The sequence below is a fragment of the Peribacillus faecalis genome, assembly GCF_014712675.1.
Lineage (GTDB): Bacteria > Bacillota > Bacilli > Bacillales > DSM-1321 > Bacillus_AD > Bacillus_AD faecalis.
Genome location: NZ_JACXSI010000066.1, coordinates 1 through 57,671 on the forward strand (window position 1 = coordinate 1; position 57,671 = coordinate 57,671).

Here is a 57,671-nt window from a genome sequence, read left to right on the forward strand (position 1 = left end):
CAAGCTCGTTATGAATACTTGCGTCAATTATCTTAATTGAACCGCCGTATACGGAACCGTACGTACGGTGGTGTGAGAGGTCGGGGGTTAATCGCCCCCTCCTACTCGATTGTGCTTCCGCTTTTGACATCCAGCTTCAGCGCCCAGCACCTAATGCACTTTCGCAGCCTCCCTACGATAAGTCAACGCTGAAATGTGGAATCGGCCCGCTTAGCCCCGACCAGCATAAGATAGCTCTCAGTAGGAAATCCGGTTTTTTATTTCCGAAGGAGAGATGGCTTATGACCCGAGGGGCTGGCCGATGCAACTAGACATATCTACTCGCTCCGTTCGTCGTGTTTCCTTTATCCAGTTTATACGGTGCTAAACGTACGCTTCCGCTTTTGAATTTGTCTAACCTTACACTTGCCATGCTCGGTCCTAAGCTGTCTCCCCCAAGAAACCAAGTTCGGGTTTCCTATGTGATTCATCTTAGTCCTCCCGCATGGCTCCTTTTTCATCGTGGTGAATCTAAGTAGCATATTCATGATGAAAAAGGACCAGTGACGGTTTTTCTGTTTACCTATGAAACAGTATCAATTTTCCGCTTGGTGAAGTGCAGCGATGTGTTGCTTCTTCGAGGTTTTTCTCTGCTAATAGACTTGCCCCTTTTTCTTTTGCCTCTTCATCATTAGCTGCTTGAATCGTATCATCTAGCAATTTTTCACCAGTAGCGTCGAAGGCTGTTAGTTTATATGCTTTCATCAAGATCCCCCACCCAATTATTTCATTTTTCTTTATTTTCACATGTAACCCATAAAATGTAAAGTCGAATTTTAGCGATACATATAACTATTGAAGGAAAATAAGAAAGTATGTTCCCGTTTATGCTACAATAAAGTAAATTTAAGTAGTATTGTAAAACCGTATGAAAAAGGTGATATTGATGAAGGAAATAACGTTTATTCATGCAGCCGATTTGCATTTGGACAGCCCTTTTAAAGGCTTGAGGAAACTGCCGGAGGAATTGTACCAGCATATAAAACAATCGACCTTTGAATCACTGCAGAAGCTGATTGATGAAGCGATAACGAGAGAAGTCGATTTTGTGCTTTTTTCTGGGGATCTTTATGATGGGGAAAATCGAAATCTCCATACACAAGTTAAATTTCGCAAAGAGATGGAAAGATTGAATCAGCATGGCATTCAAGTGTTCATCATTCACGGAAACCATGATCATCTCAGCGGGAAGTGGATCTCAATCGAACAGCCAAGCAACGTGCATATTTTTGCCGGCCAATCAGAAGTTAAAGAGTTCAGGAAAGAAGACAGCTTAACATACATATATGGATACAGCTATCCGACGCAGCACGTCAATCAGAGCATTGTCGATAAATATGAAAAAAAGCCAGGGGCGGATTATCACATCGGCATGCTTCACGGCAGTGCTGAGGGTCAATCCGAGCACAGTCGTTACGCGCCGTTTACTGTTGATGAATTGATGGAGAAGTCATTTGATTATTGGGCTTTAGGGCATATACATAAGCGGCAGGAGCTGGCATTATCACCTCCGATTATTTATCCGGGCAACATTCAGGGCAGACATAAGAAAGAGTCCGGCGTCAAGGGTTGTTATTATGTGAAAATTAAGGGGAAACATGCCGAGTTGGATTTTGTTCCAACTTCAACGATTGTATGGGATACGCTTAACATATCCCTTGAGGAAAATTGCAGCTTTGATGATTTGTTAAAGAACTGCCGTACAATGATGGAGCAAGCGAGACAGGAAAGTTATAGCATGCTCGTGGAGCTGAAGTTCAATCGGTACACTGATTTTATGAAACATGAAAACTTTAGGCATGACTTATTGGAAATTCTTCAGGAGGATGAAGAATATAAGCAGCATTTTGTCTACCCATATGCCATTTCTGTACAAGAAACCGCAGTGCAGGACGGCAGTCATCCGATTGTCGGTCTGATCAATAGCTATGAGTGGACAGAGCAAGATTTATTCGAAGCGATACAGCCTTTGTATAAGCATTCGCTTGGAAGAAAGTATATTACTGAACTATCTTCCGATGAGAAAAAGCAGCTGATTATAGAAGCACAGGAAATGCTGACGATGCTGCTTTCGAGAGGAGGCCATGAATAGTGAGAATTAAGGAAATACATATATATGGCTATGGGAAAATAAAGGATCGAACATTTACAGACTTGCATGATTTCCAAGTGTTTTTCGGTGAAAATGAAGCTGGTAAATCAACGATTATGAGCTTTATACATAGTGTTTTATTCGGCTTTCCTACTAAGATTCAAAATGAAAATCGCTATGAACCGAAAGACCATTCTTCTTACGGAGGTAAGTTAGTGCTGGAAACAAAAGAAGAAGGTATTGTAACGGTTCAAAGAATAAAAGGGAAAGCGAGCGGCGATGTAACGGTCACATACAGTGACGGCAGTACAGGCTCTGAAGCTGCGTTGGAAGAGTTGCTGCAAGGTATCGATAAATCTACTTATCAATCGATTTTTTCCTTCGATTTAAATGGATTGAGCGAGCTTCAGAGGTTAAGCGAAGATGAAGTGAGCCGTTTTATGCTCTCAGCCGGTTTGCTTGGCAGCGATGATTTGCTGAAAGCCGAACAGCATTTGCAAAAAGAGTTGGATGCAAACTTTAAACCGGGAGGCAAACTGCCGAAAATCAATCAATTGTTGATGGATACGAAAATGGCTTATGAAAGTCTGAATCAAGCTGGACAAGAACAAGATAGGTATGAGCAGTACAAAAGCGATTTCCGTCAATTTTCAGAGGAAAAGGAGCAAATCGAAGAACGCCTGAGAAAGCTTCGTGATGATATTAAAACTTGCCGAAATTATTTGGTAGCCGAGCCGTTATTGCTGGAAGAAGCAAGATTGAGCCAAAAGCTAAAGGAGATGGAAGGGATTGTCATTCCTGCAGAAGCGGAGGAACAATTTCAACAGCTGAAAACGGCTCTTTTGCCAATTGAAGCATCCGTACAATCAGCTAAAATACGTAAAGAGCAAATGGAAAGTAAAAATGAAGGCATTCAAATTAATGAAGAGCTTTTGATTAATCAAGGAGCTGTAAAAGCGGCCATTGACAGAAGTGTAAGAATAGAATCGCTTATTTATGAGCGTCAAAAGTTACAGCAGCAGAAACAGCAAAATGATGACCAAATTCAGCGTCTTAAAGATGAACTGAATCTGAACATGACTGATGAAGAAATTCTTCGCCTCGATCATTCTGCGATGAAAAAGGAATTAGTGCTTCAACTTGATCACACAGCTAAAAGACTGCAGCATGATAAGGAAATGCTGGATAAGAAACAGGAAGAAGCGCAAACAACTCTCGATGCGATAAAACAGCGAATGCGCAATTTGAAAGAAAACTTGCTCTCTGAGGAGGATAAGGAAGCGTTAGAGATACAAGTTGACCGATTTGAAAATGATGGTGCTGCAAATATGCAGCTGGAGCTTATCAATCAATCGATTAACTCGCTCGAAAAACAAATAATCAAGGGCGAAAAGAAGGAAGCGGCAAGCAAAAAGGCTGCCAATCAACTGTTTTTGTTGATTTTAGCAATCTTGATCATCGGTGCCGGCGTTTCGGTTATTATGCAATCATGGTTGTTCGCTATTATGATGCTGATTTCGGCAGTTATTATTTTTCTGTTGAAAGGCCGGTTTGTTCCTGCTTCCATCATTAACGACTTAAAAGAACAACTGCAAGAACTGCGCCAAAAAAGAAGTGAGATGACAGGTCGGAAATCTTCGGTATCAAAAGATGATATTAAGCATGCAATGACCTTGCTTGATCGTGATTATGAAACCGAGCGTCTACTGCAAAATGAAACAGTAAAAAAAGCAGAGCACGAAGCTCTATTTTATCGGACAATTGATGAGTTTGAAAAGTGGGAACAGGATATGGCGAACCTGGAGCTGCAAAAAGAGCAAGTGCTTAATGAGTGGAGAATGGGAGATAAGAGAATCCCCGCTTCGATACTGCCGCTTCTCTATGATGCTATATCCCAATTAAAAACGTATATTTATGAGAATAAACATCTGGCTGAGAAACTAGCATCCTTAACTGCTCAAATAAATGAAGTGGAAGAAACGCTGATTGATTATTGCAAGCAGTATGCGGGAACTGCTGTACAATCTTATGTCGAGGCAGCGTTGATTTTAAAGAAACAGTTAGAAGAAACAACTAAGTTTGCGCTTCAAAGAGAGGATTGGAGCGAAACGGCCCGCCGGTTGGATGGAGAACTTAGAGAGCTGCAGCTTCAAGAGAAGCATTTACATGACCAGTTGCAGGAACTATTTAAAGCAGCAACTTGTGAAAATGAGGCGGAGTTTTTAACGAAGCAGCAGCTGGCTAAAGAAAAAGCAGGCTATGAAGAGAAGCTTGAAATTATTCAGATTCAATTAAATTCATATGAAGAGGAAAGACAATATTGGGAACAAAGAAGTTCAGTGATTAATAGTTTTACGGTCAGTGATTTGGAAGAAGAGCGAGAAGTATGCGAGCAACGACTTGCCGAGCTTGACGAATTGTTAGCAGATCGGAAATTCCATATTCATCAGCTTGAAGAAGCCGGTACCTTCGATGAGCGCAACTTTCAATATTATGCGAAGAAATCAGAGTTGGATGAGCAGGCAAAAGAGTGGATGGCATTATCTTTAGCCAAAAATATGCTAAATAAAGTAGTCCATTCTTATAAGGATGAAAAGTTTCCGGAAATATTGCGGAATGCTGAGAAGTTCGTCAAGGCGATTACGGACGGCGAATATACCGGTCTTTATTGGAAAAAAGATGATACGGGTCTGATGGTTCAACGTAAAGACGGCGTTGTTTTCGAAGTAAAAGAAGTGAGCAGAGGCACGCAGGAAGGTATTTATGTCGCGTTGCGGTTAGCGTTGGCCGGACAAGTGTTTTCCAATAATGATATGCCGATTATTATCGATGACGGATTTGTAAACTTTGACCGCGGCAGAGTCGAAAATGTCATGAGTATATTAAAGAGCATTGCAAGCAATCAACAAATTATTTTCTTTACTTGTCACGATTATTTGCTGCCTTATTTCAATAAAGATCAAATTGTGCAGTTATCCGCTTCAAAGCTTACTTTATAATGGGTTTGAAAAACGTTACAATGAAACAAAGAAATGAACTTAGAAATGGGTGACAATGTTGAAAAAAGATGGGTTATATTTTTATGATAAAATCCCGGTTGAATATGATTGCTCACCGGAAGAGCGCCGGCAAATTATTGCTGACTACCCGATACCTGTTCTCCCGGACACGGAGGAAGCTTTCTCGCTTGAAAACGAGGTGCAGGGCAACAACATAAAGGTAACATTGCTTTTGAATGACTATTCGGTGGAAATGACGAAGACGAACAAGCAATTTCTGAAAATCAGGTTCAGCAATACTAACGGAACATTTAATGCGAAAATGTGGGACAATAATGGTGAAGTCGATCACTATGTGCCGATTCTCGATGAATATTCTGTCTTTACTGTTGAAGGTAGAGTCGAGGACTACAAAGGTTTTAAATCGATTACTGTTTATAAGATGTCACCGAGCAAGGAAGGAATCAATCCTTTTTCATTATTGCCTTACACATCTCAAGATTTGGAAGAACTGACTGTAGAGTTATTTTCTTATATACACGAACTGAAGTCACCGTATAAAGAAATATCTCTAGCTGCGATGAACCGGTTTTGGAAGCAGTTCTCCATTCGTCCGGCAGCAAAAGGGTTTCACCACAATTATTTGGGAGGTCTTTTGAAACATACAGTCGGCTTGATGCGCTTCGCTCGTTACATCCTTAAATTTGAGCAAAATCATTACGAAGGTGTCATGAAGCTCATCAATTTTGTAGAAAAGGCCCATAAGGTAGAATTGTGGAGTCAAATTAAGGCGGGAACAAATAATCCACAAAATTTCGTTTGGAAAGAGACAATCGATCATTTGTATAAAATGCTGTACGGAATGATGCAATACCAGGAAAATGATCCGAACTATGATATTGTGATGACAAGTATTTTGTATCACGATATCGGCAAAATTTTAGAGTATGATCATGCCGGCAAAGAGTACGAGGAGTTTTCATTTTTATTTCCGACAGCGACAGGCGACTTCAGCGACCGTAAGCCATCCGGAATTATAATGGACCAGTTAGGTGTAATGATCGGACATATTCCTTATGGGGTATTGTTCTTCACGAGAATACTTGAAGCTGAAGACATCTCGATTTCTATGGAAGAGCTTCATGCTGTATCTCACTGCATTTTGTGCCATCACGGATTGCCGGAATGGGGATCTTGCATAAGAAGTCCGCAAACAATCGAAGGCTACATTGTCCACATAGCGGACTTCTTGGACAGTAGATACGAAAATACAGAGCAAGTGAAATAAGCAAAACAGGTGGAAGAGAAATCAGACATTTTTCTTCCACCTGTTTTTTATATTAGGCTCTGTTAAACGATATTGTTGATTTCTGCGGCGTACGCTTTTCGCGGGACGAGGAGCCAAGCCTCCTCATCGCTTCTCCCTTACGGTGTCTTGGCCTGCCTGCTTTATCACGGAGGAGTTGCCTCCCGCAGCGAGAATCAATGTAATCTGTCAAAATCAACATTGAACTATAACAGAGTCTTCTATTAAAAAATGATAGAAATAAGCATATCCCTAACAATGTCGCATACAATAAACCATCAGCAGTAGCGGGACAACCTTTGCGGCTATTAAAATGAAAGGGGGATATGGATGCCATCATTTTTTATAATCAGCTGTTTAGTCGGCATAGCGATAAGTGCGATTATGGTTATTAAAACAGGCAGAGAGGAAAGCCAAATCGAAAATGATTTCATTGAACAAGAGGGACAGAAGTATATTGAACGGATGCAAGAGGAAAAAGCGCGAAGAATGCGTGATGCTTCTGAGGAAGCCGGATGATTGGCGTAAAAAAGGGTGCTTCAGCAGTGAAAGATTCACTATTGAAGCACCCTTTGTGTGATTATTTTTCTTCGCTTTCTTCATCTTCATTTGTAGTTTTGAATAAGTCTTTGAAATCTTTATCTTTGACGTTAATTTTCGCTTCTTTTACTTCGTCTTGAAGGACTTTTTGCATAGTTTGCGGATCATTTAGCTTTTCAGTGATCAATTGTTCTTTGATCTCTTCTTTCATATCGTCGTATGATTTTTTCTCATCAATCTTTGTAACTTTGATGATGTGCCAGCCGTGCTGAGATTGAACTGGATCGCTGACTTGTCCAACTTCTAAAGAGAAAGCAGCTTCTTCAAACTCAGGAACCATAGCACCTTGTCCGAATGAGCCAAGGTCTCCGCCTTTTTCAGCTGAACCGGGGTCAGTAGAGTACTCTTTGGCTAATTCAGCAAAGTCTGCACCTTCATCAAGCTTTTGTTTTACTTCCTTCGCAGTCGCTTCATCTTCCACTAAAATGTGACTAGCTGTAATGTTTGGCTTATAGTTCTCGTAATACTCTTTCATTTCATCTTCTGTTACTTTAATCTGTTCACGAGCAGCTTTTTCTTGAAGCATTGAAGTTTTCACTTGGTTTCTGAAATCATCTTCGCTTTTATAGCCATATTGTAAAAGAGCAGCCTCGAATTGATCGCCTAACTGGTCTTTAATTTCGTTTACTTGCTCATCTACTTCTTTGTCCGATACTTCATACTTGTCTGAAAGCACTTTTTCATAAACAAGCTGTTGCAGAACTTGATCACCGCTTGCGTCTTTCAGGGCTTCATAAAACTCCTCCTGTGTAATATTACCCGCCTTTGTTTCTACTACCGCCTCAGACTCACCGTTACTGCATGCTGTCAATCCGATTAAACCGGCTGTAAGCGCAACGGGTACGATCCATTTTTTCATTTTAACAACCCCTAATTATTTTTAAAATTCGAATATTGCTACAAGCCTACTATATCACAAATTAAAATTTTCGCAAAAAATAATCTGTTTTATTTCAAATAAAAGGAAATTGATGGGCTCATACCTATCCACTTCCCGTCTTTCTACATAAAATGTAACGTACAAAAAAAAGGAGGTATGTAAAATGAGCTACGGATATTCAAATGGTTTCGCTTTATTGGTCGTATTGTTCATTTTGTTAATCATTGTTGGAGCAGCGTTTATTTGCTAAGAACACATTCTTAAAAATAGGTAATATAAGGTTACATTTACTATGCTGAAGGGAGGAAACAAAATGTCAAATGAAAGCTGCGGTTGCGGTGGTGGATATGGCGGCGGTTATGGATCAGGGTTTGCGTTACTAGTTGTACTGTTTATTCTTTTAATCATCATCGGTGCAACTTGGTTATAACAGCAAACAAAAAGGTGAAGCTATTATTGCTTCACCTTCTTCTTTTTAGACGTCCAACTCCAGCGCCGGCACCTATTGCACTTTTGATTATGTAAATTTTGTTATGCAAATGAGATTTTTACATATGAAGAGAGTAGTAGAATCGTTATGCATACATTGATTGTCCGATATATCCCCAGTTGTTTTTCTTCGGCGATTTCCTTTTGTACGCACAGACGGCTCGTCATACTGTTAATGTTGTATAAAAATAAAGCAGCAAAAATAATGAAAGCAGCTGTATATAGTGAAGGCATATGTAATTCCCCCTTAGTTCCTCATACAATTTCTGTATGAATAACATAACAAATAACAGAAAAAAAAGATAGTGCGGAGATTGCTATGTTTTGTCGGGATGTTACATATGCCCGGACTTATGGTTGTTCCACTAATATTTCAAAACTTTCCTCATTTTCTTCAATAAAGCATCTATGGGGCGATTGTAAGATATTTTTTAGCATGATAAAATCAGAGGCACATAGGCCAAAGTGAAAAGAAAACAAAATGATGAAATAATGCGCATAAACCGGCAATAGTATACAAGCAATCAGCATTATTGTTGAAACGACCAAAAATGGCGTAATTAGTACAATTATAAATAGCCTTTTTCTTAATGGCGCATTCAGCATAATATCAATAGCAAAATATTTTCTTGGTTTTAGTGTAAATGCGGTTCTTTTGGCTACTGCTAACAGCGGGATAAAATGAAGCAGTTTATGGATCGGGTAGAGCATTATAATTCCGATAATAAATAGAAATGCGTGCTTATCGCTCAAATTATTCACGGCAAAGAAGCTGAAAATAGGATAAACGAAGATGAAGCAACACAGCATAAATAATAAGGAAACTATGCGAATTCTTGAACGTCCGTATAGTCTTGTTTTGTTGATGGATTTCCAGCAATGCATGTAGTCATTGACCTCCGTAGGGAGAAATTATGATTAAAAATACTAGAATACTTTACGATGATTTGATTTAAAAAGCAATACATATTTAGTGACAAAAAAGGATGCAATTGAGTGTATTTATGGCATGGAAATTTAAAGAAAAGCGGTGGTCTGCATGAATGAGTTTGAAAAAAGATTAGACAAGCTTGAATATCATCAGCAATTGATTTTGCGAATGATTGGAGATACGGAGATGCAGTTATATTATTTGATTATAGATAAAAATTTATCGAGGAAAGAAACGGAAGAATTGTTAAATCTTTGTGATAACCTGAACAAAGAGATTGAAAAACAAAAAGCGGAGGGATATGTTACATTTAATCCGCTTCTTATCGAATTGAAGTCCAAACTGATACCTTCAATTACACCTGGAGAATTAATTCAGGCTTGCCTAAAACAAGGCGTATATATTTCGTTAATGAAAGAATTGCAGAAGTCATTATGAGTCTGAAACTTAAACAGGCTCGACTTCTTTGTTGCTGTCGTTGACTAATTTACCGTCTACTTCAGATATTTGTCTATCGATATTGCTGAAAGAAGTTTCGAAAATCTTCATGAAATCATCGCCATAAATGTTACGGATGATCGCCATAATTTCAATCATATCCGGATACTTTCCATACAAATTATAAAGTGGAAGCGATGCTTCAAATACGGCGTTGTTAGAAGGTTCGAAATTTTCCATTAAGCTAAGGATGATTTTTTCACCTTCTTCTGTAATTTGAATATATGTGTTCCGTTTATCGTTTTCCTTTTTCAAGAAAGTAAGCAGTCCTCGCTCCTCTAATTTCTTTGAGAAGTTAAAGGCAGTTGACACATGCATAACTCCGAATTTTGCAACATCAGAAATGGATGCGCCATTCAGGTGGTAGGCAATCCATAAAATATGGTGTTCATTAATGTTTAAATCATAGGGTTTAATCCAATTTTGCCAATCTTTCTCAATCGATTTCCACAAAGCTTTACTTAACTGAGCCACTCTGTGACTGTATAGCATGGCTTCCTTAACAGAATAACTTTTCTCTTGCATAACAGATTCACCTACTTTTCAAGAATCATTTTCTATATATTATGACAATAAAATAAAAATTAATAAAGAGTAAATTTACTAAATTTTTAGAAATTATTTTTTTCGCAGAATTATCACCTTGTAAATAAGCAATAATTCAGCAGTTAAATAATAATCTTGTTTAAAAATTAAGCAACTGGTATAACTGGCTAGCGTAGAAACAACAGAATAAACTGTTTTATAGATATAACAAATGATTGCAGTAAACTTTATTTGTTTGGTTCAGCCAGTACTGTTTCTAATTCTCCAAGTGTATTCTCAATCTCTTTAATTCGCTTCTGTATTTCTGTTTTATGCGGTTCCACATCGGATTTCCAGGCTTGCATAAGATCTTTGCTTTCAGTGATGAAATGTTTGACGGCATCTTTGCTGATTTTAGAAGCTGAAATGCTTTCCTCTTTCATTTCATTAACTTTGAGTTTAATGTCACTGAGAATCTCTTGCAGCTCATCTTTATTGTCTTTTAAGTTTTTGCGCAAGTTCTTGCCTGATGTTGGCGTATAGAGTAACGTCCCGATACTAGCAATAGCTGCGCCTGCAACAATTCCGAGAAGCAGATGTTTTCCATTCAAATTAAATCACCCCTCAAGTGTAATAACATTCTTAGAGTAGAATAATAATAAATTAACTAAACAGGAATCATACGAAGAAGTTAATAAAAAATACCAAATTTTAAAAAAATATCCATATAACAAAATTCTACATTGATTTATAAAATCCTTTTTATTGAAAAATTTTTCTTCAAAAATAATAGAAAAGTATTCCTATATTTATATATATCACATTCGAAGGTGAATAAACTAATATTAAGTCTTGATTTGCTATATAAATATAGTTTGTCCTTCAAAAATTCTTCGTTTGTTCTTTTCTTCATAAGTTGGACATATAGGTAGGAGTATCAACTACTTATAGGGACATGGAATTGAGGAGGAGAAAAGATGCAGCCTGTTTTATTTTTTATTGCTGTGCTTTTATTTGTTATTACAATATATCATATGAAGCTCATGGCAGTTGGTGGCGTTTATCCGTCGAAATACATATTGAAGAGAAGGGCAATGTTATCGGCAGTTGGAGGATTACTGCTTATTTTGTTGGCATTGTTTTTTTAAAAGATGGCTATAATTAATGTTAGTTGTTGATATTTGATATATATCTATTAATATATCTGTAAAGTTTTTCTAAAAAGGGACTGTTCTAAGTGAGCAGTCCCTGAATTTTTAAGAAAAGTGAAATCAAAAATGAAAAAGGGCCGGTAACGGTTTTTCTAATTATTGATTATCTTTTTGAAAGTTCTTCATGAAGTCCGCAAGTTTCTCACAATGCGCATATGGTACGGCGTTGTAGATCGATGCGCGGCAACCGCCGACAGAACGGTGTCCGTTCAAGCCGACAAATCCGGCAGCTTTTGCTTCTGCTAAGAATTTTTTTGATAGTTCTTCATTTGGTAAAGTGAAAGTGACATTCATGTATGAGCGGCTGTCCGGTCTTGCATGTCCTTTGTAGAAGCCTTCACTTTCATCGATTGTGTTGTAAAGAAGCAATGCTTTTTTCTCGTTTTCTTTTTGCAGTGCTGCTACGCCTCCTTGCTCTTTTGCCCATTCCAGCACCAATGACAGTAAGTAAATAGCTAAAGTCGGCGGTGTGTTGTATAAAGAGTTGCTATCAGCGTGCGTTGAATATTGAAGCATTGTCGGCAGGTCTGTCAGGTCATTTTTAATCAAATCTTTCTTAATGATGACAACTGTTACGCCGGATGGACCGAGATTTTTTTGAGCACCGGCATAAATAACGCTGAACTGATTGACATCGATTTCTGTGCTCAAAATGTCGCTGCTCATATCAGCTATTAACGGAACATTTTTCGTGTCCGGGTATGTTTTCCACTGTGTTCCATAAATTGTGTTATTGCTTGTGATGTGTAAGTAAGCTGCATCTTCATCGTATTGAAGCTGATCAAGTGCAGGAATATAAGTATAGCTTTCTTCTTTAGTAGAAGCGGCGATTTGTGTTTTGCCAATTTTCTTAGCTTCTTTTAACGCCTTGTCCGACCAAGCGCCTGTTAAAACATAAGCGGCTGTTTTGCCTTCAGGAAGCAAGTTCATCGGAATCATAGAAAACTGAAGACTGGCTCCGCCTTGGAGGAATAGCACCTCATAGTCATCAGAAATATTCATTAGTTCTTTCAGTAATGCTTTTGCTTTTTCATGGACGGCATTATACTCTTTGCTGCGGTGGCTTAATTCCATAACACTCATTCCGGAATTATTGATATTCAGCCATTCTTTATTCGCCTTTTCTAAAACTGCTTCTGGTAATGCTGCTGGACCTGCGTTGAAATTATATGCGCGTGTCATACTTATTCCCCTTCCGCTGTAATGTGCTAAAGTTAATATTATCGTACCAAATAATCATAATAAAATACATAATTTTTTGAAAGTTTAAAGTCTTGAAAAATATAAAAATTACGAACAAACCGAATTATTTTTATTGTTTTCTTTCGGTTTTTCAGTTATTAAACTGTTTAACAGGTAGGATATAATGAGGATAATTTATCTGATTCCGAAGTTTGTTTTGGGAGCTTCGAGTTTTAGCTAGCCTTCATTAAATAAATTGCGCTTCAACAATATTATCTGCCATTTGTTGAACGAAAAGCCACTTTTTTATCGGGCAGGGGGCGAAAAGACCTCGGAAGCAAGCAAAAGAAAAAGCCGGGAACAATGCCCCGACTACATTACTTCGAACTTGTTTAGTTGTCTAACCTTACACCTGCCAAGCTCGAGGCCTACAGGATGTAGGTCACATCGGTGTTGTCACAGGACGTGACGTATTTTAGCCGATGTTCATTATTTGCACCCAGTCCAAAACCGGGTTTTTCGGGGTCTCCTTTTTCATTGAAGGGGAATCAAGGAGTAAAATCAAAAATGAAAAAGGACCGGTGCCGGTTTTTCTTTATAAATGTTTCGCGATACCAGAAGAAATTTCTTGAAGATCTTCTTTTGTGTACTCGCTTGTGTGTGTTTTCCATACTGCGCCGAAGCCATCTTCTTTCCCGTAGCGCGGAATTAGGTGAAGGTGGAAGTGGAAAACAGATTGGCCAGCATGTTCGCCGTTGTTGTTCAGCGTATTCAGGCCGATCGGATTGAACTCGGCTTTAATGGCACCGGCAATCTTCGGTACTGCCTGGTAAACATTTCGTGCAATTTCAGGCGTCAGTTCATAGATATTTTCTTTATGTAGTTTCGGGATGACTAAAGTATGACCTTTTGTCACTTGGCTAATGTCAAGGAAAGCAAGAACGTGTTCGTCTTCATATACTTTTGCGCAAGGGATGTCTCCTTTAATAATGGAACAGAAAATGCAATCGCTCATAGTACACTCATCCTTTCGGCAATTTTCAAATTAATTTCTATTTTATCATACATGTTCCGCAATAAAAAAGACAAGATGCACGCGGATTGGTGCACCTTGTCTCTCGCTTGAGGAAGGATGAATTCATTGTACTCAACTTTGCTTGGAAATCTCTGCGATCAACACCTCATTTGACATTTAGTGTAATGATGAAGAGAAGCTTAAACGTTCAATGCAACCACTTCCTAAATCGTTATCGTATTAACACGTATAAAGCGATAAGGAGCGTTTAGCGAACACCTCATTCCAGTTATTGAAATAAGTGTTTTTTTGTTGAATCGTTTGAAACGTGCAAGAGTACCATCTCCTTGCGTTTTAGGAAAGCTGATGATAATCGAATGTCTTGTCTTTAACAGACACCTCATTTCGAATTTGAAATGCAGTTTGTGAAACATCAATTACTTGAATGATCCTTCCTCACTAAATATGATAACCAATTTTCGAGAAATAATAATGGTTTATTATGGAAAATTTTATTGTCATTCTGTATATAAGTGCGAATTTTTGTTACACTTTAAGGACAGCCGTTATCGGCAATGAAGGAAAGCAAGAGGATAGAAAGGAAATGTGGCATGTCACTTTTACAAGTTAATGGTTTATCCGGTGGATATACAAAAAAATTAGTGTTGAATGATGTCAGCTTTGAGGTCAATGCAGGGGAGCTTGTCGGCTTGATCGGTTTGAATGGTGCCGGGAAAAGTACGACAATTAAACATATTATTGGAACGATGGAGCAGAAAAAAGGCGAAATTTTGATCAATGGAATGTCGCTAAAGAACGACGTTGAACAGTATCGTAAGCAGTTCACATATGTGCCGGAAACGCCGGTTTTATATGATGAATTGACATTGGATGAGCATTTGAAGCTGACTGCGATGGCTTATAACATTCCGGAAAAAGAATTTCAGGAAAGAAAGATGCAGCTATTGAAGGAATTCAAAATGGAGAAACGGCTGAATTGGTTCCCGGCCCACTTTTCTAAAGGGATGAAACAAAAGGTAATGATTATGTGCGCCTTTTTGGTGAAGCCTTCGCTATACATTGTCGATGAGCCGTTTGTCGGACTCGATCCGCTCGGAATTCAGTCTTTGCTTCAGTTAATGCATAATATGAAAGAAAGCGGAGCGGGCATTTTAATGTCTACACATATATTGGCGACAGCCGAGAAATATTGTGATTCGTTTATTATTTTGCACAATGGTCAAATTCGTGCGAAGGGTACGCTTGAAGATTTACGCCGCGAGTTTGCGATGCCGAACGCCTCATTGGATGACCTTTACATCGAATTGACGAAGGAAGAGGAAGACAATGAATAGTACTGTGTTGTGGAAAGAGCGCTTTTCTTTGTTTATGCAGGAAATGCAGCGATATATGCGCTACATATTTAACGGCCACTTTGTCATCGTGCTTGTGATCGGTCTTGGAGGCTTGGCGTATTATTACAGCCAATGGGTCGATTCTTTGGATGGTTCGTTTCCTGCCGCGCTATTACTGGCAGTGATAATGGCGATTCCTTTGACGAACAGTCCGATTTATACCTTTTTAAAGGAACCGGATATGTTCTTTCTTTTGCCGGTCGAGACGAAGCTGGATGATTATTTTAGAAGAAGCATTCGTTTAAGCACGGTGTTCCAAGGCTATATTTTGCTTATGTTTTTAGCGGTTGCTATGCCGTTATATGCTGCTGTTGAAAATGGGCAACTGAAGGATTTCTTCTATTTATTTGCAGTATTGCTTGTGTGGAAATACTTTAATATCCGCATCAGATGGTCGATTTTACATTATCAAGAGAATTCGGTGCGCCATATTGATTCGCTTGTTCGTTACTTGATGAATTTTGGACTGGCTCTGCTGTTGTTTTCGAAAGCATCCATCGTCTACGTGCTTTTATTATTTGTAGTGCTTCTTGCGCTTTTCCTTTATTTTGAGAAAGCGACAAAACAAAAGCTGCTGAAATGGGAATTGTTGATTGAACTTGAAAATAAGCGGATGATGGCCTTTTACCGATTTGCGAATATGTTTACGGATGTGCCGAAACTGAAAGAAAAGATCAAGCGGAGACAATGGCTCAATCCGATTATGTCTTTAGTCGGCTATCGCCATGAAAATACATATTCGTATTTGTATGTCCGCACATTTTGCAGAAGCAGTGATTTTTTAGGCTTATTTGTACGATTGACGCTGATTGGCATCTTTGTACTTTTATCTCTGACATCACTCATCCCTCAAATTATTGGAGCCGGTCTGTTTGTTTACGTGACGGGATTCCAATTGATTGCAATCCGCAGGCAGCATGAGAATATGATTTGGCATGATTTGTACCCGATTGCGGAAACGGTTAAAAATAAGGCCGTTGAGAAGCTGCTGACCAATGTGCTGTTCATTCAAGGCGTAATTTTTGCTTTAGTTGCTTTATTTACAAACAGTTTGATCGCTTTTATTGCTGTACTGGCAATCAGCATCATGATGATTTTATTGCTGAAGTCATATTACGCAAAAGTGGTCCGCAAGCTGCAGCATAAGTGGGATTAATGAAAAAGGTTGATTGAAAAGTTTCTCTAGCTTTTCGGTCAGCTTTTTTTCTTCTTAAGAAAGTATTAATTTTTGAACTTTGAAAGCTGTCTAACCTTACACCTGCCATGCTCGGAGGCCTACAGGATGTAGGTCATATCGGCGTTGCCACAGGACGTGGCGTTTTTAGCCGATGTTCATTACTTACTGCCTCCCCCAAGAAACCAAAGGCGTGTTTCTTGTGTGATTCATCTTAGTCCTCCCGCATGGCTCCTTTTGATTTATAACAAGTTTAAGATGGTAATCCTCTTAAGATGCCTGCAAATTTTTAAGTATCTGCTTTACCAAAAGGACCGGTGCCGGTTTTTCTTAATAATTTTGGACAAAGTAGAATAGTGGAGGGTTTTGTACATATACGTGTAATAAGGAATTCCTGTTTTAGGAGGGGAGAGAATGAGCGGGCAAAATCAAGAATTTGCGACGAGGAGAACATATTTTACAGCAATTATAACTGTTTTAGTTTTTATAGCCTTTATGGCGATTATGTATACGATTAACAGTGGTATAGAGTTTTCATGGGAAAAGCCGATTCAGCACTACTTTCAAGCCTGGAATGAAGGAACTGTTCAGCTGTTTTTTACGTATTGGACAGAACTTGGTTCGCGGATTGGCATCGGTCTGGCCACTTTGTTATTAGTAGTGTGGATTTGGACAAAGCAAAAAGATTATGTTGCGGTTGCTTTAGTCGCCATTACCGTGGCATTGACTGATCGTCTTAACGGCTTTGTAAAGCACTTAGTTGCCAGAGACCGTCCTTCCATTAATCCGGCAATTGATGCCGTAGGATATAGTTTTCCGAGCGGGCATGCTATGCTTTCAATATTCACATACAGTTTAATAGCATATTTTTTGGCGAAGAGTTTTGATGAAGTAGGGAAGAAGTTTCTAATATGGCTGGCTGCGATTGTCGTTATTGTTTTGACGGGTATCAGCCGGATTGTGCTAAGTGCTCATTATCCATCAGATGTTATTGCGGGTTATTGTCTTGGTTTGGTCTGTTTCATTTTAACGATAAAATTGTACAAGTTGCTCGTTCCTATACTGACTTTTAAGAAAAAAGTGGAATGATTTCGGGGAAAATGAATGAAAAACTAGCCAAATAGATAGTTTTTGCAAAGAAAATAGCCGAAATGAGCCGAATTTTGAAAAGAATAGCGCCGTCGCAGCAATAATAGCGCGCTGAGAAAAAAGATAGCGTCGTCGTGGAGGAAGATAGCGCGGTGAGAGAAAAAATAGCGTCGTCGCAAAGGAAGATAGCGCGGTGGCGAAAATTATAGCGTCATCGCTGACGGGATAGAGCTGTGGGAATAACTATAGCGCTCTCGGACAAGAAATAGCGTGCTCTCACAATCATCTAATATAAAAGGATGCCGATAAAAAATCGGCATCCTTTTATATTAGTCTTTTTAAACCACACGCTATGCGTGTGTGCAAACGAAACTTCTAGAGTTGTAACAGAAAAAAGCTCCTTTCGTTATAATAAAAGATGGCCGTCAAACCAACTTCAAGTAACGAAAGGAGCTTTTACTCATGTCGAGTGACAATAGTTTATCACATACACGTTGGAATTGTAAGTATCACATCGTATTCATTCCGAAATACAGAAGAAAAATAGTGTACGGAAAATTAAGAAGGGACATAGGTGCGATATTAAGAAGACTATGTGAAATGAAAGATGTAGAAATAATAGAAGCGCATGCGATGCCAGATCATATTCATATGTTAGTCAAGATACCGCCAAAGATGTCTGTATCCTACTTCATGGGCTATCTAAAAGGGAAAAGCTCGTTAATGATCCATGATAGACATGCGAACTTGAAATATAATCACGGGAATCGAACTTTTTGGGCAAAGGGCTACTATGCCAGTACGGTAGGCTTGAACGAAAAGACAGTCGCAAAATACATACGCGAACAAGAACTAGAGGATCAGCTGCGAGACAACATGAGCAAACGAGAATATGTTGACCCATTCAAAGATAAATAGAACAGTAAACGGTTGACGGTCAATTTAGAGGTCCCTTTAGGGGCTTGTTGGTGAAGTGCCCTTCTAGGGCGAAACTAAAACTGCCCGTTTTACGGGCAGATATTTACTATTCGTCAATGGTCGGAGCAGAGTACTTCGATAAGAATGGATCTCCGGTAAACATTTTTTGCGCGCTGGCCTGAGGCAATTTCAAATCATTGACAGATATGTAGGAAGCGGAGCTTTGCCATGCTTTGAATGCGCTTTCTTCTTGCCATTGTGTTAAAATAATATATGAATCGGAACCTAGAGGCTTTAGGAAACGATAGGCAATTAAGCCTGATTGGCCTTCTATTTTCTTTAAATTTTTTTTGTACTCATGCTCGAAAACGGGCTGTGATTCAGAATTGACAGGAACATGGTACAGGACAACGAAACCTTCTTGTTTAAGCTGTCCTGATTGAACGATTGAATCATATTTTCTTGGAACTTTAAAGAGTGTGCTGCGATCTGTTTCCTGAAGAAGCAGTGTTGATTGGTTATTGTGCAATAAAAGCAGCTGCTCAGCGGGATGTTCCTTTACCATGTTCAATAAGTAGGTAAAGGTTCCGGAAGTGATGTAAACTTTCATATACTCGACTCCTTCGTTTTTATATAACCTTAGTTTAACCTTAATCGGAGGAAATCTGCTATTTTTATAAGCCGTTTGCATAATTAATTTATAGAAAATTTTTATGTAATTGAAAAACGTCAATTTTTCGACAAATAAAACAGTTACCTATACAACAATAGTGGAAACAAGGTATATTGATACCATATTGTCTGAAAAAAGTGATTAATAGATTTAAATATATGCAACTTGGTCCTTGTTTATGAAAATGAACGGGAACTGTGAACGAAAGGTGGATGTGAAATGTCTAAGGGATTTAACGACACATTATTGAAGGCAGCAAGAGGAGAAGCTACTGACTTTGTGCCGGTTTGGTATATGAGACAGGCAGGAAGATCGCAGCCGGAATATAGAAAAATAAAAGAGAAATATTCGCTATTTGAAATTACGCATCAGCCGGAGCTTTGTGCATACGTAACAAGATTGCCAGTCGAGCAATATGGAGTTGATGCGGCAATTTTATATAAAGATATTATGACTCCGCTTCCTGCAATTGGAGTGGATGTTGAAATTAAAACGGGCATAGGTCCGGTCATTGCCAATCCGATTACATCGATTCAAGATGTGGAGAAACTTGGCGAGATTACGCCTGAAGAAGATATTCCTTATGTGCTCGATACTATTAAACTATTGACAGAAGAACAGCTTTCTGTACCGCTGATCGGCTTTGGGGGCGCTCCTTTCACTTTGGCGTCTTATATGATTGAGGGTGGACCTTCAAAAAATTACAACAAAACGAAATCGTTCATGTACTCTGAGACAAAAGCATGGTTTGCGCTAATGGACAAGCTTGCCGATATGACAATTGTTTATTTAAAGGCACAAGTGAAGGCTGGAGCAAAAGCTCTGCAGATATTTGATTCCTGGGTTGGAACATTGAATGTGACTGATTACCGCATGTTCATCAAACCGACGATGGAGAAAATTTTCACTGCTTTAAAAGAAGAGAATGTGCCGTTAATAATGCACGGTGTCGGAGCGAGCCACTTAGCCCTTGAGTGGAATGATTTGCCGCTTGATGTTGTAGGGCTTGACTGGCGTCTTCCTATTGCGGAAGCCCGTCAAAAAGGCATTCTGAAAACCGTTCAAGGCAACTTGGATCCGGCAATTCTATTATCTTCTTGGTCTGTTATTGAAGAGCGCGCAAAAGAAATATTAGATCAAGGCATGGAACAGCCAGGCTTCATTTTCAACTTAGGGCATGGCGTTTTCCCTGAAGTCAATCCAGATACATTAAAACGTCTGACAGAATTCATACACACGTATTCTTCCAAAAAATAAGAATAGATTTTCAGTTTTGGATCGAAACTTAAAGATAAAGGTGGATATGCATAGTGAAAAAGCAAATGGGATTACTGGTAATGGCTTATGGAACGCCATATAAAGAAGAAGACATTGAGAGATACTATACACATATTCGTCATGGACGCAGACCGACGGATGAGATGCTTCAAGATTTGAAAGATCGCTATGAAGCGATTGGAGGAATTTCTCCGCTTGCCGTTATTACAGAACAGCAAGCAAAAGCATTAGAGCAACATCTGAATGCAATCCAGGATGAAGTGGAATTCAAAGCATACTTAGGTTTAAAGCATATTGAGCCATTTGTTGAAGATGCTGTAATACAAATGAAGGAAGATGGTATTGAAGAAGCGGTCAGCATTGTATTGGCACCTCATTTCTCAACATTCAGTGTTAAGTCTTATAACGGTCGTGCACTAGAGCAAGCTGAAAAGCTAGGCGGCTTAAAAATTACATGCGTCGAAAGCTGGTATGATGAGCCAAAGTTTATTCAATATTGGATTGATCGCATGGAGGAAACGATTGCGGCTATGACAGCGGAACAAAGAGACAACTATGCGTTGATTGTTTCTGCACACAGTTTGCCAGAGAAAATATTGCAATTCCAAGACCCGTATCCGGATCAATTGAAGCATACAGCGAAATTAATTGCTGATGGTGCGAGAGTTGCCAATTATTACGTTGGCTGGCAAAGTGCGGGTAATACGCCTGAGCCTTGGCTTGGGCCGGATGTGCAGGATTTGACAAGAGACTTGCACGAAGAACATGGTTATAAGGTGTTTGTTTATATTCCTGTCGGTTTTGTAGCAGATCATTTAGAAGTACTTTATGATAATGATTACGAATGTAAAGTTGTGTGCGATGAAGTAGGTTCTGCCTACTATCGTCCGGCAATGCCGAATGCGCAGCCGGCATTTGTTGATGCAATGGCAACTGTCGTACTTCAGAAAATCGGCAAAAATGCTTAAAAATGTTTAAAGAGGCTTCGTCTAAGTCAAATCTAGACTTAGAGAAGTCTCTTTTTAAATATATAAATCCATTCTTAATTTGTATTGCATTTTAAATTTAGCTGTGATATATTTCTTGCTGTACTAACTGACTGTTTTGTTCATTTGGTCATTATTGAATTGTAGGTTGAGGTGATGGAATGTCGATTGATCGCAAGCAGTTAATTATAGAGGCGGCAACTAAGTCGTTTACAATCTTTGGATATAAAGCGACAACTATTGAGCAGGTTGCACGGCTTGCAAATGTAGGAAAAGGTACAATCTATACATTTTTCACAAATAAAGAGCAACTGTTCAAGGAGATTGTACATAAATTCATAGAGGAAATGAAAATGGTTGCTGATGAAAATATTTCTCCTGATAAAGCTATTCATGAGAATATATATAATGGCTTATTTGCGATTTTGCAATATCGTAAAGATCATCAATTTATGATGAAATTATTCGATGAAGAGAAGGAAATGGGAACAAGAACAGTTTCTGAGATGGTACAAGAAATCGAAAATGCCATTATTCAATATATAAAAGAAAAGATTGAAATGGCTGTCGAAAAAGGTGAATTAACCGTCTCAAATACAGAACTACTGGCTTTTTTGCTATTAAAAATGTACAATACCATCATTTTTGATTGGGAAAAGAATCATAAACCGTTGAAAGAAGAAGAGATTGTTAGACTGTTCCAAGTATTCATCTTAAAAGGATTATCAAAATAGTGATAATCCTAATTTTGGGCATCGAATGACCAAATGAATAATTTAGTCATTAATTCATATGTAAATTGAGGGAGTAGCTATGATAGGAAAATCGTTTTTGGGCGAATGGAAATCAATCTTTAAAAGTAAAAAGCTTTTGATTCCAGTAATCGCTATATTATTTATACCAGTGCTATATAGCGGCATGTTTTTATGGGCCTTCTTGGATCCATATGCCAAAATGGAGGAACTACCTGTTGCTGTTGTAAATGAGGATACAGGTGCATCGTTCAATGATAAGAAATTGCACGTTGGCGATGAGTTAGTAGATAATTTAATGGAAGATAAAAAATTTGATTTTGTTGTAGTAGATAAAGAGGAAGGCTATGAGAAGCTTAAAAATCAAGAATTTTATATGCTGATTGAAATACCGAAAGACTTCTCTAAAAATGCAACAACAGTTCTTGATGACAATCCTAAAAAATTGGAAGTAGTCTACGTTCCGAATGAAGGACTTAACTTCTTATCGGCACAAATTGGCGAAACAGCTATGGAGATTTTAAAATCATCTGTTTCAGAGCAAATTATTAAGACATATTCTGAGACAATTTTTGATAATATAGAAACGATGGCTGACGGATTCCAAACTGCCAGTGAAAGTGCTGGAACACTTAGCGAAGGCTTAACAGAAATTAATGATGGTTCAACTACATTAAAAGATAGCTTAGCAACACTTGCTGAAAAGCAGATTGAATTCAAAAACGGTGTTAGCCAAGTAGATGAAGGTGTAGGTCAATTAAGCAGCGGTTCTGAGGATTTATCGACAGGACTTGGGTTGCTGAGCGAGGCACAGGGCAAATTACAAAGCGGTTCAGAAGAAGTAAAGGCCGGACTTGATGAAGCGGCAGCTGGAAGTACGCAAATTAGTGAGGGTATGAATACAGCTTATTCTTCAGTTGGCCAAATGATTGATGCGACAGGTCAGTTGCAATCAGGTGCTGATTCATTGTCAAGTAATTTAACTGCTTGGAGTGGTAAAGCAAGCGAAGCAGCGGCTGGTGCAACGAAAGTAAGTGAGGGCATTGCTGCTTTACAACAGAGTATGGCTCCTTATATGGCAGCACTTCCGGAACAAGCACAAGCACAGCTTAAAGCTGTCATGGAGCAATTGGCTGCCGGAAGTAGTCAGGTTGCATCTGGTACAAGTCAACTTGCCGGAGCTGCTGATCAACTGGCAGGTGGCTCGCAAACATTGTCATCAGGTTTAGGTCAGCTTTCAGGTGCACAAACTTCATTGCAACAAGGTTTAGGACAATTAAATGAGGGTAGTTCAAGCCTGAATACAGGTTTAGGTAAACTTCAAGCCGGACAAGAACAAGTTGTCTCAGGCATGCAGCAATTTGGAAGCAAGCTTCAAAATGCAGCAACAGGATCACAAACATTAAACGCAGGTATTCAAACGTTGGCTGGCGGTGTAACAAAGCTTTCAGATGGTTCCGAACAGCTAGCTGAAGGATCTTCTAAGCTTTCAGATGGAGCATCTAAGCTTGCTGATGGTACATCAACAGCAGCGGAAGGCGCTAAAGAGTTTGAAGAAGCTTTAACTGATGCGGCAAAAGATAGCAGTGAAGTAAATGCAACAGATAAAACGCATGATATGATTTCACAGCCACTTGAAGTCACTAAAGAAGCTGTTGATCACGTACCAAACTATGGTACAGGTTTTGCGCCATACTTCCTATCTCTTGGTTTGTTTGTTGGTGCATTACTACTATCAATTGTATTTCCATTATATGAACCAGCTGTGGAACCGAAAAATGCTTTCACTTGGTTTATGAGTAAGTTTGGGGTAATGGCTATTATCGGTACAATTCAAGCCGTAATTGCTGCAGCACTTGTTATAACTGGATTAGATATTGAAGTGCAAAGTGTTCCATTATTCTTCTTGTTCAGCATTGTAACAAGTATTACATTCATGGCATTAATCCAATTCTTTGTAACGTCATTTGGAAATCCGGGGCGTTTCATTGCAATCTTGATTTTGATTTTGCAATTAACAACAAGTGCAGGTACATTCCCGCTTGAATTAATTCCGAACTTCCTGCAAAAATTCAATGAGTTCTTGCCGATGACATATTCAGTTAAAGGATATAAAGCAGCAATCTCAAGCGGTGATATGAGCGTACTATGGAGTAATGTCGGTACACTATGCATCTTTACGGCTCTGTTCGTTGTAGGTTCCATCTCTTATTTCTTTATCAAATTTAAAAAGATGGATCATACAAATGAATCAGTAGCCTAAAAATGAAAAACTCAGTCCTAATATTATGGACTGAGTTTTTTCTGCTTTTATGATAGCCAAAAAAAATAACCAATCATTTTTAGTCGATCGGTTATCCAAGTGAGTGCGCGAAAAGCGCATCTCGCATTGCATGCACAAGTTAGGGGTGCACATACAAAAGCAAAGAGGGAGTATGAGTCAGAGATCTGACATCATAAATTATGGAAGCAAAATACCGTTGAAAGTATTTTGACTAACCCGAAGTTAAGCTAAATGATTACATTGGTCGCATTTATTTCCGTAACACTCATGTTGTTCTTCAATCGCATTTCCGCACTCAGTGCATTGCTTCGGCGGAAGATTTTTAAAAAATTCTACGCTGCTCTCAATCATTTTCATGACCTCCTAGTATTTCGGATAATTTATTTCGCTTGGAATTTTCTGATAATTGTTATATACACATTGTAATATAACAGATTAATTGTGTCAATATATGTTTTATAACAATTTTATTTTTATTGAGAATTTCAAACAGTTAATCAATGGGCAGACTTGTTGAGATGTAACTGGAAAAAAGCGTATAATTATCCGTATATCTAAGCATTTGGAGGTACTGACATGCTGTTTATTGACAATAAAGGAATTACTGATCCTCGCATCAATTTAGCGATTGAAGAATATGCCTTGAAAAACTTAGGCGAAGATGATACTTATTTACTGTTCTATATCAATGAACCTTCTATCATCATCGGGAAAAATCAAAACACAATTGAAGAGATTAATACAGAATATGTGGAAAGCAACAGCATTAAAGTAGTGAGACGTTTATCCGGAGGAGGAGCTGTCTACCATGATTTAGGGAACTTAAACTTCAGCTTCATTACGAAGGATGACGGCAATAGCTTTCATAATTTTAAAAAGTTCACTGAGCCTGTCATAAAGGCGCTTGAAAAAATGGGTGTGAAAGCAGAAATTAGCGGTCGTAACGATATTATGGCAGAGGGCAGAAAAATATCAGGAAACGCCCAATTTGCAACAAAAGGTAAAATGTTCAGCCACGGTACGCTGCTTTTTAATTCAGAAATGGATCATATCGTTTCTGCTTTGAAAGTAAGAAAAGATAAGATTGAGTCAAAAGGAATTAAGTCAATTCGAAGCCGTGTCGCTAATATCAGCGAGTTCTTAAAGGAACCGATGACAATTGAACAGTTCCGATTGGAGCTTTTGAAAAATATTTTCGAAGGAGCTTCGGAAATTCCTGAGTATGTATTGACGGAAGAAGATTGGAAAAATATTTATAAGCTATCGGAAGAGCGTTATCAAACGTGGGAGTGGAACTACGGAAAATCACCAAAGTTCAATGTGCAAAATTCTAAAAGATTCCCGGTCGGTTTAATTGAATTCCGCCTGGAAGTCAATAAAGGCATAATTGAGTCTTGCAAAATATACGGAGATTTCTTCGGTGTCGGAGATGTCGCGGACATTGAGAACAAATTGGTTGGTGTTACATATGAAAAAGAAGCGATTGCAGAAACTTTGAACGAAGTGGATATTAAACATTACTTTGGTAATGTAACAACAGAAGATATTGTGAATACGATTTATTAAAAAGAAGAGACTGCTTGTAGTGGATAACTTTCAAGCAGTCTCTTCTTTTGTTCACTTCATTACAAATATTTGAATATATATCCTAATAATGGTTGAAGTGTAAATAAATTGTGCTATATAATAAAAATAGGAGAATGAACGATAATTCACTCTTCTTGTCGGTTCAAACAGAAAATCCTGACATAACAGTTTCAGCAGCAGTGTTAAGGGATTCTTGGTGTTTATGCTTTTTAAGGTTTGCATGCTTTCTTTCTATAGTGAAGACTGCATTATTGAAAAAGGGGGATTTCAGATGAATTTATCGTCACAGCTTCACAAAGCAGCACTAAGTAATGGAGATAAAATAGCATACCACTTCCTTGACCAACAAAAAACATATGCTGAGTTAGACGGTGCTGTAACTATGTTCGCCAATGGCTTAACCAAATTAGGCGTGCAAAAAGGGGATCATGTTGCATTGATTACAGGCAATTCTCCGCACTTTTTAATTGGCTTTTACGGTGCTTTGCGTGCAGGGGCAACGGTCATACCTATTAACCCGATTTATACAAGTGATGAAATCAGTTTCATTTTGGCAAATGGTGACGTAAAAGTCGCGATTATTCTTGATATGCTTGTGCCATTAGCAGAAGGTTTACATAAGCATCTTCCAAAGCTGGAGCATTACATTATTTGTGAGACAGGCCAGGTAGCGGTTGATAGCGATATTTCCAATTTAAGCGTTTACAATAAATTGATTCCTTTTATGAATGTAATTGGTTTAGGGCAAGGGGAATTCCAGGAACCGACTGTTGAAGATGATGATGTAGCGGTCATTCTTTATACATCGGGTACTACCGGCAAACCGAAAGGAGCTATGCTGACACACCGCAATGTATACAGTAATGCGAAGGATGTCGGAGAATATTTAGGGTTTAGCAGTAGTGATCGTGTCATTACGACTTTGCCGATGTTCCACGTGTTTTGTTTGACGGTTGCGATGAATGCGCCATTACTCATGGGAGGAACAATCATTATTGTTCCGAGATTCTCTCCTTCTGAGATTCATAGAGTTGCTAGAGAGCATAAAGCAACAGTCTTTGCGGGAGTTCCGACGATGTATAATTTCATTTTACAGCAAGGCGGCGATGTGGAAGATTTCCAAACGTTGCGTCTATGCATAAGCGGAGGCGCTTCATTGCCGGTTGCATTGCTTGAAAATTTCGAAAAGAAATTCAATGTTCGTATTTCAGAGGGATACGGCTTATCAGAAGCTTCTCCGGTAACATGCTTCAACCCGTTAGATCGTCCTCGCAAGCCTGGTTCAATTGGCACGACAATCGTAAATGTCGAAAATAAAGTTGTGAATGAATTAGGAGAAGAACTACCTCCTGGTGAAGTTGGCGAATTAATCGTAAGAGGCCACAATGTCATGAAGGGCTATTACAAAATGCCTGAGGAAACGGCTGCTGTTCTTAAAGACGGCTGGCTTTATACAGGAGATTTGGCAAAGATGGACGAAGAAGGTTATTTCTATATTGTTGACCGCAAAAAGGATCTCATTATTGTCGGAGGCTATAATGTATATCCTCGCGAAGTGGAAGAAGTATTGTTTGCTCATCCGGATATTGTCGAAGCCGCAATTGTCGGTGTGCCTGATATGAATTTTGGAGAAGCTGTTCATGCTTTCGTTGTTTCAAAGGATCCCGGTTTAACGGAAGAAAAGCTTCGCAGTTACTGTGAGGAGCATTTAGCGAAATATAAAATTCCGACGAAGATAGAATTTTTGGATGAACTTCCTAAAAATACGACAGGGAAAATTCTTCGCCGTTCATTAAAAGAAACTGTTACAACTAACGCGTAATCCGGAAGAATAAATTGTTCGTATTCGAATTATAAATAAAACAGCACGTGCACCTGATGCTCACATAATCTGGTGCATGTTCTGTTTTAGAGTAATATTAAATTAATATGAATAAAATCAATAGAAGTATATAAAATGAAATTTCTAAATATTTAAACAAATTAGTTGAATTATTAGGATAAGTCGTTATAATTAATTTAACACATAAAAGCATAAAAGTATTAAAGTAATATTTATATAGGGGGATTTGTATGAAGAAGTGGCAATTAGGGTTAACAGCAAGTGTGCTTTCAATGCTGTTGCTTGCAGGCTGTGGAGATGACAGTGAGGATAACGCAGGTAAAAGCAGCGGAGACGACAAAGAGACATTCCAAATCGGTTATACACAAATTGTTGAGCATGCATCTTTGGATGAGGCAGGAAAAGGATTTAAAGATGCTTTAAAAGATAAAGGGGTAGAAGCGGAATATGATGAGCAGAGCGCTCAAGGAGATCCAAATAATGCCGCGACAATCGCCAGCAAATTTACCGCCGACGGAGTTGATTTAATTTTCGCTAATGCGACGCCGAGTGCGCAGTCGGCGTTAAATGCTACGAAAGATATTCCAATCATATTTACATCAGTAACAGATCCTGTGGGAGCGAAGCTTGTTGCTTCAATGGAAGCGCCTGGAGGCAATGTGACAGGTACATCAGATGCTAATCCGGATGCGATTCCGAATACAGTGAAATTCATTGCGGAAGAAATGGGCGCGAAAACTATCGGAACAGTATACAATGCCGGCGAGCAAAATTCGGTTGTTCAAATCGAAACGATGAAAGCTGAAGCTAAGAAGGCAGGATTAGAGCTTGTAGAAGCTTCAGTTGCAACTTCTGCTGATGTAAAGCAAGCAGCTGAGTCTTTAATCGGCAAAGCTGATGTCATTTATATCATTACTGACAATACAGTTGTTTCGGCACTTGATTCTGTAGTAATGGTAGCCAATGAACAAGATATTCCATTATTTGTCGGTGAACTGGATTCCCTAGCGAACGGCGGTTTTGCAGCATATGGCTTTGATTATTATGATATAGGCTATCGTGCAGGCGAGATGGCAGCCGACATTTTATTAAACGGTAAAAAACCGGGAGAAATACCGGCAGAATATCCAGATCAATTAAAACTTGTAATCAATAAAAAGGCAGCTGAGGAAATGGGTATCGAAATCAAGCCAGAGTGGGAAAAAGAGGCTGAATTCATAGAGTAGGAAGTAAAAGGCTGACTGTATAAGAAGAAAATTTTCTTCTTATAGTCAGCCTTCTTGGTATTATTAAAAGCTTCATTAGTTTACGGCATAATGTGAATGAAGGGGGAGGAATATATGCCTACTGCGATTTTTAACTCTTTAGAGGCAGGAATCATATATGCCATAATGGCACTTGGTGTTTATTTATCATTTAGAATTCTAGATTTTCCTGATTTAACGGTGGACGGCAGCTTTGTTACAGGAGGAGCGACAGCGGCGATATTAATTGTGAATGGGTATCCGCCGGTATTCGCAACAGTAATGGCCATTTTTGCCGGATTTGCAGCCGGCGTATTGACTGGTCTTTTGCATACAAAGGGTGGTATCAATCCGTTGTTGTCAGGGATTTTAATGATGATTGCTTTATATTCCATCAATTTGCGAATTATGGATGGAAGACCGAATGTTTCATTGTTATCGGAGGATACTGTCATCTCGAAAATACGTGAATCATGGTCTTCACTTGGATTAGACGAAATGATGGGCGGTTTGTTAGGTCTTGTCGGACTAAAGGGTGTTCTCCCGACAGGATGGGGCGTTCTGCTAGTGATGCTGATTGTCACGATTGTAATCAAGCTATTGATTGATGCATTCTTGAAAACAGAAATTGGCCTCGCTTTGCGGGCAACCGGTGATAATACGGGGATGGTGCAAAGTTTCTCAGCCAATACAAATAGCATGAAAGTACTTGGGCTTGGCTTATCGAATGGTTTGGTTGCTCTATCGGGAGCATTGATTGCCCAATACGGCGGTTTTAGCGATATCGGTCTTGGAATCGGGATGATTGTCATTGGTCTTGCTTCGGTCATTATCGGAGAAGCGGTTTTTGGAGCGAAAACGATTGTGAGAGCTACGTTTGCGGTAGTAGGGGGAGCGATCATTTACCGAATTATCATCACATTGGCAATGCAGGCAAAATTTTTACAGCTGCAAGCAGGCGATATGAAGCTGATTACAGCTTTAATCGTTATAATAGCCCTCATTCTTCCGAAAATTATTGATAAACAGAAGGAAAAACGGAGAAAGCAGAAACGTTTGCTAGAAATCAAGGCAGGGCACGGAAGGGGTGATCGCATTGCTACAATTAAAGCAGATTAATAAAGTATTTAATGAAGCGACACCAGATGAAAAAATGGCGCTTTCGAATATTGATTTGCAGTTGAAGAAAGGCGATTTCGTCACAATTATCGGAAGTAATGGAGCTGGCAAGTCGACACTTATGAATATGATTTCCGGAAAGCTGACACCTGATATTGGTGATGTAATCATTGATGGGAAGACTGTAACGGCTCTTTCTGAACATAAAAGGGCAATGGAAATCGGTCGTGTATTCCAAGACCCAATGGCTGGTACAGCGCCGACTATGACGATCGAGGAGAACTTGGCTATTGCATACAACCGCACACAGAGACGAACACTTCGTCTCGGTTTAAATAAGAAGCGGAGAGACTTTTTTAAAGAAAAGCTGGAGACTCTGCATCTTGGACTTGAAAACCGTTTGCAGGCGAAAGTCGGTTTGTTGTCCGGCGGTGAGCGTCAAGCATTGTCATTGTTGATGGCTACCTTTACTGATCCGAAAATTTTGCTTTTGGATGAGCATACTGCAGCACTTGATCCTGCGAGAGCCGAGCTAATCACAACATTGACGAAGAAAATTGTCGAAGAGAATATGCTGACGACATTAATGGTTACCCACAATATGCAGCAGGCATTGGACCTTGGGAATCGCTTAATCATGATGGACAAAGGGCAAATAATCTTTGAAAGTAATGAACAGGAAAAACAGCAGCTGACGATTGATAAGCTGCTTAATGAATTCCAGAGAATCCGCGGCGAGCAGATGGCAAGCGACCGGGCAATGCTTATCTAGAAAAACCGTCACCGGTCCTTTTTCATCATGAATTTGCTCCTTAGATTTACTTCGATGAAAAAGGAGGCATGCGGGAGGACTAAGATGAATCACACAAGAAACCCGCTCTTGGTTTCTTGGGGGAGGCAGCTTAGGACCGAGCATGGCAGGTGTAAGGTTAGACAATTAGAAAAACCGTCGCCGGTCCTTTTTTCATTCCTTAAAAAATAGCCTGGCTACAGTCGATGACTGTCCAGCCAGGCTATTTTTCTATGCATCTATATTTTTTAAGATTTTTTTGTAGACCTCTTCTTTAATGAAATCATCTTGGCCCATACCGAAAATATCAATAACCCGATTGTTTTCATCCAGTAAATAAGTGGCGCTCGTATGAACGAATTCTCCTGTACCGGAATCACGGTATTTAAATTCGAATGTACTGGCCAATTCGCGAATGTCTTCCTTCGTGCCTGTCAACAGATGCCATCCGTCTGTCTTATTCATCTCAAACAATTCAGCATAATTAGAAAGAACTTCTTTTGTATCGTTAGTCGGATCGAACGTGACTGTCACAAATTCAACCTTGTCTTCGAATACACCTTGTTCGATCAATTCGTTCTGCAGCTGTCTCATTGTATGTGTCGTATTCGGGCAAATGTCGGGACATTTCGTATACATGAATTCAATCAGCCTGACTTTGGGAGGCATATTACTAAAAGAAAAGTCATTGCCTTCATAGGTTTGCAATACCAGGTTTTCAGGTATGATCATTTTAGATTGTTTGTAGCCGGTAAAATAGTAGATTCCAGAGCCGATGCCAAGCACTAATAAAGTAACAAAAGTGATATATATTTTTTTCATTTCTCCCACCCCTATTTATGTAAAATAGTTTAAGCTGATTGTAAGTATCATAACTTAATTAAGTATGGAAAAGAGTGGGTAAATAAGAAAAGTATTGAAAAATATATGAACTTTCGTATTGTAAGGCAAAGAGGAATACTGGTTCTATTTTTGTATTCGCCTACTACAATAATAATATGGCTTGTATAGAAGAGAGGAGTGTGAATATGGGAAGGGCTGTCAAAATGGCAATCGGGTTATATTTAGCATTTGCTGTAACATTGTATTTGTATATATTTCAATGGGCGGATACGGGTATTCCGGAAGCGTTAAAGGGGACGAGCGCTGATTCGGCGACATTTATGAATAAACAGCAGCTGATTTTGAGTGAAGAATACTCGGAGATACGCAACTTTCTATTTTTTTTAGAGGCACCGTTTGATTGGCTTTTTTATTTTCTTGTATTGGTGCTTGGTCTGTCGAAGCGAATGGAGAATTCAGCCCGAATCGTCGGTAAAATCTCGGTGCTGCGTCAGGCGATATATGTTTTCTTCCTTTCGTTGCTATCATTTATCGCAATGTTTCCATTTAATTATGCGGGGCACTATTTTTCCGAAAAGTATGGCATCTCCACGCAAAGCTTCAGTTTATGGATGAAGGATGAAGTGATTGGCTTTTGGATTGGACTGGTAATCATGTTAGGAATTGCGTTTGTCTTCTTTTATGTTCGATCTAAAAGTCCGAAAAGATGGTGGCTCTATTTATGGATGGCAATGATTCCGTTTACGCTTTTCTTTATGTTTGTAAAGCCAACTATTATCGACCCTCTCTATAATGATTTTTATCCGTTAAAAGATAAAGAACTAGAAGCGAAAATTTTGGCGATGGCTGAAGAAGCGGGTATCCCGGCTGATCATGTGTTTGAAGTCAATATGGCCGAAAAAACGAATGCGATGAATGCCTACGTTACAGGGATAGGAGCTAATTCACGGATTGTGTTGTGGGATACGACGTTAAATAAGTTAACCGATGAAGAGATATTGTTCATTATGGCCCATGAAATGGCGCATTACGTAGAGAAACATGTTTATATCGGTGTAGGACTGTATTTGGTGTTAGCATTATTCGGTTTTGGCCTAACTGCAAAAATAATGAATTTAATCATTCGGAAATGGGGAAAGTTGCTGCGGATAGAAAGTCCGAATAGCTTATCCGGATTATTGTTATTTCTGTGTATTCTTTCTGTTTTGACATTTGTTTCTGATCCGATATCCAATACGGTATCCCGATATCAAGAAAGCCGGGCTGATCGTTATGCTTTAGAAATGACAAATAACAAGGAAGCGGCAGTGAAGACATTTCAGGAGCTTTCTAAATCATCGCTTAATCAAGTGAATCCACCTTGGCTTGTAAAGGTATTCCGCTACGGGCATCCTACGATGATTGAAAGAATTTCGACGGCAGAGAATTATGAGGAAAAATAAAATAGCCAGGCTGCAAAAATGCAGCCTGGCTATTCATTTATGCTATAAAATTCAGTTTTGAAGTTTCGAGGTGTAAGACTAAAACAAGTGTATCGACATCTAGCTCCAGCGCCCAGCACCTATTGCCCTTCGGCAACCTCTCTTCGATAAGTCAACATCGAATCACTATCGTTCTTCGTGTTTCCTTTATCTCGGTCGGCGGCCTCCAGTTCATACGGTGCTAAACAGGGCGCTTGCGCTTTTGTTCTTAAGTGCCGAATTTCTTCATCACTTCCTGTAATTCCTTACTGTATTTCATAAATTGTTCTTTGTTCTTGTGGTCAAGTGCGTCGTTGATTTTTAGTAGGAGTTTTTCTTTTTCAGATTTTAAAAGCGCTTCTTGAAGCATCATATTGACATAGAGTTCCAACATAAATGATTCTGATCCTGATTGTTTCTTCATGGCTGCGTTTTTCGTTGTTTCTGTGTATGAACTTTCATGATTCATGAAGCATCACCCCTCATAGCTTTTTATAATTATAATGAATTTTTGAAGATAAATCAACTGAAAATTCTTAAAAATTAAAAAACAAAAATAGGAAATTTATTTCTGAAATTTTCTTGAACACAATGTCATGGGAGGAAAGATGTGGTATTTTATAATTGCTTATGTATTTTTTATAGCGCGTTGTCTAAAACGTTGCCAAATTAATTAAATTGGAGGGGAATTGATGTTAACGGAAAATGCAATTTTTGTTGATGAGTATGAAATTAATCCTTATACTTTGGCTATTTTGCCGCACTATGAAGACGGGAAAGTGTACTCACGTATCATTGAAGCAGATCAAGAATATATTTGTCCAATGAAACCTACAGATATTGTGAAAAGAACATGTGAACTCTTCGGTAGTGATTATGATGGCAGGAGATGTGCAACCCGCAGTATGACCGGATATACACATAAGGCTCCTATTGAAATTGAAAAAACATTTTCTATGTTTGTCTTTCCTACAACTTCTCCGGAACGGGATGAATGTATTTGGGTTTCAGCTATGCAAGTCGATAAACATGAGAAATTTAGTTCCACAGAAGTTATTGTCACGTTTACAAACAGAAAGCAGCTTATTATTCCGGTATCATATGGAACGTTTGAAACACAGGTTGCCCGATCCGCTATTTTAAAATCGAAATTGGACCAAAAAATTGCGGAAACAAGAAGGCGTTATGACGGAATTAAGTAATTGGTTATATATTTTTTGAAAATCGTTCGTATAAGTAGTGCTTCATCAGTTCTTCAACCTTGTTTCTGATACGGGGATTGAAATAGCTGTGACGTTCTTCATAACCTTTATAAATAAAAAGAAACATTGTGAAATCCTCATCTCGCTTCAGTTCACTTACTTTAATATTTTCATGGCGTAAATATTTCTTTGCTTCCGTATATTCTGACTGGACAACCTTGATTGTTTGTTCAATCCAAATGATATACGGATTTCTTAGTTTAAAGGGGCTTTTTTGGATAATTGCAATGTCGCGCTGAAGAACAGTCAGGACCATCGGCAAATAAATAGCCTGTTCAATTATGTCGCGGTCTTCTTCCGGTATGCGGGTCATTTTCCTTCCCTCCAGCTAATTTTAAAACGAACATGTGTTCCTTTTTTATCATACCGAAACAGCAACTAAGTTTCAAGTCTTCTTTGAATTTAAGTAAGGGTCGGGAAAAAAGGACCGGTGCTGGTTTTTCTAATTGTCTAATCTTACACCTGCCATGCTCGGAGGCCTACAGGATGTAGGTCATATCGGCGTTGCCACAGGACGTGGCGTTTTTAGCCGATGTTCATTACTTACTGCCTCCCCCAAGAAACCAAGAGCGGGTTTCTTGTGTGGGGCTCTCACGATGAGAGTCACAGCGACGTTGCTACAGGACGTAGAGCTCTTAGTCGCTGTTCCTTCTTAGAATTTGTCTAGCTGCAGCGGCCAGCCCCTCGAGGTCATAAGTCAAATCACTCCGGAAATTTTACAATTTCCTACGTGATTCGTCTTATGCTGGTCGGGGCTGAACGGGCCGCTTCCGCATTTCGGTTCCCGCATGCTCCTTTTTCATCGATGTGAATCGAAGTAGTATGCTCATGATGAAAAAGGACCGGTGCCGGTTTTTCTTAATAATTCTCTATTTTTTTTGATGCAAAATAGATGTATGATTAAAGTATGCATTACATGTGTACTTTAATCATTTTGTTGTAAAATAAGAAAACGGTAGACCAATTATTATATAATGTACATAGAGAGAGTATTTATTTTGTATGAAAGTATCTTACCTATAAAGATTAGAAGGTGCATACTATGGATTTCGACACTATGAAAGAACTATTCAGCGAGGAATACATATTAGAGTTAATCAAAAGCTATCAAGCTTTTGGACCGATTCCCGGCATTTTGCTGCCGATTTTGGAAGCATTCTTGCCGTTTCTTCCATTGGTAGTGTTTGTGATCGCCAATACGAATGCGTTCGGTCTATGGCTAGGTTTTCTTTTGACGTGGATTGGATCGACCATAGGTGCCATCCTTGTTTTTTTATTGATACGGAGATTTGGTCATACAAAGCTTCTTACTTTCATACAACGTCATAAACAAGTAAAAAAATTGACGAAATGGCTTGATGTGCATGGTTTTGGACCGCTCTTCCTATTGATGTGCTTTCCTTTTACACCATCGGCTGTCGTCAATATTGTAGCCGGCTTGTCGCATATCAGCCGTTCGAAATATATCTTTGCGGTTTTAGCGGGGAAACTGGTGATGATTTTTACAATCAGCTATGTAGGGCATGACATCGTCTCGCTTTTCACCAATCCGGGACGTACAGCGATTATCGCTGTCATTATCTTTATACTCTGGTATGTCGGTAAAAAAATCGAGCTGAGCTTAAACCGAGATATTGAGTCGAAAGTAAAAGCGCGCCAAAGAGAAACACAATCAGACAATGAATAATCCAATAATACAAGGCCCATGAAAAGGAATTAACGTACTTTTCATGGGCCTTGTTTGTTGTTTTTAAGAGTGCAACACGCTCACTTATTATCGGCAATTACGTGATATACTAACACTACATGAACATCATGAGAGACTAAGATGGGAAGGAGAAAATAACGTGGCTTTACAATTTATATTGGGCAGATCAGGCACAGGCAAGACAACATCAGTCTTAAACGAGATACGAGAGAAGTTGCACAATAACCCGAGGCATACCCCGCTCGTCTATATCGTACCTGAACAGATGACATTTTCTTCAGAATATAAATTAGCCGGCACGCCTGATTTGAAGGGAATGATGTCGGCGCAAGTATTCAGTTTTACACGGCTTGCATGGCGTGTGCTGCAGGAAACAGGCGGAATGAGCAGAAAGCATTTAAGCAGTGCCGGCATGAACATGATGATTACAAAAATCATTGAAGAGAAGAAGGATGAACTGAAAATCTTTCAAAGGTCGGCCGGGAAAACAGGCTTCATCAGCAGTATGGAAGATATGCTCATTGAGCTGAAAAGATACTGTATTACTCCTGAAGCAATGGGAGAAATCATGATTGAACAGCTTGATGATGAGACAAATCAAGTTTTAAAGGATAAACTGCATGATTTAGAGCTGATTTATCGTGAGTTTGAGAGGGCTTTGTTCGGCAAATATATTAACTCTGAGCATTACTTGACTTTATTAGCTGAAAAAATCTCCCAATCAAGCTACTTGCAAGAGGCGGAGATTTATATAGATGGCTTTTTTAGTTTGACACCGCAAGAATTGCTAGTCGTTCAAGAGCTATTAAAAACATGTAAAAAAGTGACGGTTGCCTTGACGCTCGACACACCTTTCCGTCAAGGACCGCCTGTTGATTTTCATTTATTCGGAATGAGTGCCCGACTGTACCAGAATATTTATCAGTTGGCTGTACAGTCGGATATTGAGATTGAACAGGACATTGTGATGACTGATATGCATCGTTTCAACCTTCGTGCTGACTTGGAGCATTTGGAAAAGAAATTGAATGTGCTTCCGACCGTTCCGTATGAAGGTGAGACAGGCGTAACAGTAATGATGGCGGCAAATCGCAGAGTGGAATTAGAGGGAATCGCCAGAGAAATTTTGAAGCTTGTCCGCGAACAACACTATAAGTGGCGTGATATCACTGTGCTTGTCCGAAATGGAAACGACTATGCCGATTTAGTGAAGACAATCTTTCAAGATTACCGGATTCCTTTTTTCATTGATGCAAAGGAAACAATGTTGCATCACCCGCTAATCGAACTCATCCGTTCCAGTTTGGAGACTTTGCAAACGAATTGGCGCTATGAGCCGGTCTTTCGGGCGATTAAAACAGAGCTTCTTTACCCGTTGAAGGCGGACCGAGTAGCGATGCGCCACAACGTCGATTTGTTGGAAAACTTTGTGCTTGCGAGAGGAATAAAGGGAGAACAATGGACTGGTAAAGAGCGCTGGACGTATCACCGTTTCAAAGGTCTTGAATTGGAGGATATAAAACAGAACGACAAGGAAATTGCCCTTGAGAATCAAGTGAACGAGTGGAAAGAGCTCTTCAGTAAACCTTTAATCACATTGGGGAAAAGATGTAAAAAAGCAAAAACCGGCATTGAATACTGCCAGGCACTTTATTTGTTTCTAGAAGAAGTTGGCGCTCCGGATCATCTCGATCAATTGCGGATGAAGGCAGAAGAAGAAGGCCGCTTGATAGAAGCGCGAAGACATGACCAAGTGTGGAAGTCGGTCATTGATTTGCTTGATCAGTTTGTAGAGACGATGAGAGATACGAAGCTGAACTTGAAACAGTTTATCTCGATTCTGGATTCCGGTCTTCAGGCGCTACAGTTTTCACAAGTACCGCCAGCATTGGATCAAGTCATTGTGGCAAATCTTGATCTTTCACGGCAAAACGATGTCAAGATTGCTTTTGTCATCGGACTCAATGAAGGCGTATTGCCGATGAAAGCTACAGAAGAAGGGATTTTTACCGACAGTGATCGGCAATTGCTAAATAAAACCGGTATAGAATTAGCGCCTGATTCTACTGTGCGCTTATTTGATGAGGAGTTTACAGCTTATAAGGCTTTTACGACGGCTTCAGAGAAGCTGTATGTCAGCTATCCTTTAGGCGATGAAGAAGGCGGTTCGCTACTTGCTTCACCTTATATTAAAAGGATTAAAGAAATTTTGCCGAAGGCTTGCGAGCTGTACTTGCAAAATGAACCGCAAGATGACACAAAAGAGCAGCAGCTTATGTATATGCCGAATGAGAGTATTGCACTTAGCTATTTGACAGCTGTTTTGCAGCAGCAAAAACGCGGCTATAAGCCGGATGACGTTTGGTATAGTCTTTATAACTATTTACTCGAGAGCAATCAAGGTTCTACCAAAATGGTGTTAAGTAGCTTGCACTATGAAAATAAAGCGCGCAGACTTTCCTCTCAAACATCTAAAGGGTTATATGGGAAAAAAGTAAAAGTGAATGATATAGAAGAAACAAAGATGCAAGCAAGTGTTTCAAGAATGGAGCGATATAATAGCTGTGCTTTTTCTCACTTTGCGTCTCACGGGCTAGGCCTGAAAGAACGGAATGTGTACCGCCTTGAAGCACCGGATATCGGAGAGTTGTTCCATGGAGCTTTGAAGATTATCTCGGATACCTTGTTAAAAGAAAACATTCAATGGTCTGCGTTGTCACAAGAGCAGTGCCATCAACTTGCAAGCGCTGCGGTTGAACAGTTGGCTCCGAAGCTTCAAAATCAAATATTATTGAGCTCGAATCGCCATCATTATATAAAACGAAAGCTCGAAAACGTAATAGGACGCGCATCGATTGCATTAAGCGAGCAAGCGAAGCATAGCGGCTTTACACCTTTTAAGCTGGAATTAGGTTTTGGCAACGATAACGAATCAATTTTGCCGCCTTATCCGCTTAAGCTTGCAGATGGTACAGATATGGAGCTGATTGGACGAATTGACCGTGTCGACACAGCGAAATTTAACGACCAGATATATGTGAGAATTATTGATTACAAATCGAGCTCGAAAGATGTCAATTTAGATGAAGTGTATTATGGTTTGGCACTGCAAATGCTCACGTATTTAGATGTGCTGATCCAATTTGCTCCTCAATTAATCGGACAGGCTGTTTCGTCGGCAGGGATGTTGTATTTCTATGTGCATAATCCGATTATTAAAGCTAATGAAATGATGGATTTGAGCAAACTGGAGAAGGAAATTTTCAAGCAGTTTAAAATGAAGGGCTTGCTGGTCGATAAACCGGAAATACTTCAGCTGATGGATGATAAGCTCATCATTGGAGAAAGCAGTAAATCGGATATTATTTCTGTAAATTTCTTGAAAAATGGTGATATCTCTAAAACTTCGAAGGTAGCGAGTGAACAAGATTTCGATATGCTGCGCAATCATATCCATCATCTGTATAAAAAAGCCGGAAATGAGATTTTGAACGGTGAGACAATCATTAATCCGTATAAGAAAAAGGATAAAATTCCTTGCACGTATTGTGCTTATAAAAGTGTCTGCATGTTCGATCAGGCCTTAGAGGAAAATGAATACCGAATTTTGCAGCCGAAGAAAGCCAATGAAGTTTTACAGCTCATCAAAGAGGAGGGAGGACAAGCATGAGTAAAACTATTATTCCTGAAATGCCGGCTGAGATGACATGGACCAGTGACCAATGGAAAGCGATTTGGGCAAGCGACCAGGATATTTTAGTAGCTGCTGCTGCCGGATCGGGAAAAACAGCTGTATTGGTCAATCGTATTATATTTAAATTGCTGTCTGAACAAGTCAACGTAGATGAGTTGTTGGTCGTTACATTTACGAATGCATCAGCAGCGGAAATGCGCCACCGTATTGCCGAAGCGCTGGAAGGGGCAATTAAGAAAAATCCTGATTCGCAGCATTTGCGCAAGCAATTAAGCTTAATTAATCGCGCCTCCATCAGCACGCTTCATTCGTTCTGTCTTGAGGTCATCCGTAAGTATTATTATGAAATCGAAATCGACCCGGGATTCAGAATTGCTGATACGACTGAGGCGGAAATTTTGAAGGATGAAATGCTGGATGAATTGTTGGAGGAACAGTATGGCATCGAGAACAATGAGTCGTTTTTCCAATTAGTGGATGCTTTCAGCAGTGACCGCAATGACCTTGAATTGCAAAATATTGTCCGAACGCTACACGAGTTTTCAAGCTCGCATCCGTATCCGGAGGAATGGCTTGATGAGATGGTGACGATGTATGACATTCATGATGATACCGCCATTGATGATCTGCCTTTTGCGTCGGCATTAAAATATTATGTGAAATTGCAGCTGTCGGCTGCAAGGGACAGTATTGAAGAAGCCCTCCGCATCACAAAAATGCCGGGAGGTCCCGCTTCGAGAGCGGAAACACTCGATAAAGATCTGCAGCTGCTCGAGAAGCTCGAGGCGGTAAGTGAACAGTCATGGCAAGCGATGTTCGAGGCAATGAGCGGAGTGAAGTTCTCTACTTTGAAAAAAGCGACGGGCGATGTCGATGAGGAACTTGATAAGCAGTGCAAAAAGCTCCGTGATCAAACGAAGAAGCTTATTCAAGATTTGCAAAAGGAACTTTTTACACGCAGACCGGAGAGCTACTTGAAGGATATGAAGCAGCTTAAGGGCAATATCGCCATGCTTGCTGAATTAGTAAAGCAATTCAAGCAAAAATACAATCAAGAAAAACGAGAGCGCGGCATAGTCGACTTCTCAGATTTGGAACATTACTGTCTGGCCATTTTTGCGGAGAAGACAGAGGATGGACAAGTGAAGCCATCGAGAATTGCCCTAAAGTACCGCAAACATTTTAAAGAAGTGCTAGTCGATGAATACCAGGATACAAACTTAGTGCAGGAAACAATTTTGAAGCTGGTGAGCAAGGACAGTGAATATGAAGGAAATATGTTCATGGTCGGCGATGTGAAGCAGTCGATTTATCGCTTTCGTTTGGCGGAGCCGAATTTATTTTTAGGTAAATACAATCGCTATCGCCATGATGGGGTCGATGGAGGTCTTCGCATCGACTTGAATAAAAACTTCCGAAGCCGCAAGGAAGTATTAGACGGCACAAACTTCTTATTTAAACAGCTAATGGGTGTCACAGTCGGTGAAATTGAATATGACGAAGATGCTGAGCTCAAGAAGGGAGCGAAGTATCCAGAGAACGAGTCATTCCCAATCGAGGTGCAATTTATTAATCAAAATAGTCAGGAAAGCGATGTCGAATATGAGGATACTGACTTTGAGGCAGAAGAGCTCGAAAACGTACAGCTTGAAGCACGCTTGTTGGCAAAGTCGATTAAAGAGATGATTAATGAAAAAAGACAGATTACGGATTTGAAGACCGGCATGAAACGAGCTGTGACTTACCGTGATATTGTCATTTTAATGCGTTCAATGACTTGGACTCCAGGCATTATGGAAGAGTTTAAGAAGCAAGGCATCCCGATTTACGGAAATCTTTCTTCCGGTTACTTTGAAGCAACTGAAGTAGCGATTATGATGTCACTGCTGAAAGTCATTGATAATCCGCTTCAGGATATTCCGCTTGCATCCGTTTTGCGGTCGGCAATTGTCGGACTGAATGAAGAGCAGCTGGCACAAATCAAAATGACCGAACGTTCCGGAGCTTTTTATGACGCGCTTATCCGCTTCACTAAGCTAGGAGAGAACGAAACAAATAAAGATTACTATAAGAAAGTATGCAGTTTTGTCAATCAGCTTCAAGAATGGCGCGAGCTTGCGAGACAGCAATCATTAGCAGACCTGATTTGGCAGCTGTACCGCGATACGAAGTTTTACAGTTATGTGGGCGGTATGCCCGGCGGGAAGCAACGCCAGGCTAACTTGCGCGCTTTGTTCGACCGTGCTCGTCAATATGAGGAGAGTTCATTCCGCGGCTTATTCCGCTTCTTGCGCTTTATAGAAAGAATGCAGCAGCGCGGCGATGATTTAGGTGCGGCAAGGGCATTGAGCGAGCAGGAAGATGTTGTGCGCATCATGACGATCCACTCAAGTAAAGGCTTGGAGTTCCCGGTAGTATTTGTTGCGGGATTGGCGCGTCAATTCAATATGATGGACTTGCGCAAAAGCTATCTATTAGACAAGGAATTCGGTTTTGCCTGCAGTTATACGAACCCGAACCTGCGGATAACGTACCCGTCGCTGCCGCAAATTGCTTTTAAAAAGAAAAAGCAGCTCGAGATGATTGCAGAGGAAATGCGGGTATTATATGTTGCTTTAACGAGGGCAAAAGAAAAATTAGTGCTGATTGGCACATTGAAGGACAGTGAGAAATCACTGGAGAAATGGAGAAAAGCAGCGACTCACAATGATTGGCTGCTGAAGGATTACATCCGCGCGACAGCGAAGAGCTACAGTGACTGGATCGGACCAGCGCTGGCTCGTCATAATCAAAATGAGAATATTTATAATGTATCACTCTCTCCTACGTTGAGCGACATAGCAAAACATCCTTCTGATTGGAAACTGGAGATTATTGAGGCATCCGCGCTGCAAACAGACCAAAATCTGGGTGAGGAAACAGACGCTGTGATTTGGGAAGCAATCAAGGTGAACAAGCCAGTCGACATTACTTCTCCTTTTGATGAGAAAATTAAGCAGCAGCTTAACTGGAAGTATGAAAACGAAGCAGCAGCTTCACATCTCTCTAAGCAAACCGTTACGGAAATCAAAAGGCAGTTTGAAAGTGTTGATCGCGAAAGCGGCTCACAGTTGATTCGTCCGCAAAAGAGTCTTTATGACCGTCCGGCGTTTATGCAGGAGAAATCACTTTCTTCAGCTGAAAAAGGGACAATTATGCATATGGTTATGCAGCAGATTAATTTGCGCGAACCACAAAGCGAAGCATCCCTTGAGGTGCTAAAGCTTCATTTATTGCAGAATGAATATTTACGCGCAGAACAGTTGGAGGCGGTTAATAACGCTGAAATTTTGCATTTCTTTGAGAGTGATTTAGCGAAACGGATGCAAAATGCTCATTCGCTTCAGCGCGAGCTGCCTTTCAGTATGGTGATTCCTGCAAGTGAAGCATACAGTGATTGGCAAGGTGAAGATGAACCAGTTCTAATTCAGGGGGTTATTGACTGTCTGTTTGAAGATGAACAAGGGCTTGTCCTTGTCGATTACAAAACGGATCGCATTACAGGACGATTCCCGAGCTACGGTGAGGCCGAGCCAGTATTGGCCAAACGTTATAAGGTACAAATCGATCTTTACTCAAGAGCGATTGAATCAATTATGAAAACAAAGTTAAAAGAGAAGTATTTATATTTCTTTGATGATGGTGGACATTTATTGAAGATGTAAGAGGCTATCCAAAGGTGAGTTTTTACTCGCTTTTGGATGGTCCTTTTTTAATTTGGGGAATTTTTTAAATGGTAATTATTGTAATTTAAGGGGATTTGTTATATAGTTAGTTACATAAGTAATTAACTAATAAAGAGTGGTGGGAATCTTATGCTAGTACATTTCAATGACGACAAACCTATTTTTATCCAACTGGCAGAAGCTGTTGAAGATGCCATTCTTTCAGGGGCTTTCCCGGAGGAAACGCAAATTCCATCAACGACAGAAATATCGGTCAGCAATAAAATCAATCCGGCTACTGCTCTAAAGGGAATCAATCTCTTAGTAGAAGAGGGGACTATTTATAAGAAAAGGGGTGTTGGTATGTTTGTTGCAGCAGGCTCGTCCGAAAAAATATTAAGTAAAAGAAAGCAGGACTTCTACGATACATTTATCGAAACGCTTATTTTAGAAGCGAAGAAACTGAAGCTATCAAAGGAAGAAATCATTTCAATGGTAGAAAGAGGGTTTAAGCATGGGTGACTTAATCATAAAGAACGTGACGAAGCAATTTGGTTCATTTGCGGCATTAAAGGATGTGTCGATAGTATTTGAGGAGAATAAAATTTATGGATTGCTAGGACGAAATGGAGCAGGCAAATCAACGTTGCTGAATCTTATAACAAATAAGCTGTTTCCGGAAGCGGGAGAAATTACTCTCGGCTGCCAGAGTGTGCTAGAAAATGACGAGGCTCAACGCAATATATATTGCATGAGTGAGCAAAATCTTTACCCGGAAAAAATGAAGGTGAGGGAAGTATTTAAATGGTCAGCAGATTTTTATCCGAACTTTGACCTTGAATATGCCAATGGTCTAGCTGAAAAATTCAAACTTCCAATGAATAAGGTGATAAAGAGTCTTTCAACAGGATATGGTTCAATTTACAAAATCATTATAGCTCTTGCATGTCAGGCTCCTATTGTTTTATTAGATGAACCGGTGCTGGGGTTGGATGCTTATCATCGTGATTTGTTTTATAAGGAGTTGCTTGTCAACTACAGTGAGAACCCAAAGACGATTGTGATCTCGACTCATTTAATAGAAGAAGCGTCGGATTTAATAGAGAAGGTAGTCATACTGAAGGCAGGTTCCGTTATTTTAGATGAAGATACAGAGGAAATTTTAGCAAAAGGATATACGGTTTCAGGACCGGAAAAAATGATTGAGGATTATATCGCAGATAAAGAGGTTATAGGAGTTGATTCGCTAGGAGGATTAAAGTCGGCGTATATCCTCGGGAAAGTGAATAAGCAAGAGCTGCCAAGCGGTCTAGAATGCTCAAAGCTTGATTTGCAAAAAATGTTCATTCAGCTAACGAACATATAAGGGAGGAAGATTTAATGAATGGTTCGCTTTCGGTAAAATACTATATGCAAGATTATAAAAAATCATTGCTTGTTTTCTATGGGATTTTGATTGGCTTACAGATTATTTCGGTAGCACCTGCTCTTGTAAACTCTAACATTAATGTTTCCTCATCAGGGCTGGAAGTCGCCTCAATGATTTTTCTGTTTGTTGCCGGATTGAATAGCTTTCGGGTCCCGTTCTTGTTTTTTCTAGTTAATGGAGTTTCTCGTAAAACAATGTATAAGAGTGCAATCGTAAGCTTTACTATTGTTTCTGCTGTTATGGCGGCTGTAGATACACTGTCAGGGTTAGTTTTCTATAGATTAGCTGATTATATTACCATATTTGAGCAGATATATGGCCCGCGTTATGGGATAGAAGCTTTTCAATATAATCTGCAGTTCATTTTTGAACGTTTCATTTGGTTATTTTGTCTATATGTATTAGCTATTTTCATTGGATATTTTATTACTGTGCTTTATTATCGCATGGATATAATTTGGAAATACATCGTTTCAATTGGAGTGCCGGCATTTTTATTTTTAGGTATTCCCACGATCAATAATATGACTGATGGAAAAGTTTTTGTTTTTATCGCAGAGACGTTTTTGAAAACTATGGGGTTATGGAATGGTCACAATCCGTATATTGCCATGCTTTCATTTGTAGGTGGCGCTATCATTTTTATGATACTTGGAAATTTGCTTACAAGGAAAGTGATAATCAAGAAAAGTTAATTATTAGTTTTTGCGTTAAAAAGACCACTCAAAGTTTGCATTTCTTGAGTGGTCTTTTCTAAGTTAGGCCCAAAAGATAAGACTAAATTATATATGTTTTTAGAGAGCGGCGTTTTACAAGGGGAATACTTTAATTATTACCGAACAGAGGCTGATCAACGACAGTAGGATCGAGAACATTAGTGGCGCTGAGCCCGTTATTGGCAATGACAAAAACGGCTGTGTTGATGGAGCCCGATCCATTGGCTGTTTTTGATGCACTTTTTGGAGAATAGACAAGAGCATCTCCGAATTGGATAGATCCACCTGTAATCGAGCCTACTTGTATCGGTCCTACTATGGCTGGCATGAATTATTCTCCTTTCGAAACGGGCAGTTTATCTATAGGCTGATTGTTTAAAATTTTGAAGTAAATGCTAGAGGCCATGCGAATATGATCGGTGTTTCCAATCTGGAAAATACTCGCAGCAGAAACGGCGATAATATCGATGTTATTAACACATATTTTGGGTATCACATTGAATCTTGTCATTTTTAAATTCTCATCAATACTTGGACAAGGCGCTTTATAGGAATAATTGGTATCTTTATCCACTTCATCAAGCAATGATGAAGTGATGAAGATATTTGAATTTACTAAAGCGCCTAGTATATCGGCTGTACTATCAATATAATGGGCATCACCAATCTGAAAGTTTGAGCCGGAAGCGACATTCCTGATAATAATACGCTTTACATGAGATGTTCTGGAAAGCATTGTTCTTATTGAGGAACTGTAGGAGTTAAAGGAACTACAGGAACTAAAGGACCGGTTATATCGCCAAAAGCTTCAGTTGGAACATCTAATGCTGAGGATAATTGGATTGTCTTCATATCTCCAATTAGTAGAAGAGATGAGACCGTAACAGAATCAACCTTTAAAAAATCGACACATATGTTTTTGTTCGTTACATGAAAGTTCATTATACATTCTCCTTTATTACCGTATTCATCCCCTGTTGTACATTTTGCAGGAAGTGATAAATTGCTTGAGAAATGTCTGTTTTAATTTGTTCAATAATCTTTTCTGTATATTCATTTGCCTGCTCAATATTTTTGTTGTATGGATGGTGATTCAAATAAAACTCAATGCGTTCAGGGAGCTGCTTGAAAAGGTCTTCCCTTATAAAATTATCGTATTGACCCTCGAATCTTGCACCTGTTTGTGTCTCATGTTGTTCAATCAGTTCACTTAATTCCCGATCGATAAATGCTGTAACTTCAGCTGTGATTTGACTGGAGACCATTTCACGTTGTTCAGTGGTAAAAGCAGCAGATGTACTTGAGGACATATTATTAACTGTAGAATCGACAAATTCCTCTACTTCTCCTGGATTAACACCGATATTCAATGTACCGTCCAGCTTTTCAATTTTTAACTGATCGAATTTATATTCGATTTTCTCGATTGTTACCGACCTTTGATTCGTTATTTGCTGAATCTTTGCTCTTAAGGAGGAAATTTCAGATTCGAGAGTGAGTATCCTTTGTTCCTGTTTTTCTAAATACTTTTTCATTTCGATTACATACGTATAAAAATCATGTTGCATTAGAATCCCACCTTACTGTAGTTGACAGGTATATTTATAGTTTATGTGACTAATATTAGATGGGTGAATGCCTATACTTCGTTTTTTGACTGAAAATCAATGGTTTAGTTAACCTATTGATTAGCAGGCCTGGAAATTTGAAAACTTCTTGACTGAGTTTGACCTCCATTTGACGCTGTTCCCTTTAGTGGTACGCCATTTGGCGCTAACGATTTAATAATACCGGTACTTCCGATTTGAAAAATGGAGGAATTGGTAATTGTATTAATCTTGATACTATGAATGTGAATACTTTGAGTAACATGATAATTCATTGCGGTGTAGTTCCCCCTTAAACATTAAATGCAATAGGTAGGTCGACCCCATCATTATCATACATTTGCACAGTGTTTGGTGCGTTATTAACAGACACTTTTTCTCCTGTGTTAAATGATCCCGATCCTGCAAATGTTTTTACTGCGGAAATCGGCATAATTTTGTACACATCTCCAATATGGAAAACTCCGCTGCTTCCAACGTTTATCAATTGAATAAATCCTACAATTGCCGGCATAGTTACTTCCTCCATTCCATCTGTATCGAGCGGGCGCCCGGTTGCTCCTATATGCTATGAGTCTTAAATAAAAAAGGTGAGGCATTCGCCTGGCAGAAAAGTTCTTGCTCTATTTTTCTATATATGTATAATATTGTTAAATATAGTTTAAAATGTTAAATTAATTATAAGCTACTATTTTATGAATTTGTGAGGTGGAGAATTGTGAATGTACCATTGGTTGTAACTGAGTTTTTAGATCGTGCTGCAAAATTGTATGAACACAAGCAGGCTATTTTTTCAGATGAAAGAGTTTTTACATACGGAGAATTGAATGCGAGAGTGAACCAGCTTTCACGGGGGTTAAGAGATTTAGGAATCCAAAAAGGCGATCGAGTAGCGTATTTGACGCCAAACTGTGTTGAAATGCTTGAAGGCTTCTATGGTGTTTTTCAGCTGGGAGCTGTCATGGTTTCACTGAATATCCGTTTGAAGCCCGAGGATTATTTGTTCATCTTGAACCATAGCGAATCTAAGGTTCTTGTTGTCGATCAAGATTTATATCCGTTAATTGTTCCGATTAAAGACAGATTGAATACGGTTCAACATATTATTGTGACTTACAAGAATGAGGAAACAATTGAACGAGGTTATGACGAATGGATTGCTAACTTTGATGCGTCGGCATTTGAGAGAGCTGAACTTCATGAGGATGATCTGAGCACGCTGCTTTATACGAGTGGGACGACAGGCAATCCGAAAGGGGTTATGCTGACACACCGCAATAACTATTTACATGCTCTTACGGCTATGCATCATTTGCGTGTGACAGATGAGGATGTATTAATGCATGTATTGCCGATGTTCCATGTAAACGGATGGGGTTCGCCATTCTACTATACGGCTAATGGCGCTTCGCAAGTAATGGCGCGCAAAACAACACCTGAAGTGATTTTTAATAAAGTGATGGAGCGTAAAGTAACGATCATGCATATGGCTCCGACCGTTTTAAATGCGCTAATGCAACATTATGAGAATGAGGTTCCGGAGATGGATCAGCCTTTAAGAGTTATAGTCGCAGGATCTGCTCCTCCTCCTGCCTTTGTTACTAGAGTCGAAAAAGAATTAAACTGGGAATTTATACAAGTGTACGGGATGACTGAGTCATCGCCTTTCAGTCTTATATCAAGAGTGCGTTCTCAGTATAAAGAACTGCCTTTGCATGAGCAATATAAAATGAAAGCAAAGGCTGGACATCAATTCATCGGAGTTAATGTCCGCGTAGTCGATGAGCACGGTGACGATGTTGCCAATGATGGTACATCGATTGGGGAAATTGTCGTAAGAAGCCACGGTGTCATGAAAGGATATTGGAAAAATGAAGAAGAAACGATGAAGACAATTGATAATGGATGGCTACATACCGGCGATATGGGAACGGTGGATCAATACGGCAATATCGACATAGTAGACCGTAAGAAAGATGTCATTATCTCGGGAGGAGAAAATATTTCATCAATTGAGGTAGAAGGCAATTTATATGAGCACCCGGCTGTTTTGGAAGCAGCTGTTATTGCTGTTCCACATGAAAAGTGGGGTGAAACGCCGCATGCCTTTATTGTCGTCCGTCCGAATCACATTGTTACCGAATCAGAATTAATTGCTTTTTCAAGAAGTTCACTGGCTCACTTCAAGGCGATTACCGGTGTGACATTTGTTGATGTGTTACCTAAAACAGCATCAGGCAAAATTCAAAAAGTCCAGCTTCGCAATGATTATTGGGAAACGGAAGGAAAAACCGGACGATTTGTAAACTAATATTTTAATTAGCGAGCACAAACTTTTTAAAGTTTGTGCTCGCTTTTTGATGTCGAAAAAATAAAATATGGTAAAAATGAACTATTTAAAATAGACCATAACAAATGATTCACTATAAAACTATTAGTCTTAAGTCTATATTTTTTCACTTTAAAAATAGTGAATATGATTCAAGGTATTGCAGGCAAAAAGAACGAATATTTGTAGACAGCTATCAAAATGTACATATTTGGCTCGAAACATGTCCGAGCCGAGTGAGCAAGCTGCAAAAATAGTAAAGGGAGATGGAAGTGTGGGGAAATGGAAGTCATTAACAGGACTGTCAGCTGCCCTGCTCATTGTTGCTTCTTTCGGAAGCGGAGCGGGAGCTGTAACAGGCAAAGTTGAAAGTAACAAAGTTGGTAAATTAGCAGAGCTAGTAGGAGAGTATAATTTATCTTCATCTAGTAAGACAAGTGTCATTGTCGAGATTACTGAGCCTTCTATCGTAGAGGCGAAGAATACTGGCAAGAGTCAGTCTAAACAAAAGCTTGCCGGTTTTCGTACCAAAGTTATTGATGAAGTAAAAGAGACTGTAGAAGATGCAGCGGTAAATAGACAGTACGATTATGTCTTTTCAGGTTTTTCTGTAGAACTTTCGGAAAATGATATTCCATCTTTACTATCAATTCCGGGAGTAAAGGCGGTTTATCCGGATGTGGAATACAAGACAACAAGTGTCGATGAAGGGGAATTGATTTCAACTGAGACCTATAGCCCCGCTATGCTAAATAGCGCTCCTTATATCGGTTCAAATGATGCTTGGGAAGCAGGGTTTACCGGTGATGGCGTAACTGTGGCTGTTATTGATACCGGGGTTGATTATACACATCCTGATTTAGACCAAGCATTTGGAAGCTATAAGGGCTGGGACTTTGTTGATGATGATAATGATCCGCAGGAAACACCGACTGGAGACCCGCGCGGTGCTGCAACAACACATGGTACGCATGTAGCTGGAACGGTAGCTGCTGACGGACTGATTAAAGGGGTAGCGCCAGAAGCTACTTTATTGGCTTACCGTGTATTGGGTCCTGGTGGTTCAGGTTCCACGGAAGATGTCATTGCCGGTATTGAAAAGGCAGTACAAGACGGTGCCGATGTTATGAACTTATCATTAGGAAGCTCTATTAATGATCCGGACAGTGCAACAAGTATCGCACTTGATTGGGCTATGGCTGAAGGGGTAGTTGCCGTTACTTCGAACGGTAACAGCGGTCCGAATAATTGGACAGTTGGATCTCCAGGATCTTCCCGTGAGGCGATTTCTGTAGGAGCTACTCAGCTTCCGTACAATGTGTACAGTCCAGCAATTGCAACAGCGGAACAAAGCTATCCTTCTGCCAAAGTAATGGGATTCCCAACTGATGATGCATTGTTAGCATTAAACGGAAAAGAATATGAGTTTGTTTACGTTGGTCTAGGGGCGCCAGCTGATTTTGAAGGGAAAGATTTAAACGGCAAAATTGCTTTAATGAGCAGAGGTACGTTAGCATTCGTTGATAAAGCAACAAATGCTAAAAATGCAGGTGCTATTGGCGCAATTATCTTCAATAATGTTGCAGGAGAACAGCCTGATGTTGCAGGCTTGGATGTGCCTACAATTAAAACAACACTTGAAGACGGTCAAAAGCTTTTAGCTGAATTAGAAAAAGGCAATAACAAAGTGTCATTTTCTGTTAACTTTTCACATCAAATCGGAGAAACAGTTGCTGATTTCTCTTCACGCGGACCGGTTAACATCAATTATATGGTGAAACCTGACGTCTCGGCTCCTGGTGTAAATATCGTCAGCACTGTACCAACTTTTGACCCTGCAAACCCGCACGGTTATGGAGCAAAACAAGGAACAAGCATGGCTTCCCCGCACGTAGCAGGTGCAGCTGCGCTAATTTTGCAAGCTCATCCGGATTATACTGTTGAAGATGTGAAAGCAGCATTGATGAACACAGCTGAAAGCTTAACAGACCCGGCTACAGGCAAAGCCTATCCGCATAATACACAAGGAGCAGGCAGCATTAAAGTATTAGAGGCAATTGAAACAAAGACGCTTGTAACTCCTGGTAGTCATTCATTTGGTGTCTTCTCAAAAACCAAAGGCAAACAAGTTGAAAAACAGCATTTCACAATTAAAAACCTTTCTTCGAAACGACAAACATACAGCTTTGAAGTGAATATGGGTAGCGCATCAAAAGCCATCAAAGTATCGACAAGTAATAATTTAAAAGTGAATGCAGGCAAAACGCAAAATGTTAATATGAATGTTCAAGTAGATGCCAGCAAACTAGAGCCTGGCTATTATGAAGGAACGATTACGATTTCTGATGGAACGGACAGTGTTGATCTACCGACAATTTTATTTATTCAAGAGCCGGATTATCCACGCGTTGAATGGCTTGGTGCTGGACAAATCGCTGATGGTGAATTTGAGATTGAAGGCTTCTTCCCAGGTGGAGCTGAGTCTGTTGATTTATTCGTTTATTTATCGAATGCTGATGGTCAGCCGTTAGCGTATTTAGGTGATATTGGATTATACGAAAATATCCCATCAGGCTATACCTCGTTTGATTGGGACGGCAAGCTGACGAACGGATTTGAATTGCCGGGCGGATATTACTACAATATTTACGCTTATGCGACATATAAAGGTCAAACCGATCTTGCAGGAACTAATATTTTTGTAGAGTAATAGAAAAATTTGACCGCTGGAACTTAAGAAATTAAATTAACCATGAAAAAGATGATTTCTGTATACCAGAGTCATCTTTTTCAATTTGTCCTTCTCGCAATACATTTATTGAGAAAGCCAACAATTCAAGTTGATTGGAGCGGAGGCCGGGCGACTCCTGTGGGAGAAGCGTGCAGGACGATACACCGCAGGAGCGACTAACGACGAGGAGGAATGACGCATGCCCCAGGAACAAAAGCGCAAGCGCCCTGATAAGCACCGTATGAACTGGAGGCCGCCGCCCAAGATATAGGAAACACGAAGAACGACAGTGATTCGATGTTGACTTATTGAAGGGAGGTTGCCGAAGGGCAATAGGTGCTGGGCGCTGGAGCTGGACGTCGGTTCACTTTTTGAATTATACACAATGTGGATTTTAATAATTTCTTAAAGCTCAAGAAAGCGTCCGGCTGCAGTGAAAATCAACCTAGCAGTAAACCGATTTGTAATAAATTGTATTGTTCTAAAATTCAGTTAATAGTAAGCTATAATAGTATGGAAAAAGAAGGAGGGGATTTAATGACGGATCGTTTGATGCCTTTGAAGGAAAGCGAGCGTTATGTATCGATTGATATTTTGCGAGGCTTTGCAATTTTAGGTATTTTTCTTGTGAATATGCCAGCTTTTTATAGTCCGTTTTTATACTTGAATCCGGAAACCTATTGGGATAAAGGAATTGACTCGGCTTTAAATACCTTTGTTGATGTGTTTGCGCAAGCCAGCTTTTATCCGCTTTTTGCTTTTTTATTCGGGTATGGTGCGATTATGATAGCGGAGCGCTCTCAATTGAAGGGGCTATCTTTTCCGCTGCTGTTTACGAGAAGATTGCTGATTTTATTAGTATTTGGCTGTATACATGCTTTTCTTATATGGCATGGCGATATTTTGATTACATATGCGATTACCGGATTCTTGCTGATGCTGTTTTATAAGTTAAAAGGCAAAACGCTGCTGATTATTGGTCTTTTATTGTATATCATTCCTTTTGGATTATTGTCGCTTTTATCTTTTTTAATTATGTTGATACCCGATATGAATATGGATGAAGTCTTATACAACAGAGAAGCGATGCTTGCTTCGTTGCAAGTGTATAGCGATGGAAGTTTTGCAGAAATTACTTCACAGCGTATCGAAGACTGGATGTATGCGAATGGACCGTCTAGCGGCTGGGTGCTAGTCATCAATATATTGCCGCTTATGATGTGCGGCGCAGCGTTTGCTAAGCAAGGCTGGCTTGTCAATGTGAACAAGCATAAGAAATTGTTGCGTAATCTTATGATTGTCGGATTAATCGGCGGTCTGTTGTTGAAGCTATTGCCTTACATCCAAGGAGCCAACTATGCGAATGGGCTAATTCAGGACCAATTTGGCGGTCCGCTGCTGGCGCTGTTTTATATAACGTTTATCGTGCTGATTACCCAAAATGAAAAAGTGCTGAATGTGTTGAAGCCGCTTGCCAACGTCGGACGCATGTCAATCAGCAATTACTTGTTGCAATCGATTGTATTCACCATTATTTTTTACGGATATGGATTTGGTTTGTACGGCAGTATTTCTTATTTGAACGGTTTCATAATGCTGCTTGTTTTTTATAGTTTACAGGTGGTATTAAGTAAGTGGTGGATCTCTCGTTTCCAATACGGTCCAGTGGAATATGTGTGGAGATGGGGCACTTATGGACAAAAGCCTACTTTTAAAAGAAAGCGAGAGATGGAACGATGAAATTGGCAACTGTTGAGTGGCACGGACGACAAATAATTGTAGTCGAAGAGAAAGAAACGGGCAAACTGCTTCGGATTGTTGAAGCGGGTAAAGCTTGCGGCATTGTGTTTCCGGAAACGATGATTGAATTCATTGCAGCTGGTGATGAAGTGCTGCAGCAAATTTCTCAAGTTATACAACAAGTGAAGAATGCCGACTTTTTACTTGAGAAGGAAGAGGTAAAATGGCTGGCGCCTATCCCTCGACCGTCCAAAAATATCTTTTGTGTAGGAAAAAATTATGCCGACCATGCCATCGAGCTGGGAAGCAAGGCAGATATTCCGGAGCATGTGATCATGTTTACAAAAGCACCGACTTCGGTCATCGCATATGGCGACCCGATTCCCGCTCACGAAGAGTCGACGAATGAGCTTGATTATGAGGGAGAATTGGCAGTTATCATAGGTAAACGAGCAAGGGGTGTTAAAAAAGAAGAAGCTGAGTCTTACATTTTCGGCTATACAATCATCAATGATGTGACGGCTCGTGATTTGCAGGAGCGCCATAAACAATATTTTATCGGGAAAAGCTTGGACGGCTCTTGTCCGATGGGACCGGTCATCGCTCATAAATCGGGATTTCAAACGCCGCTTGCTTTGGACATTACAACAAAAATTAATGGAGAAGTAAGGCAGCAGGGAAATACAAAGCAATTCATTTTCTCAATTCCGGAAATTATCGAGGTACTGTCGAAAGGCACGACGCTTGAGCCGGGAGATATTATTGCGACAGGTACTCCGGCTGGTGTTGGCAAAGGATTTCAACCGCCAAAGTATTTGCGTGCAGGAGATGTCATTGAAATCGATATTGAAGGCATTGGAACGCTATGTAATCAGGTGAAAGCCTAATTGATAGGAGAAAAATTACAGCTATGATAGAATAAGGCTGAATATTGGAAGTGGGGGGATTTTTTATGTCACATATGCATATTACGTCTTGGGTAGCGGCTATTGTTCTGCTGTTCGTAGCAATGTCCATGTTGAAAAAGGGAAATCAAAGCAACTATAAAATGATGCACATGATTTTACGTGTTGTATACTTGATGATCATCGGTACTGGTGTAATGATGATTTTATCGATTGATAGCTTCTCTAACCTGTCAGCCGGTTTGAAAGGCGAATATATCTCTAAAGTTGTGCTTGGAGTTGTGATCATCGGTCTGATGGAGATGACTCTTGGCAAAATGAGCAAAGGGAAAAGCGCTAAAGGATTGTTAATCGGGATGGCAGTAGTATTTGTTTTAACGGTCACTTTAGGACTAAGATTGCCAATCGGTTTCTGAGTTTTCTATTTTAATAGGTAAAAAGGTATACGTATAAACCAAAATTACAAAATGTTATAAAATTTATGAAAAGACCGCTGAAATATTTGGTGGTCTTTTCTATTTTTTCACATCAAAGTAATAAATTGTGATATTTTATATAGAAGAATACACTTATTAAGCGTGGTGACGTATCTTGGCGAAATCTCTCAATTATTTTTACGATGACAAAGATCGTTTACAAGCATTCATAGAAGAACAAGAGCTTCAAGAGCAGAAGAGTTTGCTCGTGCAGATTTTTGCTGGAAGCAAAGATGAAGCTGAGATTAAGTCTGTCACAAAAACCGTAAAAAAGCTATTGCCGAAAAGTATCGTAATTGGTTGCACAACGAAGGCGGAGTTGGCAAATGGCTATATTTATTCAAATGAAATCATTATTTCGTTTACTGGTTTTGAGCAGACAAAAGTAGAGAGTATCCTTTTGAATAAAAATCAGTTTGGCAGCAGCCGAGAAATGGGGCAATATGCAATTAGGCAATTGGCCGGTCCGAAGTCGAAATTGCTGTTTCTCTTTACCTCGGTGTTGGATGAAGAGCTGACAGAGCTATTAGAAGGCATCATTGATGAGAAAAAGAACCTAACCGTTGTAGGAGGGATTGCCTATAATCGGGGTGCTTCATCATCGTTTGTTTTCAATGAACAGGAAATTGTCTATGAAGGTATTGTGGCAGCAATCCTGCACAATGACGATTTGCAAGTTACATCGTTCGAAGACCAAAGTTGGACACCAATCGGTTCAAGTTTTGAGGTAACGAAAGCAAACAATACCGTCATTTATAGTATAAACGGGCGAAAACCTTCGCAATTGCTGAAGCGCTATTTAGGGGAGTATTTCTTTAATAAATTGCCGGACAGCAGTTCAGAGTTTCCGCTTCTGAAGATAGATAGTGATGGGTTAAAACCGTTATTTATAAAGAGTATTTTGCCTTATGGAGCGATTGAGGTCAGCGACAGAATAGAGGAAGGGGATGCTTTAAGCTTTTCTTACGTCAATATCGCTGATGGCATCAGGCAATCTGAGCTGATGCTAAAGAAAATGGCTAGACAGCCAACAGAGTCAATTTTTGTCTATTACGACCTTGCTAAAATGCGACTTCTGAAGGGGTTTGCACAAGAAGAGCTGCGAATGCTTTTGACGTTCGGCAGTCAAAGCGGATTCTTTTCCTATTGCCGCTTCACAGACAAAATGTACGGAAAGGAAGAATATATCGGGCAATTCCCTTCTATTGTCGGCATCTCTGAAAGCGCATTTGTTCCTAAAAGAAGCGGTGTAAAGTTGACATTCAGCAATACACCTGAAATGCAGCCTCTAATGGTACTGTCTCATTTAATCGAAGCCACAACCAGCGATATTAAGCAATTGAATGGAGAATTATTCGAATCAGAACAATACTTTAAAACGTTGTTTGAAAACAACAACGATTTTATTTTTGCGACTGATCTAAAGGGGAAGTTTACACGGGTAAATAAAAGCTTTCTGAAAGTATTTAACGTGAAGACAAGTGAAATCATCGGCAAATCGGCAGAGAAATTTTTGAAATCAGATGATGAAGAGAAGTTGGTTCTTTCTTTTGCGAAGTCTTTAGATGGTCAGGTTGAGTATTATGATATTTCAGTTGAAAAAGCAGAAGGACGCTTAGAGCACTTTCATGTAAAAAATATGCCTATCACCATTAACGGTGAAGTAATGGGGATTTTTGGCATGGGACGCAATGTGACAAAGCAGAAGCAAATTGAAGAGGAACTTCTTAAGTTAGCTTATTACGATGTGCATACAGGCTTACCGAACCGCAATAAATTTTCGGAGATTTTGAAAGAGCACTTAACTAGAGCCAAAAAGAAGAAAAGAGAGTTAGCTGTTGTTTTCATCGATTTTGATCGCTTTAAAGTAATCAATGATTCTTTAGGGCATTATGCAGGCGATGTGATTTTGAAGAAGCTGGCAAAAAGGCTGAAAAGAGTCACGCCGTTAGGATCGTATTTAGGGCGTTTTGCCGGTGATAAATTCGCTTTAGTGATAACGAAGCAAGTTGACTTGGAAGAGATTCAAAGAGTGACAAAAATGGTGAATGAGGTCATTGCTGAACCAATTGAGCATGGCGGTCAAGAATTTTTTATAACATCGAGTATCGGTGTCGCGCTTTTCCCGGAAGATGGAAGGGATGCGGA

At 39.6% G+C, this 57,671-nt stretch carries 54 protein-coding genes (1 of these 54 running past the window's edge); 35 read left to right on the forward strand and 19 right to left on the reverse strand.

Translation table 11 applies throughout. The features are described from left to right. Positions 1–558: 558 nt before the first annotated feature. Positions 559–744, reverse strand: a complete 186-nt coding sequence (locus IEO70_RS18125; RefSeq protein ID WP_190999783.1) for a YhzD family protein — start codon at positions 742–744, stop codon at positions 559–561. A 181-nt stretch (positions 745–925) separates the two neighbouring features. Between IEO70_RS18125 and IEO70_RS18130 the strand changes: the two genes are divergently transcribed. The 4 genes from IEO70_RS18130 to IEO70_RS18145 all read left to right on the forward strand — a co-directional run bounded on the left by IEO70_RS18130 (position 926) and on the right by IEO70_RS18145 (position 6,955). Further along, entirely contained in the window at positions 926–2,131 is a 1,206-nt protein-coding gene (locus tag IEO70_RS18130) for a metallophosphoesterase family protein (protein ID WP_190999784.1), read from the forward strand. Then, positions 2,131–5,130, forward strand: a complete 3,000-nt coding sequence (locus IEO70_RS18135; protein WP_190999785.1) for an ATP-binding protein — start codon at positions 2,131–2,133, stop codon at positions 5,128–5,130. Before IEO70_RS18130 ends, IEO70_RS18135 begins: the two co-directional genes overlap by 1 nt. 55 nt (positions 5,131–5,185) lie before the next feature. Further along, positions 5,186–6,418 carry an HD domain-containing protein gene (locus tag IEO70_RS18140; RefSeq protein WP_190999786.1) on the forward strand — a complete coding sequence of 411 codons (1,233 nt, stop codon included), beginning with the start codon at positions 5,186–5,188 and terminating at the stop codon, positions 6,416–6,418. A gap of 348 nt (positions 6,419–6,766) precedes the next feature. Then, positions 6,767–6,955, forward strand: a complete 189-nt coding sequence (locus tag IEO70_RS18145) for a sporulation YhaL family protein (protein WP_190999787.1) — start codon at positions 6,767–6,769, stop codon at positions 6,953–6,955. Positions 6,956–7,016: 61 nt separating this feature from the next. Here IEO70_RS18145 and IEO70_RS18150 read toward each other — a convergent pair whose 3' ends face one another. Beyond that, entirely contained in the window at positions 7,017–7,895 is an 879-nt protein-coding gene (locus tag IEO70_RS18150; protein WP_190999788.1) for a peptidylprolyl isomerase, read from the reverse strand. A 184-nt stretch (positions 7,896–8,079) separates the two neighbouring features. Here IEO70_RS18150 and IEO70_RS18155 point away from each other — a divergent pair, with 184 nt between their 5' ends. Continuing rightward, positions 8,080–8,166, forward strand: coding sequence for a YjcZ family sporulation protein (locus IEO70_RS18155; protein ID WP_190999881.1), 87 nt, complete (start codon positions 8,080–8,082; stop codon positions 8,164–8,166). A 63-nt stretch (positions 8,167–8,229) separates the two neighbouring features. Continuing rightward, positions 8,230–8,346 (forward strand): YjcZ family sporulation protein, encoded by a 117-nt coding sequence (locus IEO70_RS18160; RefSeq protein WP_190999789.1) that lies wholly within the window; start codon positions 8,230–8,232, stop codon positions 8,344–8,346. A gap of 101 nt (positions 8,347–8,447) precedes the next feature. Here IEO70_RS18160 and IEO70_RS18165 read toward each other — a convergent pair whose 3' ends face one another. Further along, complete coding sequence (locus IEO70_RS18165) at positions 8,448–8,639, reverse strand: hypothetical protein (protein WP_190999790.1); 192 nt, start codon at positions 8,637–8,639, stop codon at positions 8,448–8,450. A gap of 117 nt (positions 8,640–8,756) precedes the next feature. Next, positions 8,757–9,290 carry a DUF3267 domain-containing protein gene (locus IEO70_RS18170; protein WP_190999791.1) on the reverse strand — a complete coding sequence of 178 codons (534 nt, stop codon included), beginning with the start codon at positions 9,288–9,290 and terminating at the stop codon, positions 8,757–8,759. Positions 9,291–9,444: 154 nt separating this feature from the next. Here IEO70_RS18170 and IEO70_RS18175 point away from each other — a divergent pair, with 154 nt between their 5' ends. Continuing rightward, positions 9,445–9,774 (forward strand): DUF1878 family protein, encoded by a 330-nt coding sequence (locus tag IEO70_RS18175; protein ID WP_190999792.1) that lies wholly within the window; start codon positions 9,445–9,447, stop codon positions 9,772–9,774. 9 nt (positions 9,775–9,783) lie between these two features. On the opposite strand, the gene IEO70_RS18180 is transcribed toward IEO70_RS18175, so the two are convergent. Then, complete coding sequence (locus IEO70_RS18180) at positions 9,784–10,359, reverse strand: HTH-type transcriptional regulator Hpr (protein WP_190999793.1); 576 nt, start codon at positions 10,357–10,359, stop codon at positions 9,784–9,786. Positions 10,360–10,607: 248 nt separating this feature from the next. After that, positions 10,608–10,970, reverse strand: coding sequence for a YtxH domain-containing protein (locus tag IEO70_RS18185; RefSeq protein ID WP_190999794.1), 363 nt, complete (start codon positions 10,968–10,970; stop codon positions 10,608–10,610). 366 nt (positions 10,971–11,336) lie between these two features. On the opposite strand from IEO70_RS18185, the gene IEO70_RS18190 reads away from it, so the two are divergent. Beyond that, complete coding sequence (locus tag IEO70_RS18190) at positions 11,337–11,507, forward strand: hypothetical protein (protein ID WP_190999795.1); 171 nt, start codon at positions 11,337–11,339, stop codon at positions 11,505–11,507. Between the two features lie 159 nt (positions 11,508–11,666). Here IEO70_RS18190 and serC read toward each other — a convergent pair whose 3' ends face one another. Both serC and IEO70_RS18200 read right to left on the reverse strand, forming a co-directional pair. Continuing rightward, a complete protein-coding gene (gene serC, locus IEO70_RS18195; RefSeq protein ID WP_190999796.1) occupies positions 11,667–12,752 on the reverse strand; it encodes a 3-phosphoserine/phosphohydroxythreonine transaminase in 1,086 nt (361 codons plus the stop codon). A 595-nt stretch (positions 12,753–13,347) separates the two neighbouring features. Continuing rightward, positions 13,348–13,767, reverse strand: coding sequence for an HIT family protein (locus tag IEO70_RS18200; protein ID WP_190999797.1), 420 nt, complete (start codon positions 13,765–13,767; stop codon positions 13,348–13,350). A 611-nt stretch (positions 13,768–14,378) separates the two neighbouring features. Here IEO70_RS18200 and IEO70_RS18205 point away from each other — a divergent pair. From IEO70_RS18205 to tnpA, 4 genes are all read left to right on the forward strand, one after another. Beyond that, positions 14,379–15,122: an ABC transporter ATP-binding protein gene (locus tag IEO70_RS18205; protein WP_190999798.1), complete on the forward strand. Its 744-nt coding sequence runs from the start codon at positions 14,379–14,381 to the stop codon at positions 15,120–15,122. After that, a complete protein-coding gene (locus IEO70_RS18210; protein ID WP_190999799.1) occupies positions 15,115–16,338 on the forward strand; it encodes an ABC transporter permease in 1,224 nt (407 codons plus the stop codon). The genes IEO70_RS18205 and IEO70_RS18210 overlap by 8 nt, the downstream gene beginning before the upstream one ends. 432 nt (positions 16,339–16,770) lie before the next feature. After that, a complete protein-coding gene (locus IEO70_RS18215) occupies positions 16,771–17,445 on the forward strand; it encodes a phosphatase PAP2 family protein (RefSeq protein ID WP_190999800.1) in 675 nt (224 codons plus the stop codon). Between the two features lie 462 nt (positions 17,446–17,907). Beyond that, positions 17,908–18,363, forward strand: coding sequence for an IS200/IS605 family transposase (gene tnpA, locus IEO70_RS18220; RefSeq protein WP_190996762.1), 456 nt, complete (start codon positions 17,908–17,910; stop codon positions 18,361–18,363). A 106-nt stretch (positions 18,364–18,469) separates the two neighbouring features. Here the strand turns inward: tnpA and IEO70_RS18225 are convergent, their stop codons facing one another. Next, entirely contained in the window at positions 18,470–18,973 is a 504-nt protein-coding gene (locus tag IEO70_RS18225) for an antibiotic biosynthesis monooxygenase family protein (RefSeq protein WP_190999801.1), read from the reverse strand. 282 nt (positions 18,974–19,255) lie between these two features. On the opposite strand from IEO70_RS18225, the gene hemE reads away from it, so the two are divergent. The 4 genes from hemE (at position 19,256) to IEO70_RS18245 (ending at position 24,315) form a co-directional block, all read left to right on the forward strand. After that, positions 19,256–20,293, forward strand: a complete 1,038-nt coding sequence (gene hemE / locus IEO70_RS18230; protein WP_190999802.1) for a uroporphyrinogen decarboxylase — start codon at positions 19,256–19,258, stop codon at positions 20,291–20,293. 50 nt (positions 20,294–20,343) lie between these two features. Beyond that, positions 20,344–21,282: a ferrochelatase gene (gene hemH / locus IEO70_RS18235; protein ID WP_190999882.1), complete on the forward strand. Its 939-nt coding sequence runs from the start codon at positions 20,344–20,346 to the stop codon at positions 21,280–21,282. A gap of 179 nt (positions 21,283–21,461) precedes the next feature. Then, a complete protein-coding gene (locus IEO70_RS18240; protein ID WP_190999803.1) occupies positions 21,462–22,034 on the forward strand; it encodes a TetR/AcrR family transcriptional regulator in 573 nt (190 codons plus the stop codon). A 79-nt stretch (positions 22,035–22,113) separates the two neighbouring features. Continuing rightward, positions 22,114–24,315 carry a YhgE/Pip domain-containing protein gene (locus tag IEO70_RS18245; RefSeq protein ID WP_190999804.1) on the forward strand — a complete coding sequence of 734 codons (2,202 nt, stop codon included), beginning with the start codon at positions 22,114–22,116 and terminating at the stop codon, positions 24,313–24,315. Between the two features lie 243 nt (positions 24,316–24,558). On the opposite strand, the gene yhfH is transcribed toward IEO70_RS18245, so the two are convergent. Further along, the gene (gene yhfH / locus IEO70_RS18250; protein ID WP_190999805.1) at positions 24,559–24,687 is read right to left on the reverse strand and encodes a protein YhfH; all 129 of its coding nucleotides are present in this window, start codon (positions 24,685–24,687) and stop codon (positions 24,559–24,561) included. 225 nt (positions 24,688–24,912) lie between these two features. On the opposite strand from yhfH, the gene IEO70_RS18255 reads away from it, so the two are divergent. From IEO70_RS18255 to IEO70_RS18275, 5 genes are all read left to right on the forward strand, one after another. After that, positions 24,913–25,902 (forward strand): lipoate--protein ligase, encoded by a 990-nt coding sequence (locus IEO70_RS18255; protein WP_190999806.1) that lies wholly within the window; start codon positions 24,913–24,915, stop codon positions 25,900–25,902. A 292-nt stretch (positions 25,903–26,194) separates the two neighbouring features. Further along, positions 26,195–27,745, forward strand: a complete 1,551-nt coding sequence (locus IEO70_RS18260; RefSeq protein WP_190999807.1) for a fatty acid--CoA ligase family protein — start codon at positions 26,195–26,197, stop codon at positions 27,743–27,745. A gap of 251 nt (positions 27,746–27,996) precedes the next feature. Then, positions 27,997–28,992, forward strand: a complete 996-nt coding sequence (locus IEO70_RS18265) for an ABC transporter substrate-binding protein (protein ID WP_190999808.1) — start codon at positions 27,997–27,999, stop codon at positions 28,990–28,992. A 114-nt stretch (positions 28,993–29,106) separates the two neighbouring features. Next, positions 29,107–30,129 carry an ABC transporter permease gene (locus IEO70_RS18270; protein ID WP_190999809.1) on the forward strand — a complete coding sequence of 341 codons (1,023 nt, stop codon included), beginning with the start codon at positions 29,107–29,109 and terminating at the stop codon, positions 30,127–30,129. Next, positions 30,107–30,901 (forward strand): ABC transporter ATP-binding protein, encoded by a 795-nt coding sequence (locus IEO70_RS18275; RefSeq protein WP_190999810.1) that lies wholly within the window; start codon positions 30,107–30,109, stop codon positions 30,899–30,901. Before IEO70_RS18270 ends, IEO70_RS18275 begins: the two co-directional genes overlap by 23 nt. A 249-nt stretch (positions 30,902–31,150) precedes the next feature. On the opposite strand, the gene IEO70_RS18280 is transcribed toward IEO70_RS18275, so the two are convergent. Further along, complete coding sequence (locus IEO70_RS18280) at positions 31,151–31,741, reverse strand: SCO family protein (RefSeq protein WP_190999811.1); 591 nt, start codon at positions 31,739–31,741, stop codon at positions 31,151–31,153. Positions 31,742–31,947: 206 nt separating this feature from the next. On the opposite strand from IEO70_RS18280, the gene IEO70_RS18285 reads away from it, so the two are divergent. Further along, a complete protein-coding gene (locus tag IEO70_RS18285) occupies positions 31,948–33,204 on the forward strand; it encodes a M48 family metallopeptidase (protein ID WP_190999812.1) in 1,257 nt (418 codons plus the stop codon). A gap of 247 nt (positions 33,205–33,451) precedes the next feature. Here IEO70_RS18285 and IEO70_RS18290 read toward each other — a convergent pair whose 3' ends face one another. Beyond that, on the reverse strand, positions 33,452–33,691 hold the full coding sequence (locus tag IEO70_RS18290; RefSeq protein ID WP_190999813.1) for an IDEAL domain-containing protein: 240 nt from the start codon (positions 33,689–33,691) through the stop codon (positions 33,452–33,454). A gap of 223 nt (positions 33,692–33,914) precedes the next feature. Here IEO70_RS18290 and IEO70_RS18295 point away from each other — a divergent pair, with 223 nt between their 5' ends. Beyond that, positions 33,915–34,424 (forward strand): competence protein ComK, encoded by a 510-nt coding sequence (locus IEO70_RS18295; RefSeq protein WP_190999814.1) that lies wholly within the window; start codon positions 33,915–33,917, stop codon positions 34,422–34,424. A 4-nt stretch (positions 34,425–34,428) separates the two neighbouring features. On the opposite strand, the gene IEO70_RS18300 is transcribed toward IEO70_RS18295, so the two are convergent. After that, positions 34,429–34,797 carry a hypothetical protein gene (locus tag IEO70_RS18300; protein WP_190999815.1) on the reverse strand — a complete coding sequence of 123 codons (369 nt, stop codon included), beginning with the start codon at positions 34,795–34,797 and terminating at the stop codon, positions 34,429–34,431. Between the two features lie 729 nt (positions 34,798–35,526). On the opposite strand from IEO70_RS18300, the gene IEO70_RS18305 reads away from it, so the two are divergent. The 6 genes from IEO70_RS18305 to IEO70_RS18330 all read left to right on the forward strand — a co-directional run bounded on the left by IEO70_RS18305 (position 35,527) and on the right by IEO70_RS18330 (position 45,714). Continuing rightward, positions 35,527–36,171, forward strand: a complete 645-nt coding sequence (locus IEO70_RS18305; RefSeq protein ID WP_190999816.1) for a TVP38/TMEM64 family protein — start codon at positions 35,527–35,529, stop codon at positions 36,169–36,171. Between the two features lie 160 nt (positions 36,172–36,331). After that, positions 36,332–39,862, forward strand: coding sequence for a helicase-exonuclease AddAB subunit AddB (gene addB, locus IEO70_RS18310; RefSeq protein ID WP_190999817.1), 3,531 nt, complete (start codon positions 36,332–36,334; stop codon positions 39,860–39,862). Continuing rightward, complete coding sequence (addA, locus tag IEO70_RS18315; RefSeq protein ID WP_190999818.1) at positions 39,859–43,590, forward strand: helicase-exonuclease AddAB subunit AddA; 3,732 nt, start codon at positions 39,859–39,861, stop codon at positions 43,588–43,590. The genes addB and addA overlap by 4 nt, the downstream gene beginning before the upstream one ends. 150 nt (positions 43,591–43,740) lie before the next feature. Further along, the gene (locus tag IEO70_RS18320) at positions 43,741–44,112 is read left to right on the forward strand and encodes a GntR family transcriptional regulator (RefSeq protein ID WP_190999819.1); all 372 of its coding nucleotides are present in this window, start codon (positions 43,741–43,743) and stop codon (positions 44,110–44,112) included. Beyond that, positions 44,105–44,956, forward strand: coding sequence for an ATP-binding cassette domain-containing protein (locus IEO70_RS18325; protein ID WP_190999820.1), 852 nt, complete (start codon positions 44,105–44,107; stop codon positions 44,954–44,956). The genes IEO70_RS18320 and IEO70_RS18325 overlap by 8 nt, the downstream gene beginning before the upstream one ends. A 14-nt stretch (positions 44,957–44,970) precedes the next feature. Further along, positions 44,971–45,714 (forward strand): hypothetical protein, encoded by a 744-nt coding sequence (locus tag IEO70_RS18330; protein WP_190999821.1) that lies wholly within the window; start codon positions 44,971–44,973, stop codon positions 45,712–45,714. Positions 45,715–45,844: 130 nt separating this feature from the next. Here IEO70_RS18330 and IEO70_RS18335 read toward each other — a convergent pair whose 3' ends face one another. The 6 genes from IEO70_RS18335 to IEO70_RS18360 form a co-directional block, all read right to left on the reverse strand. Further along, a complete protein-coding gene (locus IEO70_RS18335; RefSeq protein WP_190999822.1) occupies positions 45,845–46,063 on the reverse strand; it encodes a spore germination protein in 219 nt (72 codons plus the stop codon). 3 nt (positions 46,064–46,066) lie between these two features. Beyond that, positions 46,067–46,471: a spore germination protein GerPE gene (locus IEO70_RS18340; protein WP_190999823.1), complete on the reverse strand. Its 405-nt coding sequence runs from the start codon at positions 46,469–46,471 to the stop codon at positions 46,067–46,069. A gap of 5 nt (positions 46,472–46,476) precedes the next feature. Beyond that, entirely contained in the window at positions 46,477–46,677 is a 201-nt protein-coding gene (locus tag IEO70_RS18345; protein WP_190999824.1) for a spore gernimation protein GerPD, read from the reverse strand. After that, a complete protein-coding gene (gerPC, locus tag IEO70_RS18350) occupies positions 46,677–47,303 on the reverse strand; it encodes a spore germination protein GerPC (RefSeq protein WP_190999825.1) in 627 nt (208 codons plus the stop codon). Before gerPC ends, IEO70_RS18345 begins: the two co-directional genes overlap by 1 nt. A 113-nt stretch (positions 47,304–47,416) precedes the next feature. Further along, positions 47,417–47,617, reverse strand: coding sequence for a spore germination protein GerPB (locus IEO70_RS20480; protein ID WP_190999826.1), 201 nt, complete (start codon positions 47,615–47,617; stop codon positions 47,417–47,419). 17 nt (positions 47,618–47,634) lie between these two features. Next, positions 47,635–47,856: a spore germination protein gene (locus IEO70_RS18360; protein ID WP_190999827.1), complete on the reverse strand. Its 222-nt coding sequence runs from the start codon at positions 47,854–47,856 to the stop codon at positions 47,635–47,637. Positions 47,857–48,060: 204 nt separating this feature from the next. Between IEO70_RS18360 and IEO70_RS18365 the strand changes: the two genes are divergently transcribed. The 6 genes from IEO70_RS18365 to IEO70_RS18390 form a co-directional block, all read left to right on the forward strand. After that, positions 48,061–49,653, forward strand: coding sequence for a long-chain-fatty-acid--CoA ligase (locus tag IEO70_RS18365; protein ID WP_190999828.1), 1,593 nt, complete (start codon positions 48,061–48,063; stop codon positions 49,651–49,653). 292 nt (positions 49,654–49,945) lie between these two features. After that, positions 49,946–52,381: a S8 family peptidase gene (locus IEO70_RS18370; RefSeq protein ID WP_328820974.1), complete on the forward strand. Its 2,436-nt coding sequence runs from the start codon at positions 49,946–49,948 to the stop codon at positions 52,379–52,381. 558 nt (positions 52,382–52,939) lie between these two features. Beyond that, positions 52,940–54,142, forward strand: a complete 1,203-nt coding sequence (locus IEO70_RS18375) for a DUF418 domain-containing protein (RefSeq protein WP_190999829.1) — start codon at positions 52,940–52,942, stop codon at positions 54,140–54,142. Then, positions 54,139–55,029 (forward strand): fumarylacetoacetate hydrolase family protein, encoded by an 891-nt coding sequence (locus tag IEO70_RS18380; protein WP_190999830.1) that lies wholly within the window; start codon positions 54,139–54,141, stop codon positions 55,027–55,029. Before IEO70_RS18375 ends, IEO70_RS18380 begins: the two co-directional genes overlap by 4 nt. Positions 55,030–55,094: 65 nt before the next feature. Further along, on the forward strand, positions 55,095–55,463 hold the full coding sequence (locus IEO70_RS18385; RefSeq protein WP_190999831.1) for a YisL family protein: 369 nt from the start codon (positions 55,095–55,097) through the stop codon (positions 55,461–55,463). Positions 55,464–55,638: 175 nt separating this feature from the next. Next, positions 55,639–57,671: the 5' portion of an EAL domain-containing protein gene (locus IEO70_RS18390; protein ID WP_190999832.1), read on the forward strand. 886 nt of this gene lie beyond the right edge of the window; 2,033 of the gene's 2,919 nt are visible here — the first part of the coding sequence; its start codon is at positions 55,639–55,641; the stop codon falls past the right edge of the window.

Excerpts from the sequence above, each read along its gene's own strand:
- IEO70_RS18380 (WP_190999830.1), top strand. The coding sequence starts at position 54,139 with ATGAAATTGGCAACTGTTGAGTGGCACGGACGACAAATAATTGTAGTC.
- IEO70_RS18155 (WP_190999881.1), top strand. The coding sequence starts at position 8,080 with ATGAGCTACGGATATTCAAATGGTTTCGCTTTATTGGTCGTATTGTTC.
- IEO70_RS18225 (WP_190999801.1), bottom strand. The coding sequence starts at position 18,973 with ATGAAAGTTTACATCACTTCCGGAACCTTTACCTACTTATTGAACATG.
- IEO70_RS18245 (WP_190999804.1), top strand. The coding sequence starts at position 22,114 with ATGATAGGAAAATCGTTTTTGGGCGAATGGAAATCAATCTTTAAAAGT.
- IEO70_RS18215 (WP_190999800.1), top strand. The coding sequence starts at position 16,771 with ATGAGCGGGCAAAATCAAGAATTTGCGACGAGGAGAACATATTTTACA.
- IEO70_RS18200 (WP_190999797.1), bottom strand. The coding sequence starts at position 13,767 with ATGAGCGATTGCATTTTCTGTTCCATTATTAAAGGAGACATCCCTTGC.
- IEO70_RS18295 (WP_190999814.1), top strand. The coding sequence starts at position 33,915 with ATGTTAACGGAAAATGCAATTTTTGTTGATGAGTATGAAATTAATCCT.
- IEO70_RS18285 (WP_190999812.1), top strand. The coding sequence starts at position 31,948 with ATGGGAAGGGCTGTCAAAATGGCAATCGGGTTATATTTAGCATTTGCT.
- IEO70_RS18270 (WP_190999809.1), top strand. The coding sequence starts at position 29,107 with ATGCCTACTGCGATTTTTAACTCTTTAGAGGCAGGAATCATATATGCC.
- IEO70_RS18375 (WP_190999829.1), top strand. The coding sequence starts at position 52,940 with ATGACGGATCGTTTGATGCCTTTGAAGGAAAGCGAGCGTTATGTATCG.
- IEO70_RS18335 (WP_190999822.1), bottom strand. The coding sequence starts at position 46,063 with ATGCCAGCCATAGTAGGACCGATACAAGTAGGCTCGATTACAGGTGGA.
- tnpA (WP_190996762.1), top strand. The coding sequence starts at position 17,908 with ATGTCGAGTGACAATAGTTTATCACATACACGTTGGAATTGTAAGTAT.
- IEO70_RS18330 (WP_190999821.1), top strand. The coding sequence starts at position 44,971 with ATGAATGGTTCGCTTTCGGTAAAATACTATATGCAAGATTATAAAAAA.
- addA (WP_190999818.1), top strand. The coding sequence starts at position 39,859 with ATGAGTAAAACTATTATTCCTGAAATGCCGGCTGAGATGACATGGACC.
- IEO70_RS18205 (WP_190999798.1), top strand. The coding sequence starts at position 14,379 with ATGTCACTTTTACAAGTTAATGGTTTATCCGGTGGATATACAAAAAAA.
- IEO70_RS18255 (WP_190999806.1), top strand. The coding sequence starts at position 24,913 with ATGCTGTTTATTGACAATAAAGGAATTACTGATCCTCGCATCAATTTA.
- IEO70_RS18290 (WP_190999813.1), bottom strand. The coding sequence starts at position 33,691 with ATGAATCATGAAAGTTCATACACAGAAACAACGAAAAACGCAGCCATG.
- IEO70_RS18125 (WP_190999783.1), bottom strand. The coding sequence starts at position 744 with ATGAAAGCATATAAACTAACAGCCTTCGACGCTACTGGTGAAAAATTG.
- serC (WP_190999796.1), bottom strand. The coding sequence starts at position 12,752 with ATGACACGCGCATATAATTTCAACGCAGGTCCAGCAGCATTACCAGAA.
- IEO70_RS20480 (WP_190999826.1), bottom strand. The coding sequence starts at position 47,617 with ATGAATTATCATGTTACTCAAAGTATTCACATTCATAGTATCAAGATT.
- IEO70_RS18180 (WP_190999793.1), bottom strand. The coding sequence starts at position 10,359 with ATGCAAGAGAAAAGTTATTCTGTTAAGGAAGCCATGCTATACAGTCAC.
- IEO70_RS18190 (WP_190999795.1), top strand. The coding sequence starts at position 11,337 with ATGCAGCCTGTTTTATTTTTTATTGCTGTGCTTTTATTTGTTATTACA.
- IEO70_RS18325 (WP_190999820.1), top strand. The coding sequence starts at position 44,105 with ATGGGTGACTTAATCATAAAGAACGTGACGAAGCAATTTGGTTCATTT.
- IEO70_RS18340 (WP_190999823.1), bottom strand. The coding sequence starts at position 46,471 with ATGCTTTCCAGAACATCTCATGTAAAGCGTATTATTATCAGGAATGTC.
- IEO70_RS18385 (WP_190999831.1), top strand. The coding sequence starts at position 55,095 with ATGTCACATATGCATATTACGTCTTGGGTAGCGGCTATTGTTCTGCTG.
- hemE (WP_190999802.1), top strand. The coding sequence starts at position 19,256 with ATGTCTAAGGGATTTAACGACACATTATTGAAGGCAGCAAGAGGAGAA.
- IEO70_RS18265 (WP_190999808.1), top strand. The coding sequence starts at position 27,997 with ATGAAGAAGTGGCAATTAGGGTTAACAGCAAGTGTGCTTTCAATGCTG.
- IEO70_RS18240 (WP_190999803.1), top strand. The coding sequence starts at position 21,462 with ATGTCGATTGATCGCAAGCAGTTAATTATAGAGGCGGCAACTAAGTCG.
- IEO70_RS18145 (WP_190999787.1), top strand. The coding sequence starts at position 6,767 with ATGCCATCATTTTTTATAATCAGCTGTTTAGTCGGCATAGCGATAAGT.
- IEO70_RS18260 (WP_190999807.1), top strand. The coding sequence starts at position 26,195 with ATGAATTTATCGTCACAGCTTCACAAAGCAGCACTAAGTAATGGAGAT.
- yhfH (WP_190999805.1), bottom strand. The coding sequence starts at position 24,687 with ATGATTGAGAGCAGCGTAGAATTTTTTAAAAATCTTCCGCCGAAGCAA.
- IEO70_RS18175 (WP_190999792.1), top strand. The coding sequence starts at position 9,445 with ATGAATGAGTTTGAAAAAAGATTAGACAAGCTTGAATATCATCAGCAA.
- IEO70_RS18150 (WP_190999788.1), bottom strand. The coding sequence starts at position 7,895 with ATGAAAAAATGGATCGTACCCGTTGCGCTTACAGCCGGTTTAATCGGA.
- IEO70_RS18305 (WP_190999816.1), top strand. The coding sequence starts at position 35,527 with ATGGATTTCGACACTATGAAAGAACTATTCAGCGAGGAATACATATTA.
- IEO70_RS18345 (WP_190999824.1), bottom strand. The coding sequence starts at position 46,677 with ATGAACTTTCATGTAACGAACAAAAACATATGTGTCGATTTTTTAAAG.
- IEO70_RS18170 (WP_190999791.1), bottom strand. The coding sequence starts at position 9,290 with ATGCATTGCTGGAAATCCATCAACAAAACAAGACTATACGGACGTTCA.
- IEO70_RS18210 (WP_190999799.1), top strand. The coding sequence starts at position 15,115 with ATGAATAGTACTGTGTTGTGGAAAGAGCGCTTTTCTTTGTTTATGCAG.
- IEO70_RS18165 (WP_190999790.1), bottom strand. The coding sequence starts at position 8,639 with ATGCCTTCACTATATACAGCTGCTTTCATTATTTTTGCTGCTTTATTT.
- IEO70_RS18320 (WP_190999819.1), top strand. The coding sequence starts at position 43,741 with ATGCTAGTACATTTCAATGACGACAAACCTATTTTTATCCAACTGGCA.
- gerPC (WP_190999825.1), bottom strand. The coding sequence starts at position 47,303 with ATGCAACATGATTTTTATACGTATGTAATCGAAATGAAAAAGTATTTA.
- IEO70_RS18140 (WP_190999786.1), top strand. The coding sequence starts at position 5,186 with ATGTTGAAAAAAGATGGGTTATATTTTTATGATAAAATCCCGGTTGAA.
- IEO70_RS18360 (WP_190999827.1), bottom strand. The coding sequence starts at position 47,856 with ATGCCGGCAATTGTAGGATTTATTCAATTGATAAACGTTGGAAGCAGC.
- IEO70_RS18160 (WP_190999789.1), top strand. The coding sequence starts at position 8,230 with ATGTCAAATGAAAGCTGCGGTTGCGGTGGTGGATATGGCGGCGGTTAT.
- IEO70_RS18280 (WP_190999811.1), bottom strand. The coding sequence starts at position 31,741 with ATGAAAAAAATATATATCACTTTTGTTACTTTATTAGTGCTTGGCATC.
- IEO70_RS18300 (WP_190999815.1), bottom strand. The coding sequence starts at position 34,797 with ATGACCCGCATACCGGAAGAAGACCGCGACATAATTGAACAGGCTATT.
- IEO70_RS18130 (WP_190999784.1), top strand. The coding sequence starts at position 926 with ATGAAGGAAATAACGTTTATTCATGCAGCCGATTTGCATTTGGACAGC.